This is a genomic window from Moheibacter lacus (genome assembly GCF_014042165.1).
GTDB lineage: Bacteria > Bacteroidota > Bacteroidia > Flavobacteriales > Weeksellaceae > Moheibacter > Moheibacter lacus.
Window position 1 is genome coordinate 173,015 of record NZ_JACDZE010000003.1, and the last position, 57,671, is coordinate 230,685.

General features: G+C 36.7%; 57 protein-coding genes (2 of these 57 running past the window's edge). 35 read left to right on the top strand and 22 right to left on the bottom strand.

The genetic code is table 11. The annotated features are described in order from the left end of the window. The 4 genes in view from HU137_RS10265 to HU137_RS13135 are tightly spaced (at most 26 nt apart) and all read left to right on the top strand, a layout consistent with a single transcriptional unit that may run on beyond the window. Nucleotides 1-11: the 3' end of a restriction endonuclease subunit S gene (locus HU137_RS10265; RefSeq protein WP_182043760.1), read on the top strand. It extends 1,285 nt beyond the left edge of the window; only the last 11 of its 1,296 coding nucleotides appear in the window; its start codon lies off the left edge, out of view; its stop codon occupies nucleotides 9-11. 4 nt (nucleotides 12-15) lie between these two features. Continuing rightward, nucleotides 16-1,680: a DUF262 domain-containing protein gene (locus tag HU137_RS10270; RefSeq protein WP_182043761.1), complete on the top strand. Its 1,665-nt coding sequence runs from the start codon at nucleotides 16-18 to the stop codon at nucleotides 1,678-1,680. A gap of 10 nt (nucleotides 1,681-1,690) precedes the next feature. Then, entirely contained in the window at nucleotides 1,691-3,211 is a 1,521-nt protein-coding gene (locus HU137_RS10275; RefSeq protein WP_182043762.1) for a class I SAM-dependent DNA methyltransferase, read from the top strand. A 26-nt stretch (nucleotides 3,212-3,237) separates the two neighbouring features. Continuing rightward, complete coding sequence (locus HU137_RS13135) at nucleotides 3,238-3,306, top strand: hypothetical protein (protein WP_394367613.1); 69 nt, start codon at nucleotides 3,238-3,240, stop codon at nucleotides 3,304-3,306. Nucleotides 3,307-3,311: 5 nt separating this feature from the next. On the opposite strand, the gene HU137_RS10285 is transcribed toward HU137_RS13135, so the two are convergent. Further along, a complete protein-coding gene (locus HU137_RS10285; RefSeq protein WP_182043763.1) occupies nucleotides 3,312-3,833 on the bottom strand; it encodes a DUF7935 family protein in 522 nt (173 codons plus the stop codon). A 449-nt stretch (nucleotides 3,834-4,282) separates the two neighbouring features. Between HU137_RS10285 and HU137_RS10290 the strand changes: the two genes are divergently transcribed. The 5 genes from HU137_RS10290 to HU137_RS10310 all read left to right on the top strand — a co-directional run bounded on the left by HU137_RS10290 (nucleotide 4,283) and on the right by HU137_RS10310 (nucleotide 10,768). Then, a complete protein-coding gene (locus tag HU137_RS10290; RefSeq protein ID WP_394367611.1) occupies nucleotides 4,283-5,257 on the top strand; it encodes an amidohydrolase family protein in 975 nt (324 codons plus the stop codon). 69 nt (nucleotides 5,258-5,326) lie between these two features. After that, nucleotides 5,327-6,241, top strand: coding sequence for a dimethylarginine dimethylaminohydrolase family protein (locus tag HU137_RS10295; protein ID WP_182043765.1), 915 nt, complete (start codon nucleotides 5,327-5,329; stop codon nucleotides 6,239-6,241). Between the two features lie 104 nt (nucleotides 6,242-6,345). After that, nucleotides 6,346-7,281: a citrulline utilization hydrolase CtlX gene (gene ctlX / locus HU137_RS10300; protein WP_182043766.1), complete on the top strand. Its 936-nt coding sequence runs from the start codon at nucleotides 6,346-6,348 to the stop codon at nucleotides 7,279-7,281. A 151-nt stretch (nucleotides 7,282-7,432) separates the two neighbouring features. Continuing rightward, nucleotides 7,433-7,885, top strand: a complete 453-nt coding sequence (locus HU137_RS10305) for a DUF1569 domain-containing protein (RefSeq protein ID WP_182043767.1) — start codon at nucleotides 7,433-7,435, stop codon at nucleotides 7,883-7,885. Between the two features lie 72 nt (nucleotides 7,886-7,957). Further along, complete coding sequence (locus HU137_RS10310; protein WP_182043768.1) at nucleotides 7,958-10,768, top strand: AsmA-like C-terminal region-containing protein; 2,811 nt, start codon at nucleotides 7,958-7,960, stop codon at nucleotides 10,766-10,768. A 58-nt stretch (nucleotides 10,769-10,826) separates the two neighbouring features. Here HU137_RS10310 and HU137_RS10315 read toward each other — a convergent pair whose 3' ends face one another. Beyond that, complete coding sequence (locus HU137_RS10315; protein WP_182043769.1) at nucleotides 10,827-11,546, bottom strand: Dph6-related ATP pyrophosphatase; 720 nt, start codon at nucleotides 11,544-11,546, stop codon at nucleotides 10,827-10,829. 10 nt (nucleotides 11,547-11,556) lie between these two features. Further along, complete coding sequence (locus HU137_RS10320; protein ID WP_182043770.1) at nucleotides 11,557-13,470, bottom strand: S9 family peptidase; 1,914 nt, start codon at nucleotides 13,468-13,470, stop codon at nucleotides 11,557-11,559. Between the two features lie 181 nt (nucleotides 13,471-13,651). On the opposite strand from HU137_RS10320, the gene HU137_RS10325 reads away from it, so the two are divergent. The 6 genes from HU137_RS10325 (at nucleotide 13,652) to HU137_RS10350 (ending at nucleotide 20,268) form a co-directional block, all read left to right on the top strand. Beyond that, nucleotides 13,652-13,963, top strand: a complete 312-nt coding sequence (locus HU137_RS10325) for a hypothetical protein (RefSeq protein WP_182043771.1) — start codon at nucleotides 13,652-13,654, stop codon at nucleotides 13,961-13,963. Between the two features lie 64 nt (nucleotides 13,964-14,027). Further along, nucleotides 14,028-15,587, top strand: a complete 1,560-nt coding sequence (locus tag HU137_RS10330; protein WP_182043772.1) for a SulP family inorganic anion transporter — start codon at nucleotides 14,028-14,030, stop codon at nucleotides 15,585-15,587. A gap of 31 nt (nucleotides 15,588-15,618) precedes the next feature. Further along, nucleotides 15,619-16,257 carry a carbonate dehydratase gene (can, locus tag HU137_RS10335; RefSeq protein ID WP_182043773.1) on the top strand — a complete coding sequence of 213 codons (639 nt, stop codon included), beginning with the start codon at nucleotides 15,619-15,621 and terminating at the stop codon, nucleotides 16,255-16,257. An 84-nt stretch (nucleotides 16,258-16,341) separates the two neighbouring features. After that, on the top strand, nucleotides 16,342-16,803 hold the full coding sequence (locus HU137_RS10340; RefSeq protein ID WP_182043774.1) for a DUF4268 domain-containing protein: 462 nt from the start codon (nucleotides 16,342-16,344) through the stop codon (nucleotides 16,801-16,803). Between the two features lie 81 nt (nucleotides 16,804-16,884). Then, a complete protein-coding gene (locus HU137_RS10345; protein WP_182043775.1) occupies nucleotides 16,885-19,002 on the top strand; it encodes a T9SS type B sorting domain-containing protein in 2,118 nt (705 codons plus the stop codon). Between the two features lie 99 nt (nucleotides 19,003-19,101). Beyond that, entirely contained in the window at nucleotides 19,102-20,268 is a 1,167-nt protein-coding gene (locus HU137_RS10350) for a sensor histidine kinase (RefSeq protein WP_182043776.1), read from the top strand. A gap of 90 nt (nucleotides 20,269-20,358) precedes the next feature. On the opposite strand, the gene mgtE is transcribed toward HU137_RS10350, so the two are convergent. From mgtE to HU137_RS10370, 4 genes are all read right to left on the bottom strand, one after another. Further along, nucleotides 20,359-21,714, bottom strand: a complete 1,356-nt coding sequence (mgtE, locus tag HU137_RS10355; RefSeq protein ID WP_182043777.1) for a magnesium transporter — start codon at nucleotides 21,712-21,714, stop codon at nucleotides 20,359-20,361. Further along, nucleotides 21,711-22,469: a 16S rRNA (adenine(1518)-N(6)/adenine(1519)-N(6))-dimethyltransferase RsmA gene (rsmA, locus tag HU137_RS10360; protein WP_182043778.1), complete on the bottom strand. Its 759-nt coding sequence runs from the start codon at nucleotides 22,467-22,469 to the stop codon at nucleotides 21,711-21,713. Before rsmA ends, mgtE begins: the two co-directional genes overlap by 4 nt. Nucleotides 22,470-22,534: 65 nt before the next feature. Beyond that, nucleotides 22,535-22,834 (bottom strand): type II toxin-antitoxin system RelE/ParE family toxin, encoded by a 300-nt coding sequence (locus HU137_RS10365; protein WP_182043779.1) that lies wholly within the window; start codon nucleotides 22,832-22,834, stop codon nucleotides 22,535-22,537. Then, nucleotides 22,827-23,078, bottom strand: a complete 252-nt coding sequence (locus tag HU137_RS10370; RefSeq protein WP_182043780.1) for a type II toxin-antitoxin system ParD family antitoxin — start codon at nucleotides 23,076-23,078, stop codon at nucleotides 22,827-22,829. Before HU137_RS10370 ends, HU137_RS10365 begins: the two co-directional genes overlap by 8 nt. Before the next feature lie 189 nt (nucleotides 23,079-23,267). On the opposite strand from HU137_RS10370, the gene HU137_RS10375 reads away from it, so the two are divergent. The 17 genes from HU137_RS10375 (at nucleotide 23,268) to HU137_RS10455 (ending at nucleotide 39,459) form a co-directional block, all read left to right on the top strand. Next, on the top strand, nucleotides 23,268-24,158 hold the full coding sequence (locus HU137_RS10375; protein WP_182043781.1) for a cell division protein FtsX: 891 nt from the start codon (nucleotides 23,268-23,270) through the stop codon (nucleotides 24,156-24,158). A gap of 50 nt (nucleotides 24,159-24,208) precedes the next feature. After that, nucleotides 24,209-24,490 carry a DUF3098 domain-containing protein gene (locus tag HU137_RS10380; protein ID WP_182043782.1) on the top strand — a complete coding sequence of 94 codons (282 nt, stop codon included), beginning with the start codon at nucleotides 24,209-24,211 and terminating at the stop codon, nucleotides 24,488-24,490. Continuing rightward, nucleotides 24,487-25,374 (top strand): undecaprenyl-diphosphate phosphatase, encoded by an 888-nt coding sequence (locus HU137_RS10385; RefSeq protein ID WP_182043783.1) that lies wholly within the window; start codon nucleotides 24,487-24,489, stop codon nucleotides 25,372-25,374. The genes HU137_RS10380 and HU137_RS10385 overlap by 4 nt, the downstream gene beginning before the upstream one ends. Then, complete coding sequence (gene truB, locus HU137_RS10390; protein WP_182043784.1) at nucleotides 25,361-26,053, top strand: tRNA pseudouridine(55) synthase TruB; 693 nt, start codon at nucleotides 25,361-25,363, stop codon at nucleotides 26,051-26,053. The genes HU137_RS10385 and truB overlap by 14 nt, the downstream gene beginning before the upstream one ends. Nucleotides 26,054-26,064: 11 nt before the next feature. Next, the gene (locus HU137_RS10395; RefSeq protein ID WP_182043785.1) at nucleotides 26,065-26,478 is read left to right on the top strand and encodes a hypothetical protein; all 414 of its coding nucleotides are present in this window, start codon (nucleotides 26,065-26,067) and stop codon (nucleotides 26,476-26,478) included. 65 nt (nucleotides 26,479-26,543) lie between these two features. Next, nucleotides 26,544-27,548 carry a helix-turn-helix transcriptional regulator gene (locus tag HU137_RS10400; RefSeq protein WP_317169920.1) on the top strand — a complete coding sequence of 335 codons (1,005 nt, stop codon included), beginning with the start codon at nucleotides 26,544-26,546 and terminating at the stop codon, nucleotides 27,546-27,548. Continuing rightward, on the top strand, nucleotides 27,548-27,952 hold the full coding sequence (locus HU137_RS10405) for a DUF6157 family protein (protein WP_182043786.1): 405 nt from the start codon (nucleotides 27,548-27,550) through the stop codon (nucleotides 27,950-27,952). The genes HU137_RS10400 and HU137_RS10405 overlap by 1 nt, the downstream gene beginning before the upstream one ends. Before the next feature lie 132 nt (nucleotides 27,953-28,084). Further along, nucleotides 28,085-28,681, top strand: coding sequence for a TetR/AcrR family transcriptional regulator (locus HU137_RS10410; RefSeq protein ID WP_182043787.1), 597 nt, complete (start codon nucleotides 28,085-28,087; stop codon nucleotides 28,679-28,681). 15 nt (nucleotides 28,682-28,696) lie between these two features. Continuing rightward, nucleotides 28,697-30,055 (top strand): TolC family protein, encoded by a 1,359-nt coding sequence (locus HU137_RS10415; RefSeq protein WP_182043788.1) that lies wholly within the window; start codon nucleotides 28,697-28,699, stop codon nucleotides 30,053-30,055. Nucleotides 30,056-30,121: 66 nt separating this feature from the next. Further along, on the top strand, nucleotides 30,122-31,201 hold the full coding sequence (locus tag HU137_RS10420) for an efflux RND transporter periplasmic adaptor subunit (RefSeq protein WP_182043789.1): 1,080 nt from the start codon (nucleotides 30,122-30,124) through the stop codon (nucleotides 31,199-31,201). 39 nt (nucleotides 31,202-31,240) lie between these two features. Continuing rightward, nucleotides 31,241-34,414 (top strand): efflux RND transporter permease subunit, encoded by a 3,174-nt coding sequence (locus HU137_RS10425; RefSeq protein ID WP_182043790.1) that lies wholly within the window; start codon nucleotides 31,241-31,243, stop codon nucleotides 34,412-34,414. Between the two features lie 146 nt (nucleotides 34,415-34,560). Then, nucleotides 34,561-35,802, top strand: coding sequence for a T9SS type A sorting domain-containing protein (locus HU137_RS10430; RefSeq protein WP_182043791.1), 1,242 nt, complete (start codon nucleotides 34,561-34,563; stop codon nucleotides 35,800-35,802). A 204-nt stretch (nucleotides 35,803-36,006) separates the two neighbouring features. Then, on the top strand, nucleotides 36,007-36,645 hold the full coding sequence (locus HU137_RS10435; protein WP_182043792.1) for a hypothetical protein: 639 nt from the start codon (nucleotides 36,007-36,009) through the stop codon (nucleotides 36,643-36,645). A gap of 29 nt (nucleotides 36,646-36,674) precedes the next feature. Continuing rightward, complete coding sequence (locus tag HU137_RS10440) at nucleotides 36,675-38,042, top strand: histidine kinase (RefSeq protein ID WP_182043793.1); 1,368 nt, start codon at nucleotides 36,675-36,677, stop codon at nucleotides 38,040-38,042. Nucleotides 38,043-38,046: 4 nt separating this feature from the next. Continuing rightward, a complete protein-coding gene (locus HU137_RS10445; RefSeq protein ID WP_182043794.1) occupies nucleotides 38,047-38,316 on the top strand; it encodes a 2TM domain-containing protein in 270 nt (89 codons plus the stop codon). Nucleotides 38,317-38,321: 5 nt separating this feature from the next. After that, nucleotides 38,322-38,618, top strand: a complete 297-nt coding sequence (locus HU137_RS10450) for a 2TM domain-containing protein (RefSeq protein WP_182043795.1) — start codon at nucleotides 38,322-38,324, stop codon at nucleotides 38,616-38,618. Between the two features lie 97 nt (nucleotides 38,619-38,715). Then, entirely contained in the window at nucleotides 38,716-39,459 is a 744-nt protein-coding gene (locus HU137_RS10455; RefSeq protein WP_182043796.1) for a LytR/AlgR family response regulator transcription factor, read from the top strand. A 30-nt stretch (nucleotides 39,460-39,489) separates the two neighbouring features. On the opposite strand, the gene HU137_RS10460 is transcribed toward HU137_RS10455, so the two are convergent. From HU137_RS10460 to HU137_RS10510, 11 genes are all read right to left on the bottom strand, one after another. After that, nucleotides 39,490-40,056 (bottom strand): hypothetical protein, encoded by a 567-nt coding sequence (locus HU137_RS10460; RefSeq protein ID WP_182043797.1) that lies wholly within the window; start codon nucleotides 40,054-40,056, stop codon nucleotides 39,490-39,492. Nucleotides 40,057-40,082: 26 nt separating this feature from the next. After that, nucleotides 40,083-42,134, bottom strand: a complete 2,052-nt coding sequence (locus tag HU137_RS10465) for a tetratricopeptide repeat-containing protein (protein ID WP_182043798.1) — start codon at nucleotides 42,132-42,134, stop codon at nucleotides 40,083-40,085. Between the two features lie 3 nt (nucleotides 42,135-42,137). Next, entirely contained in the window at nucleotides 42,138-43,301 is a 1,164-nt protein-coding gene (locus HU137_RS10470; RefSeq protein WP_182043799.1) for a patatin-like phospholipase family protein, read from the bottom strand. A 22-nt stretch (nucleotides 43,302-43,323) separates the two neighbouring features. Further along, complete coding sequence (locus HU137_RS10475; RefSeq protein ID WP_182043800.1) at nucleotides 43,324-44,523, bottom strand: TIR domain-containing protein; 1,200 nt, start codon at nucleotides 44,521-44,523, stop codon at nucleotides 43,324-43,326. A gap of 324 nt (nucleotides 44,524-44,847) precedes the next feature. Then, nucleotides 44,848-45,408, bottom strand: coding sequence for a YdeI/OmpD-associated family protein (locus HU137_RS10480; RefSeq protein WP_182043801.1), 561 nt, complete (start codon nucleotides 45,406-45,408; stop codon nucleotides 44,848-44,850). Between the two features lie 2 nt (nucleotides 45,409-45,410). Next, on the bottom strand, nucleotides 45,411-46,085 hold the full coding sequence (locus HU137_RS10485; protein WP_182043802.1) for a DinB family protein: 675 nt from the start codon (nucleotides 46,083-46,085) through the stop codon (nucleotides 45,411-45,413). A 109-nt stretch (nucleotides 46,086-46,194) separates the two neighbouring features. After that, on the bottom strand, nucleotides 46,195-46,590 hold the full coding sequence (locus HU137_RS10490; RefSeq protein WP_182043803.1) for a VOC family protein: 396 nt from the start codon (nucleotides 46,588-46,590) through the stop codon (nucleotides 46,195-46,197). 173 nt (nucleotides 46,591-46,763) lie between these two features. Beyond that, the gene (locus HU137_RS10495) at nucleotides 46,764-47,288 is read right to left on the bottom strand and encodes an SRPBCC family protein (protein WP_182043804.1); all 525 of its coding nucleotides are present in this window, start codon (nucleotides 47,286-47,288) and stop codon (nucleotides 46,764-46,766) included. 142 nt (nucleotides 47,289-47,430) lie between these two features. After that, a complete protein-coding gene (locus HU137_RS10500; protein ID WP_182043805.1) occupies nucleotides 47,431-48,114 on the bottom strand; it encodes a tetratricopeptide repeat protein in 684 nt (227 codons plus the stop codon). 1 nt (nucleotide 48,115) lies between these two features. Further along, complete coding sequence (lptB, locus tag HU137_RS10505; RefSeq protein ID WP_182043828.1) at nucleotides 48,116-48,844, bottom strand: LPS export ABC transporter ATP-binding protein; 729 nt, start codon at nucleotides 48,842-48,844, stop codon at nucleotides 48,116-48,118. 307 nt (nucleotides 48,845-49,151) lie between these two features. Beyond that, on the bottom strand, nucleotides 49,152-50,012 hold the full coding sequence (locus HU137_RS10510; RefSeq protein WP_182043806.1) for a cupin-like domain-containing protein: 861 nt from the start codon (nucleotides 50,010-50,012) through the stop codon (nucleotides 49,152-49,154). 98 nt (nucleotides 50,013-50,110) lie between these two features. Between HU137_RS10510 and HU137_RS10515 the strand changes: the two genes are divergently transcribed. Both HU137_RS10515 and HU137_RS10520 read left to right on the top strand, forming a co-directional pair. Continuing rightward, complete coding sequence (locus tag HU137_RS10515) at nucleotides 50,111-52,354, top strand: OmpA family protein (RefSeq protein WP_182043807.1); 2,244 nt, start codon at nucleotides 50,111-50,113, stop codon at nucleotides 52,352-52,354. Between the two features lie 25 nt (nucleotides 52,355-52,379). Then, complete coding sequence (locus tag HU137_RS10520; RefSeq protein WP_182043808.1) at nucleotides 52,380-52,709, top strand: thrombospondin type 3 repeat-containing protein; 330 nt, start codon at nucleotides 52,380-52,382, stop codon at nucleotides 52,707-52,709. A 507-nt stretch (nucleotides 52,710-53,216) separates the two neighbouring features. On the opposite strand, the gene HU137_RS10525 is transcribed toward HU137_RS10520, so the two are convergent. The 3 genes from HU137_RS10525 to HU137_RS10535 form a co-directional block, all read right to left on the bottom strand. Beyond that, complete coding sequence (locus tag HU137_RS10525) at nucleotides 53,217-53,978, bottom strand: GLPGLI family protein (RefSeq protein WP_182043809.1); 762 nt, start codon at nucleotides 53,976-53,978, stop codon at nucleotides 53,217-53,219. A 63-nt stretch (nucleotides 53,979-54,041) separates the two neighbouring features. Beyond that, nucleotides 54,042-54,248 carry a heavy-metal-associated domain-containing protein gene (locus tag HU137_RS10530; protein ID WP_182043810.1) on the bottom strand — a complete coding sequence of 69 codons (207 nt, stop codon included), beginning with the start codon at nucleotides 54,246-54,248 and terminating at the stop codon, nucleotides 54,042-54,044. A gap of 15 nt (nucleotides 54,249-54,263) precedes the next feature. Beyond that, the gene (locus HU137_RS10535) at nucleotides 54,264-54,737 is read right to left on the bottom strand and encodes a nuclear transport factor 2 family protein (RefSeq protein WP_182043811.1); all 474 of its coding nucleotides are present in this window, start codon (nucleotides 54,735-54,737) and stop codon (nucleotides 54,264-54,266) included. Nucleotides 54,738-55,304: 567 nt separating this feature from the next. Between HU137_RS10535 and HU137_RS10540 the strand changes: the two genes are divergently transcribed. Beyond that, nucleotides 55,305-56,336: an LLM class flavin-dependent oxidoreductase gene (locus HU137_RS10540; protein ID WP_182043812.1), complete on the top strand. Its 1,032-nt coding sequence runs from the start codon at nucleotides 55,305-55,307 to the stop codon at nucleotides 56,334-56,336. Nucleotides 56,337-56,520: 184 nt separating this feature from the next. Here the strand turns inward: HU137_RS10540 and HU137_RS10545 are convergent, their stop codons facing one another. Then, nucleotides 56,521-57,671, bottom strand: the end of a protein-coding gene (locus HU137_RS10545) for a heavy metal translocating P-type ATPase (RefSeq protein ID WP_182043813.1). 1,270 nt of this gene lie beyond the right edge of the window; 1,151 of the gene's 2,421 nt are visible here — the last part of the coding sequence; its start codon lies off the right edge, out of view; its stop codon occupies nucleotides 56,521-56,523.

The window sequence follows — 57,671 nt, forward strand, 5'->3', positions numbered from 1 at the left end:
AGAAAAAATAGAAAAATGAGTGAAGCTAAAGAAATTTTCGATCCTCTAAATAGAAGTATTAATCAACTTTTTAGAGATAGCGATGCATTTTATAATATGCCTATTTATCAAAGGCCATATGCATGGGATAAGGAGCGTGTTGAACAATTGTGGTATGATGTTCTGGAAGCTTTCAAGAATCATCAAAACAACCCTTCGCAAGATTCAAATTATTTTTTAGGTTCGGTGGTTGTAGTTAAAAAATCAGAGAGCTATGAAGTAGTTGACGGACAACAACGTTTAACAACACTCACTATTTTATTTTGTGTATTAAGAGATTTAAATATAAATCTATCGTCTAAAAATAAAGCAACAATTGAGGCATGTGTAAAAGATGCTATTGAAGACAAAGAAAGGTTGGTATTAACTACACATCTTAATAATCAAGCATTATTTGAAGAATCTATTGTAAGTGGAATTAACTTTAATAAACAGAAGAAAGAACTTACTGAAAATAGATTTCTACAAACCGCTTATTATTTTAGAGATTTAATTAATGAAGTTCAAAAACCTACATCAGAATATTATTTGGACAATATTAATGATTTTATTGAATATTTTCTGAATAAGGTCACACTGATAAGAATTGTTTGTTATGATGAAAGTTTTGCTATAAAATTATTTTCTGTGCTAAATGACAGAGGATTGGATCTAACACCTGCAGATATCATAAAAGCGTATATGTTACAAAATTTGGATGAAACAAAAAGACAAAGTTTCATTGAAGTTTGGAAAAGAATTGAAACAATTGCTGATCTCTCTGGTGAAACAGTTCAAAGTATTTTCAATTTATATTTGTATTATTTAAAAGCAGAAAATCCTCGTAGATCACTTCAAGATGAGTTAAAGGAACAATTCAAAAACAAAAACGCACAACAAACAATTTTAAAAATTGAAGAATATGCAAAGGTTTTATTGAAAATAAATAATGATACAAAGGATAGAGATATTTCTTTGTTGCGATATGTTAATCATACAATTTACTGGAAAACTATTTTAGCTACTGCTTTGCATGAGAATTATTCTGACTTTAATATATTAAAGTCCTTATTAAGAAAGTATTATTACCAAAGCTGGATAGCTGGTGGAACTTTGAATAGAATTAAGCAAACTTCTTTCAAAATTATTAAGAAAATAAAGGAAAATAAACCGATAGAAGAAATTAAAGAACTTATTTCAGACAATTTGAGCAAGTATGAAAATTATACTAACTTTCTAAAAACTGATAATTTGTATTGGGCAAGTTGGCACAAACCACTTCTTCTAGGAATTGAATATTTTCAGACAGATGCGCGCGATTACATACCAATAACACGTGATTTACATACAGAGCATATTTTACCGAAAGAATGGAATAGACCAGAATTGGACTGGAAGGACAAATTTAAGTTAGAGGATGCAGATAAATATCTTAACTCACTTGGGAATTTAACATTGCTTTCTGGAGTTAAAAATATTCAAGCAAGTAACTCAAATTATGATATCAAACAAGTTATTTATAATGGGAAAGGTTATGATGGTAAGACAGCGTTTGAAATAACTAAAAATGTTCTTGAAAATTATAAAGTTTGGAATATTGAAAAACTGAAAGAAAGAGCTCTATGGATGGAAGAGCAAATAACAAAACATTTTTCAATTTAAATAAACCAATATGACAGACGCAACCATTATATCCCGAATTTGGAACCTTGCCAATGTAATGCGTGATGACGGCATTGGCTACGGCGATTATTTGGAACAAATCACCTATTTGCTCTTCCTAAAAATGGTGGAAGAGTTAAACAAACCGCCATACAACCGTGGCATTCAATTGCCCAAATTAAAAGACATCAACGGCGATGAAATACCGGGTGGAGAATCTTGCAATTGGGAAACTTTACGCACTAAAAACGGAGCGGATCTGGAAAGTTATTACAGTCAATTGCTAAGAAGTCTTTCCACAGAAAAAGGAATGTTGGGACAGATTTTCACCAAAAGCCAAAACAAAATACAAGACCCCGCAAAATTGCAAAAGATAGTTTCACTCATCGACAAAGAAAACTGGTCGATGATGGGCGCAGATGTAAAAGGAAAGATTTATGAAGGACTTTTGGAACGAAACGCAGAAGATGTAAAATCTGGAGCAGGACAATATTTCACACCTCGTGCATTGATTAAAACCATGGTGAAATGCATCGATCCCAAACCAATGAAAACCATAGCTGATCCGGCTTGTGGTTCGGGTGGTTTCTTTTTGGCATCCTACGATTATCTCGCCGAACAGAATAAGTTGGATAAAGACGAAAAAAAGTTTCTGAAAGAAAGCACCTTTCACGGCAACGAGATTGTAGCAGGAACCAGAAGAACCTGTTTGATGAATCTTTATTTACATGGTATAGGTGAAATAGACGAAGAACCGCTCATCAAATCTTCGGATGCTTTGGTTGCATCCGAAAGTACAACCTACGATTATGTTTTGGCCAATCCACCCTTTGGAAAGAAAAGTTCCTACACCATCACCAACGAAGAAGGCGAAATAGAAAACAGCGATTTGAATTATAACCGTCAGGATTTTTGGGAAACCACAAGTAACAAACAACTCAACTTCTTGCAACACATTCGCACGATGTTGAAAGTAACAGGAGAAGCCGCTGTTGTTTTACCGGACAACGTTCTCTTTGAAGGCGGCGCAGGAGAAGAAGTAAGAAAACAGTTGTTAAAAACCACCGAGTTGCATACTATTTTGCGATTACCAACAGGGATATTTTATGCGCATGGCGTAAAAGCAAATGTGTTGTTTTTCAACAACAAGCCTGCATCCAAAGATCCTTGGACAAAAGAAGTGTGGATTTACGATTACCGAACCAACATTCACCACACCCTAAAAAAGAAACCACTCACCGAAAGTGATTTGGATGATTTTGTAAAATGTTATAATCCATCCAATATTTACAAACGCAAAGAAACTTGGTCGGACACTGAGCCTGTCGAAGTGTCGAATGGAAGATGGCGGAAATATTCTTATGATGAAATCTTGGCAAGAGATAAAACATCTTTGGATATTTTTTGGTTAAAAGATAACAGTTTGACCGATTTAGATAACCTTCCCGATCCCGATGAATTGGCGGGAGAAATCATAGAAAATATTGAAGCAGCACTGAGTAGTTTTGAAGAAATTAGAAATGGATTGTAATTAAAACCCCATTGGCACAACAACTTTTGGGTAAAAAAGTCGGTGATGCATTTGAAATCAATCAAACCAAACATCAGATTTTAGCGATAAGTTAAATCAATTATAAATTCCCCTGAATGTCCACTTGGATTTTCAGAAGTGCATCATTTGACGGCGCATTTTCCGATATGGATCTTTTGATGATGTATTCTTGCAAATCGGCTGCAGAGGCATCTTCTCCCAAATCTGCTGCACATTGACGGATGAAATTTTGCGTCGCATTTTTGGCCGAATAAATCAATTTCCATGAGTCCGGATTCACATAAATCTGTTGACTTAGATTATGTTCCCATTCGCCTTGGATGGTTTGGATCAAAATCGCTTCATAGTTTTTTGCCGTCGATTGTGGCGAAATCCGGCGGGTCAAACCCGTTGGTTTGATACGTTCGAGGAAAAGTGCCATCCGTTCATAAGCCGCCAAACGTTGTGGAATGATCTGAGAAGTATTGATTTTTCTTACCTCGATTTCCCGGCGTATAGTTTCGCTTTTTAAAAATTTATCGATCAAACCATAGGCAATTACCGCAACCAAAATTCCCGGTAAAAGCGCCATGACCATCGTCCACATCGTATTTGAATCCATTTTTCACAATTAGTTCGGACAAAGATAAAAATCATTTTCAATTGACTTTAAGAATTTCATTTTTCCAATTCATTTTTGGAGCCATTTCCGGCTGTTCGCTTCTATCTTTTTCCGTTTCCTTGGTTTTTCTTGCGCAAAAAAAGTCGTTATCACGCTTTTTCCGCGAGAAAAACACAAGCCTCTGGAAAAAGGATATCCACTACCATCCGGGCTATGAAATAAGTTTTATATTTAAATAGAAGCGCACCCCACCGGGGTGAAATGTTGGTAAAGAAACAACGACTTCTTTGAGAGAATTTTGGCCTATATTTTTGTTTAAAAATTAGGCCAAAATCAAATTCTCAGATCTCATCCATTCAATCCACTTACCAACTAAAATTCCCCAAAATTTAGATTTTTGGTTTGACTCCTCAGCTTTAATTCCTTAATTTTGCCAAAACTTCAAAAACATGCTAGACAATATGAGTCCGAAGGACGCAGTACTCCAAAAAATCAAAGAAAAAGGAGGTTGGGTAAATACACATGCACATTTAGACCGTGCGTATTCCCTTACCAAAGACACTTTTTCCTTTACCAATTCATATTTGAAAGAAAAATGGCATTTGGTAGACGATATGAAAAGAAATTCAACCGTCGATGTTATTTATGCTAGAATGGAACGTGCCATCAACCACTTTTTGGAACAAGGTGCACAAGCCGTCGGAACTTTTATTGATGTAGATGAAGTCATCGAAGACCGCAGCATCATCGCGGCGCAACGATTGAAAGAAAACTACGGAAAAGACATCGAAATTCGTTTTGCTAACCAGGTTTTAAAAGGTGTAATCGATCCAAAAGCCAAACATTGGTTCGATTTGTCTTCAGATTTTGTGGATATCATCGGTGGACTTCCGGCAAAAGATTTTGGTCGTGAAGACGAGCATTTGGACATTTTGTTAAGCACCGCAAAGTCAAAAGGAAAATTGGTTCACGTTCACGTTGACCAATTCAACACGGACGAGGAAAAAGAAACCGAACAATTGGCACGCAAAACCATCGAACACGGAATGCAAGGAAAAGTAACGGCAGTTCATTCCATTTCCGTTGCAGCGCATCCGAAAAAATACCGAATGGAACTGTATGATTTGATCAAAGAAGCCGATATGCACGTGATTTCTTGTCCGACTGCTTGGATCGATCATAACAGAACTGAAAGATTGGCGCCAAGTCATAATTCAATGACACCGGTGGATGAAATGATTCCGGCCGGAATTTGTGTGGCATTTGGAACCGACAACATCAACGATATTTACAAACCATTCTCCGATGGAGATTTATGGACGGAATTGCGCGTGATGTTGGAAGCTTGTCATTATTATGATGTAGAAAAATTGTCCGATATCGCAACCGTAAACGGTTTGAAAGTGCTCGGAATCGAAAAATAAAAAATAGCTAAATAGGAATAGGGTAGAGGCAGATTGATTCTGTCTCTATTTGATTTTAAACAACGATTTATGATCTTAAATGTCAAAAACGAAACTTCCAAATTAGAAGCTGTTGTCCTTGGAATCCCTGATTCTATGGGCAATGAACCGACTTTGGAGGAAACTTACGATTCCAAATCTTATGAAAGCGTAAAATTGAATCAATATCCAAAAGAGTCGGATGTTGCATTTGAAATGGGCGAATTTGAAAAAGTGCTGAAAAAACACAACGTTCAGGTTTTTCGTCCATGGGTTTTGGAAGATTGCAACCAGGTTTTTGCGCGAGATGTAGGAATGGTAATCGACGATAAATTCATCATTGCCAACATCATTCCCGACCGAGCGGACGAACAGGAAGCATACGAACGCATCATCAATTCGATTGCAAAAGAAAAAGTCATCAAAGTTCCCGAAGAAGTACATTTTGAAGGCGGTGACGTGATTTTATGGAACGAATTTCTTTTTGTCGGTTGTTACAAACAATCGGATTATAAAAACTACAAAACCGCTAGAACCAATGCGGAAGCCGTTCAGTTTTTTAAAGAAGAATTTCCAAACAAATGGGTGATCGATATGGAATTGGTGAAAGATGATTTCGATCCGTATGTTGGGATTTTACATTTGGATTGTACGTTTCAGCCGGTTGGACACAACAAAGCAATTCTATACAAGGAAGGTTTCCGAAATCCGATGCATTATGATATTTTGATTTCGCTTTTCGGGCGGGATAATGTATTTGAAGTGACCAAAGAAGAAATGTATTGGATGAATCCCAATGTTTTTTCCATTTCACCTGAAATTGTCGTTTCCGAAAAGCATTTCACGAGATTGAATAACCATATGCGCGAAGTTTGGGGAATGACCGTAGAAGAAATTCCGTATCGGAACGTTTCCCGAATGGGCGGACTTTTGCGATGCTCGACTTTGCCGTTGATTCGAAGTTAGAAATGCGAATCTCGAAATTAGCTGGTACAAAATAGTAATTTACATAATAAAAAATGAATCAAAGTTTCGCATGGCGAACTTCGAACTTCGAAATACGATAAAAAATGAAACAATTCACCAACACCATCTTAATGATCGAACCGATTGATTTCCGATTCAACGAAGAAACTGCGGTCAATAATTATTTTCAAAACCAAACCGAAGAAAAAAACGAAACTGTACAGGAAAAAGCATTGGCGGAATTCAATGCGATGGTAACCAAACTCCGTGAACACGGCGTGAAAGTCATTACCTTAAAAGATACGTTCGAACCGCATACACCGGATTCCATTTTTCCAAACAACTGGATTTCTTTTCACGAAAACGGAATGATTGCGCTCTATCCGATGTTTGCCCAAAATAGGAGAGAAGAAAGGCGAGAAGATGAAGTGTTGGAATTATTGGACAAAAATGGTTTCGAAGCAGAAGAAATAATGGATTATACCGATGCCGAGAATGACGAAATCTTTTTGGAAGGAACAGGAAGTATCATTCTCGACAGAGAAAATAAATTGGCGTATGCCGCGATTTCACCAAGAACGGACGAAGAATTGTTCATCGAATTTTGTGAAGATTTCGAATATACGCCGGTCATTTTTGAAGCGAATCAAACCGTTGGTGACGAACGGATGCCGATTTACCATACCAACGTGATGATGTGCGTTGCGGATCAATATGCCGTGATTTGTTTGGATACGATCGACGATAAATCGGAAAAGAAACAAGTCGTTTCCTCATTAAAAGAATCGGGAAAAGATATCATCGACATCACAGAAGAACAAATGAACCAATTTGCCGGAAATATGTTGCAAGTCGGTGGAATCGGTACTTCGAAATTCTTGGTGATGTCGCAAACGGCTTATGATTCTTTGACCCAAGAACAAATTCAAAAAATCGAAAAATACAATCCGATCATTTCGGTGGATATTTCGACCATTGAAAAATTGGGTGGAGGAAGCGCAAGATGTATGATGGCGGAAGTTTTTTTACCGAAGAATTGATTGGACATTAAATCAAAAAAGAATTCTTAGACGTTCTGCGTCGGGGTTTCTGTTGAAATTGTCATCCCGAACTTGTTTCTGGATTTAAATCTATAAAATATCTTATTTTATAAAAATCCTTCATTATCTTTAGTAGAAATAAAATAAACAGATGAAAAACATCTTTCAGGGAAATACTACTCAAGAATTGATCGATCGTGTTAACCAATTGACGCCGGAAACCAAAGGTCATTGGGGGAAAATGTCTGTGGACCAAATGCTGGCGCATTGCAATGTCGCTTACGATATGACGTTTACCGACAAATATCCCAAACCGGGATTTCTGAAAAAATTTTTATTGAAAACCTTTATAAAACCGGGAACGGTGGGCGAAAATCCCTATCCTAAAAACGGAAGGACCGCACCTCAATTCATCATCAAAGACCGAAGGGATTTTGATTTGGAAAAACAAAAATTGGTGGATTATCTTCAAAAAACCCATAATTTAGGTGCTGAACATTTTGAAGGAATGGAATCGCATTCCTTTGGGAAGTTGAACCAACAGGAATGGAGCAATTTGTTTTACAAACACCTCGATCATCACCTCACTCAATTTGGAGTTTGATTCGCTGAAAATTCTATTGGAAAAATTTCGGCTTGATTTTGGCTCTTTTTAAGTGAATTAAACTTTTACTTTATGGCAAATCTGAAACAAATTGGTATTAAAATACTTAAATGGACAGGGATTGTCGTTTTCAGTCTGTTATTTCTATTGTTCATCATTCCTATTCTTTTTCCCGGGACGATTTCGCAGCAAGTGAAAGTATTTGCCAACAAACATCTTGCAGGAGAATTGGATTATAAAAAAACACATCTCAGCTTTTTTCGCCATTTCCCTTCTTTAACGGTTTCCGTTGATGAATTTTTATTGAAAGGTTCCAAACCATTTGAGAAAGACACTTTGTTGTATGCCGACGAAGTCGCTGTAGGAATCAATTTGAAAAATCTGATTTTTCAAGGCGAAGTCAAAATCGACGAAATTTATGTTCAGGATGCCTTCGCCAACGTGAAAGTCAATACAAAAGGGGAAGCCAATTACAATGTCTACATCGCCAAACCGGAAAAAGATACAACGGAAGAAGGTGCTTCTATCCAATTGGATTTAATCAAATTGCGAAATTGGAAAATCCGTTACGCTGATCGTTCTGCCAAAATTTTGGTAAAAGCAGATGGACTGGATTATACAGGTAAGGGTGGTTTGAGCCAAGATATTTTTGATTTGAAAACCAAATTGCACATTGACAAAATCGATTTTTCATTGGATCGAATTTATTATGCACGGGAAAAAACGGTCGATGCCGATTTGATTACCCGAATCAATACCAACGCACTTTCTTTTGTTTTGCGTAAAAACGAATTGAAAATCAATAAAGTTCCACTGAAATTTGATGGTTTTTTTACCATTTTAAAAGACGGATATAAAGTCGATATCAATGCCGCTTCCCAAAAAACAACTTTAAAAGATATGTTTTCTGTTTTGCCGCCTCAATTTATGGAATGGGCAAATGATACGAGAATTGAAGGGAACAGCGATTTGTTTTTTAGTTTAAAAGGTCGGTTCAGCGAACAACAAAAACAAAAACCCGATTTTAAGGCGCGACTTTTTGTCAACGATGGATTTATTTCTGCCAGTCAAGCGCCGGTTCCCATGAAAAAGTTGCACATGGATTTGAACATCGATTTGCCATCTTTGGATACCGAACAATTGGGAATTGATTTAAAACATTTGAATTTTGATTTGGGGGATAAAGATAAATTTTATGCGAAAGTCAAAACCAAAGGCATGAAGGAAATGCAAGTGAATGCTGACGTGAAAGGTGTTTTGGATTTGCAATTATTGGATCAAGCCATCGGATTAAAAGATATCGACATGAAAGGTTTGGTCCATACAAACATCCAGTCCGATGGTATTTTTAGTTTGGAGAAAAAATTATTTCCCAAAACAGATGGTTCTTTTGTATTGAAAAACGGGCATTTAAAAACTTCGTATTATCCCAATCCGATTGAAAAAATCAACATTACTGCCAATGTCCACAATACGGACGGGACTTTTAAAAGTTTGGGCGTGAAGTTGGATCCTTTTCAATTTGATTTTGAAGGAAATCCGGTGTTTATGAATGCCGATTTACAGGATTTCGAAGATTTATTGTACAAAGTCAGAGCAAAAGGAACGCTGAACGTAGGCCGAATTTACCAAGTTTTTGCACAAGAAGGTTTTGATGTAAGCGGTTTGATTATGGCCGATTTGTCATTAAATGGTCGTCAGAGTTATGCGACTTCAGGGCAATACAGTAAATTGGACAACAAAGGAACTTTGATCTTAAAAAATATCAAAGCCACGACGGAATATCTGCCGAAATCCTTTTTTATCAAAGAAGGGAATTTCCGGTTTGAAAATGAAAAAATGTGGTTTGATAAATTCAATTCAACTTATGGTAAATCGGATTTTGCGTTGAACGGATATTTGATCAATACGATCAATTATTTCATAGAACGAAAAGGAACGTTGCATGGAACTTTTGATTTGAAATCGAATTATGTCCTCGTGGACGAATTTATGGCGCTGGAAGAAGGCGATAACAAGGATCAATCGCTCGAAGTCGAATACGCAAAAGAAGACAACCCAAAAAGTTCCGGTGTGGTCATCATGCCCAAAAATCTCGATGTTGCCTTAAACACGAATTTCCTGAAAACGGAATTCAAAGGTTTGACAATCAATAATTTAATTGGGCAAGCTTCCTTAAAAGAAGGCCAAGCGTTTCTGAAAAATACGACTTTTGATATCATCGGCAGTAAAATGGCGATTGACGCTCGCTATAAGGACGAATCGCCTACTACTGCCAATTTTGATGTGGGATTGAAAGTAGAGAATTTTGATGTACAGCGTGCTTACAAAGAAATCGACATGGTGCGCGAAATGGCGACTGCCGCAAAAGATGCCCATGGAATCGTGGCCATTGATTATAAATTAAAAGGTGATTTTGATGAAAATATGCGACCGATTTATCCTTCGTTGGAAGGGGGAGGAGTGGTGAATTTGAAAAATGTTCAAGTTAAAAACCTAAAAATGTTTGCCGTAATAGGCAAAGAAACCGGAACGGAACAATTCAATAATCCCGATATGAAGGGCGTGGACATCGAAACCCATATCGATAATAATCTGATACATGTCGATAAATTTACCTTTAAAGTTTCGGTTTTAAGACCATCTATTAAAGGAACGACGAGCTTTAACGGTTTGTTGGATTTGCGGGTGAGAGTAGGTTTGCCACCGGGGGGATGGATAGGTTTCCCGATCGTGGTGACCGGAACACATGATAAACCTAAAATCAAAATTTTCAGTAAAACCGGTCAAGAAATCAGGGAAGCCGTTTACAACGAAAAGACAAACACTGTAATCGACGAAGAAAAACCTACGAAGAAAAAGAAGGAAAAAGAAAAGAAATAATGGTATTCTAATTGAATTTATCGATTTCTAATCCGAAAAATCACGCGATAGGACGGGATTATTTTGGGAGTAGATCCACATACCAAAATCCGTATTGTTCAAACTCAGAGCTTTTTTGATCTTCCGTAGATTTGGGTTTAGGAAAGGTTTTGTATACGGTTTCACCAAAATAAAATTGGATTGGAAAATTAAAAATCGGACCGTCAAAACAAAACGTATGAAATTCACCATTTTCACCACATACATCCACTCTTTTGGGTAAGTTTTGGACGAATTTTTTATCGATGATTTGACCCACAAAACTTTTATTCAAATGACTTTCATTCACTGTTGTGACGATGGTTTTGAATCCTAATTCTAAAAATTCAGTTATCAATTCATTCGTAGAAATATTCCAAAGCGGAAAAACGCCTTTCATTCCTATTTCAGCTAACTTTTCTTCGCGGTATTTCCGTAAATCTTCCAAAAAGATATCGCCAAAGATCGAAAACTCAACGCCTTCTTTTTTGAATTGAAGCAGTTGTTCTTCCATGATAGAATTGTATGTTTCCATGGATGGGGATTCCGGTAAATAGATTTTCACCAATGGAATTCCTATGCTCTCGGCTTGTTTTTCGAGCAATTCTTCCCGGATTCCATGCATGGAAATTCGACAGAATTTTTCGTTGACGGTAGTTACGAGCGCCAGAATTTCATATTCGTTTTCAGTCAAAACTTTGTGTAAAGCCAATGCTGAATCTTTTCCTGAGCTCCAATTGAAAATCGCTTTTTTCTTCAAATCCAATGGATTATAAAGTTTCCTTCAACCATTTGTAGAATTCCGTATGCCAAATCACCGAATTCTGTGGATTCAATACCCAATGGTTTTCTTTCGGAAAATACAGTAATCGTGATTTCAAACCATGCAATTGCGCGGCTTGATAGGCTTCCAAACCTTGTCCGATTGGAACTCGATAATCTTTTCCACCCTGGATAATCAAAATAGGCGTATCCCATTTGGAAACCAAATTACTTGGATCAAATTCGGTATAGGTTTTTACAGCTTCTTTGTTTTTGTCCCAATACGCTCCACCCGCATCCCAATTTGTAAACCAAAGTTCTTCTGTGGTTCCATACATGGATTTTAAATTGAAAACCCCGTCATGGGCGATAAAAGATTTGAAACGTTTGTCGTGAATTCCGGCAAGGTAAAATACGGAATAACCGCCGTAACTCGCTCCCACAGCGCCTAAACGATCTTTGTCTACATAAGATTCTTTTGCAATATTATCAATCGCTGCCAAATAATCATCCATCACTTGACCTCCCCAATCTTTGGAGATGGCTTCGTTCCATTCGACTCCATGACCGGGCATTCCGCGACGGTTGGGTGCGATCACTATGTAACCGTTTGCAGCCATTAATTGGAAATTCCATCGGTACGAATAAAACTGCGTCAATGCCGATTGAGGTCCTCCTTGACAATACAATAAAGTAGGATATTTTTTCTTCGGATCAAAATCCGGTGGATAAATCACCCAAGCTACCATGTCTTTATTGTCGGTTGTTTTGACGATGCGTTTTTCAACTTTGCTCAATTTGATTTGGTCATAAATCGGTTGGTTGACGTTGGTCAATTGATTCATTTTTCCATTTTTCAAATTCACCGAATAAATTTCGGCGGCATGGTTCATATCCGTTCGGGTCACGATGAATTCATCTCCAACTTGTCCCACTAATCCGGCAATATCAAATTGACCATCGGTTATTTGTTTGATTTCCAATGGTTTTTTACTGTTATTGGCCGGAATGTACTCCACTGAAAAAAGTTGAACGGTTCCACCAATTGGCGCATTGAAATAGATTTTTCTACCGATTTTGTCCCATTTGAAACTACTTACCGTTCCGTCCCAATGCTGGGTCAAATTGGTTTTTAATCCATTGAAAAACACGATGATATCATTTTTATCGGCTTCATATCCATCTCTAGCCATGCTCAAAAATGCCAAAGCGCCTTCTTTTGAAAATTCGGGATGTGTGTCATAACCCATCATTCCTTCCGTCAAGTTTTTTGTTGTTCCAGATGCAATATCGTATTCGTAAAGATCCGTATTGGTGCTTTGCGCATATTCTTTTCCTTGTAATTTTTTAGCGACATAGACGATTTTCGTTCCCTCGTTGTTCCAAGTATAATCATCCTCTCCTCCAAACGGCATCTGCGGACTATGAAAAGGTTCGTCTTTCAGCAAGTCAATTCCGTCGACTTCCGTATCCTGATTCATTTTTAAAATCAAATGATTAAAAGTCCCATCGTTCCAATTGTCCCAATGTCTATAATACAAATCGTTGTAAACATAGACATCAGATTCTTTCAAATTGGGATAGAGGTCTTTTCCCATGATCTTTTCAACTTTCACTTTTTCGATTTCAATTTTTCGCGTTTTGTCAGGTGAAATAGATTTATCAAGAATCAAATCGGAATAATCCTGAATTTCAATTGGAGTTCCACCCGAAACCGGAATGGCGTATTTTTTGGTGGTCTTTATCCCTTCTTCCACTTGGTATTCGGTTACGGAATAGTAAATGGTTTTTCCATCTTTAGAAATTCCGGCAGGAGAAACCCTTTTTAATTTCCATAAAAGTTCTGGCGTCATATGATTTTGTGCGATTGTTGAAACAGAAAGACCTAAGCAAATGCTGAAGAAAATGAAGAATCGATTCATAAAATTTTAAATTGAAGTCCAAATATAGAAATTCCAAACAATTTTAAAATTAGAATTAAAATTATCCATTTCATCCTAAATGTATTTTTATCAGTGATTTATGTTATTAATTCAATTTAATTCAAAGAATTTATGATTATTTAACTTTTTTTCTTGCAAAACCGTATTATTTTTGCAAAAGGTGAATTCACAGTTTAAGAAATACAGTATTTATTTATTGATGAGCTTGTTTATGCTGAGCATGGGGACAAGTTTCACGGTCAATTTACAGTATGGTGAAAACAATATGTACAACGAGATTGAACATAGTGACTGCAACAACAATACACTGAACGAAATCAAAGAAAACTTCAAAAAGGTTTGTGAGAGAATTCCTCAATTTGAATTTGAAAGCAATCCGATTGCCAAAAAAATGTTTGTAAACCGAAATGAAAATTTGAATTGTCAGTTTACATTGCGTTTTGACACACCACCTCCTGAATTTGTTGGATAATTTTCTATAGGACTTTGTTTAAAGTCTCTTAAATCAATTATTTAACAAATAATCAAATATTTTTATGCAATTAATAAAGAACTGGAAGAAGGATCTTCCTGCCAGTTTGGTCGTATTTTTTGTGGCTTTACCACTGTGTTTAGGGATCGCATTAGCGAGTGGTGCGCCATTATTCTCCGGACTAATTGCCGGAATCATAGGAGGAATCGTGGTCGGAGCAATTTCCAAATCTCCGATCGGCGTTTCAGGTCCTGCTGCGGGTTTGACCGCTATCGTTTTGACCGCCATTACAGATTTAGGTGGTTACGAAATCTTTTTGGTAGCCGTCGTTTTGGCCGGTGTCCTCCAAATCATCATGGGAATTTTAAAAGCCGGAGTCATCGGGTACTATTTCCCGTCATCGGTCATCAAAGGAATGCTTTGTGCGATTGGGATCATCATCTTTTTTAAACAAATTCCATTGGCGCTGGGAATGACCGGAGAAATGGAATCTGACCGATTTTCCATTGGGGAATTTCATGAAAGCATTTCCTATAGTGTCATTTTAATTTCGATTGTTTCACTTGGTATTTTATTGCTTTGGGACAATGTTTTGGCCAAAAAGAACAATTTTTTCAAATTGGTTCCCGGGCCTTTGGTTGCCGTTGTTGTGGGAATTATCATTTATGTCGTCTTTGGGAATTCAGGACAATTGGAATTGACCCAATCTCAATTGGTTAATGTTCCGATTCCGACCGATTTTGACTCTTTTATTTCCAATTTCACATTGCCTGATTTTTCTGGTTTGACCAATAAAGCCGTCTATGTTACAGCATTGACAATTGCGATCGTGGCGAGTTTGGAAACTTTACTATGTGTGGAAGCGACCGATAAGCTTGATCCTTTGAAACGCCAAACGCCTACGAGTTTTGAGTTGATCGCGCAAGGTGTGGGGAATTCACTTTCCGGATTGATTGGAGGATTGCCATTGACACAAGTTATCGTCAGAAGTTCTGCCAATGTCATGAGCGGTGGTGTGAGTAAATTATCTACCATTTTACACGGTGCACTTTTGTTGTTAAGCGTGATTTTGATTCCCCGAATTTTGAATCTAATTCCACTTGCGGTATTGGCGAGTGTCCTGTTAATCATCGGATATAAATTGGCCAATCCAAAACGATTTGTGGAAATGTGGAAATTGGGGAAAGAACAATTCGTGCCTTTTATCGTCACGGTTGTTGCCATCGTGGTTTTTGATTTGTTGGTCGGAATTATCGCAGGTTTGGTAGTAGGAATCATCGTTTTATTGTTGAAATCCTATACCAATTCGCATCAGATGTTGATCAAAGAATACATGGGCGAAAAAAACCTTTACCACATGAATTTGGCGGAGGAAGTAACTTTTGTCAACCGTGGTTCTATCGTCAAAGAATTGGATGGATTGCCAAATAATTCTTATTTGGAATTGGATTTCAGAAGAAATCGAATTCTCGATTATGACATCTTGGAATATTTAGATGAATTCTCCGTCAAAGCGAAAAACAACAACATCAACATCAAATTGATTTCTGAAAAAGGAACGATTGACAATCCAAATAGTTTCAGGGAATTTTTCGGACATAAAATTTTCAAAATGGGACATTGATCCCCAAAATTAATTTTTAAAAAATAATAGAATGAGCAAAGAATTTTATAGCCAGTTACTGGAGAACAATAAAAAATGGGTGGAAAACAAATTGGATTTAGATCCTGATTTTTTCAAAAGATTGGCCAATGGCCAAGAACCACCACTTTTGTGGATCGGTTGTGCAGACAGCCGTGTTCCGGCAAATGAAATCATCGGTGCGCAGCCGGGAGAAGTTTTTGTGCACCGCAACATTGCCAATATGGTCGTACACTCGGACATGAACATGTTGAGTGTGTTGGATTATGCGGTAAATGCATTAAAAGTGAAACACGTGATCGTTTGTGGACATTATGGTTGTGGAGGAGTGAAAGCTGCGATGAGCAACCAATCATTTGGTTTGGTGGACAATTGGATTCGCCATATAAAAACGATTTATCGTTTGCACAAAAAAGAATTGGATGCCATAGAAGATGAAAACCAAAGATTTGACACATTTGTAGAAATCAATGTTCAGGAACAGGTTTCGGATTTAGCCAAAACTTCCATTGTACAAAAAGCCTGGGAAAACGGACAGGAATTGCATCTGCATGGTTGGGTATATGGCGTAGGTTCTGGTGTGGTGAAAGATTTGAATTTTAACGTGAGTTCAAATGCGGAAATGGACGAAGTCTACCAGTTGAATTTTTAAAATTTCCTCAATTTTAATCATGGAAGCCGTCTCAAGTATCGAGGCGGCTTTTTTTATTTCTGTTCAATTGCCTTTATTTGCAAAATGTATTCAAAAGAAGAAGCTTTTCAAATCCGCAAAAAATTCTGGATCTCCTTTGGCCAGTACATGAAATTACAATCTTCAGCAAGCGGGTTGGAAGTGAATTGGATCAACTATAAAACCGGAATCAAGGGACTTCAATTGAAAACCGATGTAGACAACAAATCGGCGAGAATCGCCATCGAAATCAATCATCCGGACCGTGAAATTCAGGAATTGATGATGGATCAATTTGAAGAATTTCAAGCATTATTTGAATCGGAATTGGGAGCAGATTGGACTTGGTACAGATCTTATTTTGAATTGTCCGGAAAGCATATTTCCAAGATCGAATTGCGACTGGAAAACGTCAGTATTTTTAAAGAAGAAGATTGGCCTGCGATCATTAGTTTTCTGAAAAACAATCTGTTAAGTTGGGATTCTTTTTGGGAAGATGTGAAAGATTCATTTGAGATTTTTAAATAAAATTATTAATTTGTTAAAGAATTAAGTTTGTGAAAATTACCCAAAAGCCATTATTTTGCACACCTTTAAATAAAATGATGAATGCATAAACCTATACTCAACCTTTGTTTCATTTTTCTTTCAATTTTAAATTTTGGACAGAACATTTGCGATATCGAAATCAATCCGGTTTGTTCCTCTGAAACCATTGATGTTCAAGCTCCTAATTCAGGGTTTAATGGACAAATTGAAACTTGTAATGGAGAATTTTATGATCAAGAAAACGTGGTTTGGTACCATGTCAGGGTTTTGACAGGTAGTACTTTTACTTTTCAGATTGAAATACAACCAAATGAGGACTATGATTTTGCTGTTTGGTTAAATCCTGATTGTGAAAATCTAGGGCCTGCGACTCGTGCAACTTTTATCCATGAACCAAATTTTGGAATCACACAGACAGGTCTTATGCTAAATGAGGAAGATGAATGTGAAGGTTTAGGGAATGATGCTTATAATACTCCAGGAATGGTAAAACATTTAGATGTACAACCGGGCGATGATATTTATATTATGATATATCGACCCGTGCATTGGGATCCTAACGTACCGGAATATGGCGATTTTAGTGTGGTTTTTGATGGAACAGGTGGAGATGCTGTGTTAGACTGTGCTATCATCGGTAATTTGTACAATAAATGTGATGTAAATGGAGATGCCCATGAAGATTTTTTTTCAACTGATTTTTTACCGGATTTAGTAGATGATTATCCCGGTTATTTTTTTGAGTTTTACAATAATTTTGATGATGCTTTTGAAGGCAATTCCAGTTCTGAAGTTTCTTTTCCGGTTAATGTGAGCATTGAAAATTCACCTCAAATAATTTATGCAAGAGTTGAAAATTCAACTGGTGATTTTTATAGAGCAATTCAAATCTTATTGCAAACCATAGAAGTCCCGGTTTTAAATCCAATTTCTCAAATAGGAATTTGCGATGAAAATTTTGACGGAATTTATCAATTTAATTTGACCGATTTAAATGCCAATTTAAATGCTGATCCAAATGATTTGACTTTTGCTTATTATTTGAGTCAAAATGATGCCTTAAATGATCAAAACCCTATCCCGCAAACCCAATGTAATGATTACCAGATGAATGCATTGCCAGAGACCATTTGGGTAGTGGCAACAACAATTGACGAGTGTCGTTCAGTTCCTGTAAGTGTATTATTTGAACCAGGAACGGATATCCCAACTTTAGATACCGTAATTGGACCAATTTATTATTGTGAAGATGATGTAATCAATCTGCATGATTATGAAAGTCAAATTTCCACAGAAGCTGTCACATTTACCTTCCACTTAACATTATCAGATGCAGAAAATGGACTAAATCCAATTGCCAATACAACCGAATTTGAACCGCAAGGAAATTCATCCGTATTTGTACGACTGGAGCAGGATGGAAGATGTCCGGTTATCGCCGAAATTCAATTTGAATTATTGCCCACTCCAAGCATTGAAGTCAATCAAACATCTTACGAATTATGTCCTGGAGATGAATTTGAAGCCATAGCCTCCAGTGATGATCCAAATGCTACCTTTATTTGGTATATAGGGGAGAATGAAGTTGGAACAGGAGATACGATCATCATTACAGAAATCGGAACTTATACGGTCATCGTTACAGGTGAAAATGGATGTACAAACGAAACGACGATTACGGTTTCGACGCCACCAACTCCAGTGATTACGGGAATTGAAATAGGACCGGATTATTTTATCGTTTCGGCTTCATCAGGTGATGGAAGCGGAAATTTAGAATATTCACTCGACGCGGTTTTATGGCAGAGTTCACCTCAATTTAGCAATTTAATTCCAGGTGAAATTTATACGGTCCATGTCCGCGAAGATGGTTGTATGAAGGATAGTTATGATGTAAGCATTTTGGCCATAAGCAATTTTGTTTCACCAAATGGCGATGGAAAAAATGATACTTGGGAAATTCGAGGAATTGCTGTTACGCCACAAGCGACGATTAAACTTTTTGACCGATACGGGAAAATATTTGTCGATACTAATTTCGAAGGAAATTATCTCTGGAACGGTAAATATTTAGGAAACCCGGTTCCATCGGGAGATTATTGGTATATTTTGCAAGTTCCGTCTGATGGTATTATACTCGAACAAAAATTTGTAGGGCATATAAGTGTTCGGAATTAAGGAATTACGGAATTGAAATGGAGCGAAATACGAAGTATTGAAAACTGGACGTTGTAGAATTGTTTGTAAAACAATACTTTTACGTTCCTGAATAGATGTATGAGTCGATTTAATCTTCTAAAAAATCGTGGTCTAAGCAAATGGATAGGCTTTTTATTCGCCTTTCTCATATTTGGTGCTACAGTTTGGTTTTCAACCCAATTTGTCAATCAATTGCGGAAAGAAGAAAAAATCAAGATCGAAAACTACGCAAAAGCCGTACAATTATTGGCCTCTGACGAAACGGCTTTGAGTTCAGAGGTAAACGATTATCTAGTGCGGATTACAAGTGGAAACGAAACGATGCCGGTAATTCTAATAGACGGCGAAACCGATGAAGTATACGGTTCATCCAACATTGAGGAAGAAATTCTAAATGATTCCGTCCAATTGAATCGATTGGTATTAAAGATGAAAGAAATTCAGGAACCGATTGAAGTCGATTTGGGCGTTTTGGGAAAACAATACGTTTATTATGAAAATTCCAAATTGCTCAAACGTTTGCAATATTATCCCATTATTTTAATCCTGATTATCATCTTGTTTGTGTATTTCAGTTATTGGTATTTTAAAACGTTGAAAAACACCGAGCAAAGTTTTCTATGGGCTGGAATGGCCAAAGAAACAGCACACCAAATCGGGACTCCACTTTCCTCATTATTGGGTTGGGTGGAAATTTTAAAAATGGAAGAAATGGACCAAGAACCTGTTTTGGAAATTGAAAAAGACATCCATCGACTTAACCAAATCACGGAACGATTTTCAAAAATCGGTTCACTACCGGAATTACAACCCAATAATTTGATAGAAGTCACCGAGACAACGGTCAATTATTTAAAAGGCAGAATCTCCAAAAAAGTCGATTTACGGTTCAATTCGGAAAAAGAAGAAATCCGCATTCCTCTAAACGTAGCGCTTTACAGTTGGGTGATCGAAAATCTGGTGAAAAATGCTGTCGATGCCATGCAAAACCAAGGCGCGATCAATGTTTATGTGACCGAAAAAGAAAATACCGTTATCGTTTCGGTTTTGGATACAGGTCCCGGAATTCAAAAAAAATTGCACAAACAGATTTTTGAACCGGGTTTTACAACGAAACAACGCGGTTGGGGATTAGGGCTTTCTTTGGCAAAACGAATCATTGAAAATTACCACAAAGGAAAAATTTTTGTAGCGAAATCGGACAAAGATTCAGGAACTGAAATTCGGATTATTTTGAGGAAATGATAGGTTTATGATGCTGGATTTTGGAAGTCTGTCGGAAGAAAAAATGTCTATTGATTTGTATTCAATTATTCAATAACTCAACCACATAAATCAGAATCCCAAAATCATTTTGGCGATCATAAAGTAAATAAATACACCAAAAATATCGTTACTCGTGGTGATAAATGGACCGGTCGAAACCGCCGGATCCAATCCTCTTTTTTCTAAAAATAATGGAATAAATGTACCAATGGTTGCTGCGATGATGATGACCGTTACCAAAGCCAAACAAATCGTTGCCGACACCAAATAAGGTGTTCCAAACCAAAAATGACTGAAAAACAATACGATGATCGCGATACCTAAACCGTTGAGCAATCCCAATAAAAATTCCTTCCAAAGCAACTTCCAAACGCCATCTTTGATCGTACCGTTTGCCAATCCTTGCACGATGATGGCAGAAGACTGGATTCCTACATTTCCTGCTGTAGATTGAATCAAGGGAACAAATAACAATAAAATGGGGAAATTTTGTAGCGCCGTACTAAATCCGCCGATGATACTCGCTGCGCAAAGACCACCAAACATCCCGATTAATAACCAGGGAAGACGTGCTTTTGTCAAAGTCCAAATGCTGTCATCTGCATCGACGTTTCTGGTGATCCCCGCCGCCAACTGGTAATCTTCATCGGCTTCTTCCTTCATCACATCGATCACATCATCGACAGTAATGATGCCCAAAAGTCGGTTCAATTCATCCACGACAGGAATTTCCATCAAATCGTATTTTTGGATGACTTTTGCTACATTTTCGTTCTCATCGTCGGCTTTTACGAAATGCACATTTTTATTGTAAACTTCTTCCAGTTTGGTATTGGAAGAGGTAGTAAGTAATTTTTTTAAACTCAGCGTTCCGAGCAAAACGTTATCATCATCTACCACATAAATCGAATATACTTCTTCCAAATCTTCTGCTTGTTTGCGCATTTCGCGTACTGCGGTCAGAACGTTCCAGTTTTTGTTCACTTTCACAAATTCTTTCCGCATGAGTCCACCGGCAGAATCTTCATCATAACGCAATAAGTCAACGATGTCCTGCGCATGTTCTTTGTCTTCTAACTGTGCAATGACTTCGTCCTTTTGGGATTCAGAAAGTTCACTGATGATATCGGCTGCATCATCGGTATCCATTTCGTTGATGAGTTCTTCCGCAATTTCTTTGGGAGAAAGAAGTTTCAGTAATTTCTTTCGATCATCTTCTTCCAGTTCCAATAAAACCGCAGCCGAAACCTCGTTGTCCATCAAGGACATCAAAAAAGATTGTTCTTCTAAATCTAAATCAGGGAAAAATTCTGCAATATCAGCAGGGTGCAGATCAGCCAACATCTCGTGGGCTTGTTTGGAATTTTGCTCACGGATGCAGTCGGCCAATGCCGAAAGAAAATCTTTTGTGATTTCGATGCTCATCCACTTATTTTACCGGTTAATTCGACAAATTGCTGAACAGATAACTGTTCGGCTCGCAAGTTAAGAAAATTCTCCTCAATTTCGTGTTGACTTAAGTTTAAACTTTTTAGCGCATTTCGAAGTGTTTTTCTACGTTGGTTAAATGCTGCTTTTACGACTTGAAAAAACAATTTTTCATCTACTTCCAACTTTTCACGGATTCGGGTCAAACGAATGACGCCCGATTTTACTTTAGGTGGCGGATTAAAAACATTTTCATCGACCGTAAATAAATATTCGGCTTTAAAATAAGCTTGTGTCAAAACCGAAAGGATACCGTAAATCTTCGAACCTTCCTTTGCACAAATCCGCTCTGCGACTTCCTTTTGAAACATTCCGACCATTTCGGGAACTTGATTTCGGTTTTCAATTACTTTGAAAACGATTTGAGATGAAATATTGTAAGGGAAATTGCCAATTACAGCAATCGGTTCATTTTTAAATTTCTCTGCCAAATTCATTCTCAAAAAATCCTCTGCATAAATGGGCAATTCAGGATAATGCTGATTCAGATATTCTACAGATTCACTATCGATCTCTACAACTGAAATCTTTTTCTTTTCCTTAATTAAAAATTGCGTCAAAACACCCATTCCCGGACCGATTTCCAATGCTTGTTCATATCCTTCCCAACGCATCGCATCCACAATCTGTTTGGCGATGTTTTCATCCTTTAAAAAATGCTGACCTAAATGTTTTTTGGCTTTTACGCTCATGCTGCGAAGGTAGAGATATTTATTTTTAAAATATAGTCCAAATTCATTGTAAAACTATCGATTTTTCATCCTCTGATTCTATTTTTTAAATCCATACTACCATGTAAAATTCTAAGGATTTCAATTTCGTGGGAACTGATTTGACGAAAAAAAATAATATGTTTTCCTACTCTGAAACCCGTGATTTCCTCCGCTATTTCTTGATAAGATTTACCTTTTTCAGGTGATTGAGCCAATTCTTGACAGGTACTGATAATTAATTCATAGTACAAATCTGCTTGATTTTCAGACCAAATTTCATAAGTATAATTCCAAATATTGGATAAATCTTCAACGGCTTTGTTGGTCAAAACATATTTAGCCATTTTTTCGTTTTTTGGCTTTTAATTCTTCCAAGTGTTTTTTGGGGTCAAAATTTTCAGCAACTCCGCTTTCTAAGCCTTCTTGAATTGCATTTTTCAAAGCTCGGATTTTATTTTCCTCTTCCTCCAATAGTCGAAGTCCGGCTCGAATCACTTCACTTGCATTTTTAAATCGACCTTGCGCTATTTTTTCATCCACAAATTCCTCAAAATAATCGCCCAATGAAACGGAAGTATTTCTACCCATAATTTTAATTTTTGATAAAATTACCAAAAATTGGTAAAAAAATGAAATAAAAATAAGGTTTAAATTATAAATCGAGAAACCCAAAAACTCAGAGTTCATCCCCTTTTTAGCAAATGTTTAACATGAATGGATTTTAAAAAGGATTCATCAAAAAAGATTTTTTATACCTTAGCCCAAAATTAATTTTGAATGTCTAAACAGAGCGATAAATTTAATCAGGGAAGGCTTCGTTCTTCCAACATCACAGTCGTAATCAGTATTGCTTTGGTTCTTTTTCTTCTAGGTCTTTTTGGCTTGATCGTCATCAACGCGCAGAGTTATGCCGATTATATCAAAGAACAATTGAAGCTGGAAGCTTTTTTTAACGACGAATACGACCCGCGCGAACAAGATAAAGAATTGGCGCGTCAACAGGATTACATTGATTCACTGAACGTTAAACATTCATTTATTAAAAAAACCGAATACATTTCAAAAGAAAAAGCATCTCAAATTGCCAAAAACGAATTGGGAATAGATGACAATGCGATTTTTGAAGCCAATATTTTTCCAGCTTCTGTTCAAATCACACTTCAACCTGAATTTGTGGAACCGGCCAAAGTGGACAGCATCAAAAAATTAATCCAAGCCGATCCGATCATAAGCGAAGTCGTAAATGACGATGAATTGATGACAACAGTGTATAATAACATCGATAAAATCCGATTTTGGTTGATGATTTTGGCGGCCATTTTCTTGGTGATTGTCATGATTTTGATCAACAACTCCATTCGACTGCGTATTTATGCCAAACGATTCAGCATCAAAACCATGCAGTTGGTAGGAGCGAGAAGAAGATTCATTATCCAACCCTTTTTATTGCAAAGTGCAGTTTTGGGCTTGCTCGGTGCGGTTTTGGCGATAATTGCATTGGGCGGACTTTGGTATTATTTTGCCAACATCGTGAGTTTACCATGGTGGAATGAAGATTATTATTGGTTAATTCTAATTTTGATCGTAACGGGAGTATTCATCGCATTGCTCAGTACCGCCATCGCCACGTGGAGATATTTACGTTTGAGAACCGATCAATTGTATTAAGCCTCCCCAACCCCTCCAAAAGAGGAGCAAATGAAAATATTCAAATAGTTATGAGTAAAGTAAATAATTTAGATTCGAAATTCACCTTCCTCTTCGGGAAAAAGAATTATATGTTCATGGTCATAGGTGTAGTGGTCATTCTCATCGGATTTTTATTGATGATGGGACCAGATGCCAATACCCGACCGGACGGGACTTTTGATCCAACTTATTGGAACGATGGAATCTTTTCATGGAGAAGAATCCGTTTGGCTCCGTTTATCGTCCTTTTAGGATTTGCCATTGAAATCTACGCCATCATGCTCAATCCTTCGAAAAAAGTGGCTGAATGAGTACATTGGAAGCGATTATCATCGCTATAATTGAAGGACTTACCGAATATTTACCGATTTCCTCCACTGCGCACATGGGATTTACCGCTGCGCTGATGGGAATGCCTGAAAGCGAATTTTTGAAGATGTTTCAAGTTTCGATTCAATTTGGGGCGATTCTCTCTATCGTGGTGCTTTATTGGAAGAAATTTTTTGATTTTTCCAATTTTGATTTTTATATCAAATTGGCGATAGCTGTAGTTCCAGCTTTGGTTTTAGGTTATATTTTTGACGATAAAATAGAAGCCGTACTCGGAAACCAAATCGCCATTTCCAGTGTTTTGGTTTTGGGCGGAATCGTCCTGATTTTTGTAGACCGCTGGTTTAAAAATCCAAAAATCGAAGACGAAAAAGAAATCACGATTAAAAAAGCAGTGATCATTGGTTTTTGGCAATGTCTAGCGATGATGCCCGGAACAAGCCGTTCCGCAGCCTCGATCATCGGTGGGATGACACAAGGTCTTTCCCGAAAAGCAGCTGCCGAATTCTCCTTTTTCCTCGCAGTTCCAACCATGTTGGCGGTTACCGTTTATTCGGTTTTTGTAAAAACCTGGGGAAAAGGAACCGTCAACGAAATGAAAGGCTACGAAATGATTTTGCAGGACAATCAACATATCATGCTGTTTTTAATTGGCAATGTGGTGGCCTTTATCACCGCCATGATTGCGGTGAAATTTTTTATTTCGATTCTAACTAAATTTGGATTTAAAGTTTGGGGTTGGTATAGAATCATCATCGGAATAGTATTGCTTATTTATTTTTGGAATCAGCCTAACAAACAAACCGAAGAAGAACCCATTGGTCAAGTAGTTTCAGTTCAAATTTCTTCAGATGATCAGCGTTGAGGAGATTTTAGAAGGAAAAGTTTTTTTGATCGACAAACCACTAGATTGGACTTCCTTTGATGTGGTGAACAAAATCCGTTGGAACATCAGAAAAGCTTATAATTTAAAGAAAATCAAGGTCGGACACGCCGGAACTCTTGATCCAAAAGCAACAGGTCTTTTGATTATCTGCACCGGAAAATTTACCAAACGCATCGACGAAATCCAAGCCGAATCCAAAGTCTACACCGGAACCATCAAATTGGGTGTGACGACTCCCACTTACGATACGGAATCAGAAGAAGATCAAGTTTATCCAACTGCACATATCACAGAAGAATTGATTCACCAAACAACTGAAAAATTCATCGGTGAAATTGACCAATTTCCACCGGCTCATTCTGCTGTAAAAGTGGATGGGAAACGTTTGTACGAATTGGCGCGAGCCGGAAAAGAAGTGGAGTTAAAACCCAGACAAATCAAAATTTACGATTTCAAAATCACGAAAATCGAAATGCCTTTTGTCGAATTTGAAGTGCATTGCGGAAAAGGAACCTACATTCGTTCACTTGCAAATGATTTCGGAAAAGCACTGGATTCCGGTGGATATTTAACCGAATTACGCCGAACCAAAATCGGAGAATTTTCGGTGGAAAATGCAGAGAATGGTGCATTGGAGAAGAAGTTTTTTGAAGAATAAAATTTTTTGATATGAGAAATTTTTATTTATTATTATTTCTTTTCATTTTAATTTCATGTGGAGCAAACAAACGAAATAATTCTAACCACTTTATTGAAGTAGGTAATTTAAATTATGTTGAAATTAAAAACGAAAAAGGTAAAATTAGAGTTTATGAAATCGTTTATCCTGAAGGAAATGATTATGGACTAAAAATATTTTTTAAGGGAGAGAAAAGAATCTATAAGAATACGGATTTGAATGTTTATCAGGAAGTAAAAATGATTGTCGAGACTGCCATCAAAACTAAACAAGCGAAATTACAACTTGAAAGAATTAAACATCATATATTGATTTTTGATAATGGAAATTATAGTTTTTATTTACCAAACACACTTAGTGAAGAGGAACTAAATAAAATATATTCTTTGATTAGTCCCAAATAAATCAAAATCACTCCTGACAAACCCTTGTCATTTCTCACTTATAATTTTGTTTCAAATTCAAAGATTTGAAATGGAAGAATTATCTTTGGGAAAACCTTGTAGAAAAAATGTATCCGGACGAATCACCCAAACGTTTTGACCGAATTGTCGCCATTTTGATTCAATTGCAATCCAAAAAAATCGTCAAAGCACAGGAATTGGCTGACCGATTTGAAGTGAGTTTGCGGACGATTTATCGGGACATCCGTTCGCTGGAATCTTCCGGAGTGCCGATCTATAGCGAAGCGGGAGTTGGGTATTCGCTCGTGGATGGTTACAAATTACCGCCCGTGATGTTTACCAAAGAAGAAGCCGGAAGTTTTGTGGCAGCAGAAAAATTGATGCAGAAATTTACCGATGGAAATTTCGGAAAGCATTTTGAATCCGCGATGTTTAAAATCAAATCCGTTTTGCGTGGTTCGGAAAAAGATTGGATTGAATCTTTAGAATCCAACATCCGACTTTCCAGTCGGGATGAAGCTTTTACCACACAGTCGCCGAAAGTTTTGGAATTATTATTTCAAAGCATTGCCGAAAAAAACCAAATCGTCCTTCATTATCAATCTGTAGAGGCAGACGAAATAAGCGTTCGGGTCATCGAGCCTGTCGGATTGTATCATGAAGGCCAATATTGGTACATTTTGGCGTATTGTCATCTGCGGAAGGATTATCGGAATTTCCGTACGGATCGAGTGGTGGATTTGACTTCAACTCAAAATTCCTTTGAATTGCAACACAGAGAATTGGAGTATTTTTTACAACCCAAAGAAAAGAATTCGACGACAAAAATTCGTCTTTTGGTAGATCGGAAAATCGCGCGATACATTCAAAACGATCGGAAATTTTATGGTTTTAAATCGGAAACCAAGAAAAAAGACAAAGTAGAAATGCTGTTTGAGTGCAATTTCAAAGAAAATGGTTTTGCGCGATGGTTGTTGATGTTTGGGGATTATGTGGAAATTCTGGAGCCGGAAGAATTGAAGTCGGATGCAGTACAATTGATAAAGAAAATCGAAAAAAATTTAAGCTGATGCACACCACCAACTATTTCAATGCATTTCTCGAGCCGGCAGAAGATTGTCCGGTTTTGGAGTCCGAAATTCCCAAAATGCGAGGCGAAAGCAAATCGGTAGCGCTTTTGCAATTTGAGATGATTGCACATCATCCTTACCAATATACATCGGACGAGGTTTTGTTTTCTATATATGCTTTGCGAAATAATTTGAGTCAAAATCAAACCGAAAAAGAAATCTTTTTTTCGCGTGGGCAAGCTTGTTTCCGGGCTTCGCCACTTACTAAACGTTATGGATGGGGAATTCATTTTGATGAAAAAGGGAGAATGGCTTTGTACAATTTTGATTCACCAGATTATCAAAAATTGAAAAACAATCCTGATTTGACGCTGGTCAAAGCGATGCGGAATAAACGAAAATAGCGCTATTTTAAAAACGGTTTTTATAAGAGTCAAAAAATGAGAAAAATCATTTGGAAAAATAAAAGTCATGGCTTTATATTTGCATTGACAAGAATGTTAAACATTATAGTCTAACATAAATATTAAACTCTTATGTCAGCACAAGATAAAAATGAAGCAACCGAAGAGTTGATCAAATCCACTGCAAAAAAATTGTTTTTTGGAGAGGGCAAGTTCAACGCTACGACGCAAGAGATTGCAGATGCTGCCGGTGTAAATCGAACGTTGATCAATTATTATTTCCGTTCGAGAAATAATTTATTTGATCAGGTTTTTGAAGAAGCCCAAATGGAAGAAGCCAAAAAGTCGGAATCCATTTTATTTTCCGATTTGCCTTTTAAGGAAAAGATTGGGGCGTTTATCGATTATTCCATGGAAATGGCGCTGGAATATCCCTATTTGGAAATTTATTTGGTAACCCAAATCAATCAGGGTTGTGCATTTAACAAACGCGAACAAGTTGAAAAAGTATTGCCGGAATTTTTTAAACAAATCGAAATGGAAATCAAAAAAGGAAACATCAGAAAGATGGATCCCATCCAATTTATTTTCAATGTGATTTCGCTCGTGAACTTTCCATTATGCATGAGGCCTTTGATACAAGAATCCATGCAATTGGATGACAAAGCATTCAACAAACTATTGAAAGACAGAAAAAAAATAATATTGGAAACCGTATTTATTAATTAATTAGAAATCAAAAATATGAAAATACATAAAATCGCTTTGATCCTTTTTGGTTTTTTGGCCATCCCAATTTCCGCTCAAAATTTGGAAACAAAGGAGTTGGCATTACGAGATGCGGTCAACTATGCATTGGAAAATCAAGCAGATGCGAAAAAGGCTAAATTGAAAATTGAGAATTCAGAATATTTAATTCAAGAAGCCCGAGCAGGAGCCTTGCCTAACATCAGCGCAAACGGCGGTCTAACTTATAACCCGATTTTACAAGAAACCGCAATTCCTTCTTCAAGCTTTCCCGGTGGTGAAGAGTCTGGAGAACCATTTTTACTTTTGGCAATGGGGCAGAAGTGGAATGCAGTTGCAGGCGTTTCGCTTACCCAAAATATCTTTGACCAAACGGTTTTTACCGGATTAAAAGCGGCTCGAACTACACGCGAATTTTACCAAATCAATGCGCAATTGACCGAAGAACAAGTCATCGAAAGAGTGGCAACCGCCTATTACAACGTATTTGTGCAAAAAGAACAATTGGAAACCATCGACAGCAGTATCGTAAATGTTTCGAAATCCAGAGATATCATCAAAAGTTTGTACGATAACGGATTGGCCAGAGAAATTGATTACGATCGCGTAAATGTCCAAATGATGAATTTGAGTACGACGCGTCAACAATTGGTAAATGCGGTAACGTTGCAGGAGAACGCTTTGAAATTTTATATGGGAATGCCGATTAATGAACCTATCGAATTGGTAGATAGAGAGTTTGAAGTGGATGCGGTATTGTTAAGCGATGAGGTCGATGTGGAAAACCGAACCGAAATGAAAGTCCTGAAAAAACAAGAAGAACTTTTGGTTTTACAAAAAGAAGCCCGAAAAGCCGCTTATTATCCGACTTTATCCTTAACTGCCGGATACAATTATATGGGACAAGGAGAACAATTTCCAATCGGTTCCGGATTGGACAATGGTGTGTATTGGTCCGATTTTTCATCCATCAGTTTGAATTTACGCATTCCGATTTTTAGTGGATTTGCAAACAAAGCGCGTGTAAGTCAAGCCGATGTGGAATTGAGAACTTTACAAGAAGACATCAAATACACGGAATTGTCGCTTGATTTGGAATACCAAAATGCAAAATCCCAAATGGAAAACAATTTAATCGCCATCGAAAACCAACTAGAAAATGTGAATCTTGCACAAAAAGTTGTGGATAACACACAGAACAATTACCGATTGGGATTGGCAACGCTTACCGATTTATTGGAAGCGCAAAACGCACTCGTTGAGTCGAAAAATAATTATTCCAATGTAGTACTCGAATACAAATTGGCAGAAGTGCAATTGTTAAAATCAAAAGGAGAATTAAATACATTAAAATAATACCTGAATTGTAGAAATAAACTTTCGCAATTCATAAAAACTAAAAACTATAAAAATTAATATCTGATGAAAATTCTAAAAAATATACTCATTGCCGTGGTGGTTATCGGCTTATTGGTTTGGGCAGGAATGACATTGGTCAACAATAAAAAGAAATCAGAAGAAGAAACTAAAATCGTAGGTCAGGTCAACGATAGTGTAGCCGTAAATGTAGCCAAAGTTGATTTTAAAAACATCAATTCCGATTATGTTGCCAACGGAACTTTCGAGCCTTTTCAAGAAATGATTTTCCCATCGGAAGTAAGTGGAAAAGTAATGCGAGTGATGGTGGATGAAGGAAGTTATGTGCGTGTAGGACAAACACTTGCAGTGATACGTGGAGATTCTCAATCCATCGATTTGACGGCGGCACAAGCTTCTTATCAAAATGCGGTTACCGATAACCAACGTTATGAAAATGCACTGAAATCAGGTGGTGTTACCCAGCAACAAGTGGATGCTTCCCGATTGCAATTGAAAAATGCAAAAGCTCAACTAGAACAAGCAAAGCTTAGAGTAGGCGATATGAACATCCGCGCAACCATAAATGGTATTGTAAATCAACGGTTTATAGAACCGGGTTCCTATGTAAATCCCGGTGCACAAATGTTTGAAATCGTCAACGTAGGGAGTTTGAAATTGCGAGTGGAAGTTGATGAAAATCAAATCGTCCGATACAAAGTTGGTGAGAACATCAAAGTAAAAGCTAGCGTTTATCCTGATAAAGAATTTGCAGGTAAAATCACTTTTATTGCGCCAAAGGCTTCAGCTTCGCTCAATTTCCCGGTTGAAATTCAAGTTTCCAACAGTGCAGGAAATGAGTTGAAAGCAGGGATGTATGGAACAGCCGTATTTTCTTCAAAAGAAGATGAAGTGAAAGCTGAGCCGATTTTGGTAGTGCCGAGAGAAGCTTTTGTAGGAGGACTAAACAGCAGCGAAGTGTTTGTGGTGAAAGCAGATGGAACGGCAAAATTGACAAAAATTTCCATCGGTCGAAACTTTGGAGAATTCATCGAAGTTCTTGGAGGTATTGAAAAAGACCAAACAGTGGTTACAAGTGGTCATATCAATTTAACGGACGGCGCAAAAGTGGCGATTATAAAATAAACGAAACTCGAATTTCGAAATTCGAAAAACGTATACAAAATGAAATTAGCAGAAATATCGATCAAAAGACCCACACTCGTCGTGGTGCTATTTACCATACTAACATTGGGTGGTTTATTTTCCTATACGCAGTTAGGATATGAGCTCATCCCAAAATTCGAAGTGAACATCATCACGATTTCAACGGTTTATCCGGGTGCTTCACCATCGGAAATTGAAAATACCGTGACCAAAGAAATCGAAGATGCGGTTTCTTCACTTGAAAATGTTAAAAAAATTGAAGCCAAATCTTATGAGAGTCTTTCGGTCGTGATGATCGAATTGAACACAGGTGCCGACGTCAATTATGCGCTCAATGACGCACAGCGAAAGGTCAATTCGATTTTAGCAGACTTACCTGAAGACGCAGATCCACCATCATTGGTGAAATTCTCGATGGATGATTTACCGATTATTACCATCGCAGCAACAGCCAACATGAACAGTAAGGAATTTTATGATTTACTTGATAAAAAGATCCAGCCCATTATTTCGCGTGTGCCGGGCGTTGCACAAGTGAATTTGGTAGGTGGTCAAGAACGTGAGATCCAAGTCAATTTGAACCAACAGAAATTGGAAGGTTATGGACTTTCTGTCGCTCAGGTAAGCCAAATGATTCAATCCTCTAATTTGGATTTCCCGACCGGAAATGTGAAAACCAGAGAAAATTCCACTTTGATTCGTTTGGCCGGAAAATATAAGAGTGTAGATGAAATGCGAAATTTGGTCGTCAACACCAAAGATGGCGTTCAAATACGTTTGGGTGATATTGCAGAAGTTCAAGATGCTCAGAAAGACGCAGATAAATTGGCTAGATTCAATCAGGGAGATGCGATTTTGATTCAAGTTATGAAACAATCAGATGCCAATGCTGTGGCTGTTTCGGAAGAAGTCAGAAAAGTAGTTTCAGAAATTGAAACCGATTATAAAGTCAATGAAGTGAAAATGACCATTGCAAATGATACATCTGAATTTACTTTGACAGCAGCCAACAACGTGATTTTTGATATTTTCTTAGCGATTTTCCTCGTTGCCGTCGTGATGTTGTTGTTCTTGCATAGCATCAGAAACGCTTTTATCGTAATGATTACGATTCCGGCATCATTGATCGCAACTTTCATCGGGATTTATTTCATGGGCTTTACGTTGAACTTGATGAGTTTGGTAGCACTTTCATTGGTTGTCGGTATTTTGGTCGATGATGCGATTGTGGTATTGGAGAACATCCACCGTCACATGGAAATGGGGAAAAACAAAGTCCGGGCAGCATTTGATGGTGCTTCTGAAATCGGATTTACCGTATTTGCCATTACCTTGGTGATTATCGTCGTTTTCTTGCCGATTTCTATGAGCAATGATTTGGTGTCGAATATCATCAAACAATTTGCCGTTACCGTAATGATTGCGACCGGATTTTCTTATTTGGCATCTTTTACGATTGTACCTTGGCTGTCTTCCAGAATCGGAAAGTTGGAACACATGACAGGAAAAAATTTATTCCAGAAATTCATCCTTTGGTTCGAATCCATTTTGGATAAATTTACACATTGGATTTCAGGTATTTTAAAATGGTCTTTGAAATCAAGATGGACCAAAATCACGACGATGTTGATTGCAATTGTGTTGTTTTTCAGTTCCTTTACATTGGTCGGATTTGGATTCATCGGAACCGATTTCTTCCCAAAAATGGACAAAGGTGAATTCATCATTCAAATCGAATTACCAAAAGATGCTTCATTGGAAAAAACCAATTTCGCCATCCAAAAAGCTGAAAAATATTTAAGAGCTAAACCTGAAATCGTGGATTTGATCACGATGGTCGGACAGACTTCTTCGGGATTTGGGGCGAGTCAAGCCACTTCCTATCAAGGTGAAATCAGCATCATTTTACAAGACAAAGAATTGATGTCGGAAAGTACTTTCGTTTATGCAGCCAAAACCAAACGTGAATTGGAAAAAGAATTGGTCGGTGCAAAAGTTACCACAATGACCGTTGGATTGATGGGTGCAGACCAAGCGCCACTTCAATTGGTAGTTTCGGGTACAACTTTGGACAGTGCGATGGTTTTTGCTCGGAAAGCAGAAGCGGAATTGAGAAAAATCCCCGGAGCTTCTGAGATTGAATTGTCCGTAGAAGATGGAAATCCAGAAATCAATGTCAATGTTGATCGTGATAAAATGTCCGTGTTAGGATTGGATTTGGCAACAGTTGGAACCACCATGCAAACCGCTTTTAGTGGAAATACCGATGCGAAATTTCGTGCCGGCGAATATGAATATGACATCAACATCCGATATGACCAGTTTAATCGTTCCAATATCGATGATGTACGAAATCTAATCTTCATCAACAACGCAGGTCAAAAAATCAAATTGTCCCAATTTGCTACGGTATCGGAAGGTTCGGGACCGAGTTTACTCGAAAGAAGAGATAAATCTCCATCTGTAAATGTCAATGCGCAGATCGTAGGTAGAACTTTGGGTGAAGTAGCTTCTGAATGGGAAGCCAAATACTCGGAAATTCCGAGACCAGTGGGTGTAAGTTACCAATGGGGAGGAGATATGGAAATGCAAGGAGATGGATTCTCAACTTTAGGAATCGCATTGTTGGCGGCAATATTATTGGTTTATTTGGTGATGGTAGGATTGTACAACAGTTATGCAGATCCTTTTGTGGTCTTGTTTTCCGTTCCTTTATCGCTGATCGGGGTGATGGTCATTTTGGCATTGACCAATAATTCCATCAATATTTTTACTATCCTCGGTATGATCATGTTGATCGGGCTTGTGGTGAAAAATGCGATTTTGATTGTCGATTTTGCCAATGTCAGAAAAGCAGCGGGAGAATCAACCTTTAACGCACTAGTTCAAGCCAATCACGCACGACTTCGTCCGATTTTGATGACGACCATTGCGATGGTATTTGGTATGATTCCGATTGCGATTGCAAAAGGAGCTGCAGCTGAGATGAACAATGGTTTGGCATGGGTGATCATCGGTGGATTGATTTCTTCTTTATTCTTAACGTTAATTATCGTTCCGGTAGTTTATTCGATTTTTGATGGATTGAAACGCAGATTCAGTAAAAAAGAAAAAACGGATTATGCAGCCGAAATGGTAGCCGAATATGAAGAAAGAGAATTAAGTGATGATGGATTTACACCCAAACATTAAAGTTAGGATAAAATAGTTTTCATAGTTTTAAGTTGATTGAATCGGGTAATTCTTTTAAAGAATTGCCCGATTTTTTAATTTTTATTTTAAAACTTAAATGGTCAAATTTTATACATTTGCGCTTCAAAATTCTAAACAATAACAAAATGAAAAACTTTTTATTCTCTTTATTGGGAATTCTATCTTTGCCCGTCTTTGCTCAATTTGAAGTTTATACAGTGGATGTGACGACAAATGATTTGGTTTATGATTCCCATACAAACCGAATTTATGTCAGCATTCCGAGTTCAAATGGTAGCAACGGAAACAGCATCGGGGTGATCAATCCATATACCAGAGAATTAGAATCTACAACTTTTATAGGGAGTGAACCTTCTGTTTTAGCGATTTCTGATAATGGACAATATATTTATTCCGGATTTGAACAAACCTCAACCGTAAGACGATTTGAAGTAGCAACCCAAACTGCCGGATTGGAATTTTCTTTGGGTGGTGACGATTTTTTGGGACCATATTACGTGAATGATATTGAAGTGATGCCGGGTTCGCCGTCCACCATTGCGATTTCTAGAAAATATGTTGATGTTTCGCCTACACATGCCGGAATCGCGATTTATGACAACGATATCATGCGCCCAACCGTAACACCGGGGCATACCGGTGGAAATCAAATTGAATTTAAAAATAACACGACGCTATTTGGTTATAACAATGAGTCAACTGGATTTGATTTGTTTCGTTATGCCGTAAATGCTGGTGGAATTACAGAAGTTTCTGAAACTGGTGGATTTCCGGGAGGATATGATTTTTATTTGGATTTTGCCTACCATAACGATCGTTTGTACTATACCAACGGAAGTGTGGTAAATGTTTCATCAGCTCCATTTGTTGCAGGTCAATTTGCCAATACATTTGGATCTGTAACCTATGATGCGCACAAAGATTTGGTTGCTTTTGCAAGTTATAATTCATCTGGAAGTATCCGTTTCAAACGATTTAACCCGACAACTTATTTGGTACAAGATGATATTGCCATTTCAGAAGCTTTTGGGGAATCAAAAAGCATCATTACTTGTGGAAGTGGTTGTTATGCATTCAATACGACAGATAATAAAGTGGTAATTATCAATGATGGAACCATGGGATTGGATGAGAATTCTGCAAAGAAATTAACCGTTTTCCCAAATCCGGTTGATGATTTCTTGAACATTGATGGCGTTAATGCCAATTTGGATAAGGTTCAAATTTTTGGATTATCAGGTAATTTGGTGCAAAACATTAAAAATCCTTCACGTAAAATAAATGTTCAGTTTTTGCCAAAAGGAATTTACATTTTGAAAATTTCTGAAAATGGAAAAACCATGCAAACCAAATTCATAAAGAATTAACAATTGGAAATATTTATTACAAATCCCTTCTTTGTTTAGAGGGGATTTTTTTTATAAATATTCTAAAAATTATGGGTAAATCAATTTGATTTTTCATCTGACCTTCCCATTCATCCCTTAAATTTTACAATTCATCCCAAAGATTTTTGATACATTTAATTCTTGAGCGAATTTTGACGCTAGAATCTTAAAAACTATAAAATTATGTATCGAATTGTATTCATCATCAGCCTTACAATCGTCGGATTGTTTGCACAAGCCCAATCGAAATACGAAACCGAAATGACCAAAGCTTTTGCCTCATGGGGCGAAGCCAAAACTCCAGATGATATGGAAAAAGTGGCGCAACATTTCGATCGAATTGCAAAAGTGGAAAAGGAAAATTGGTTACCCGCATATTATGCCATGTTTGTGCGTTCCATCAACGCCTTCAGCATGGAAAAAGATGCTGCCATCAAACAAGTAGACCAACTGGAGGGATTGTATGCCGGAATGGAGGAAATGAAAGATGTGGACAAATCGGAATTGTTGACTTTGCGCGGTCTTTACCGAACCGTGAAAGTTGCCAAAGCTCCTGACACCTATGCCATGTCGCTTTCCGGAGCAATCATCAAAGATTATGATGATGCCTTAAAAATCAACCCCAAAAACGCCAGAGCGCTGTATCTGATGGCGCAATACAATATGGGTGGAGCCGAATTTTGGGGAACAGATCCTAAAGAATATTGTCCAGCCATCGAAAAAGCTAAAAACCTTTTGGTAGCGGAATCAGACGAAACCTTTAATCCACACTGGGGTGAAGAACAGGTCGATGAAATCTTAAACACGACTTGTAAAAAATAAATTCAATTTGAGGATTTAATAAATTGGAAATGAAAAAAATCGGCGTCCATATCAAGTATTTGATTTTCATTATTTTGGGAATTACGATGATGTTTTTGGCGATGTATGTTGTCGAACATAGTGAATTACCTGGATGGTCAAAGATGTGGAATACATTGGGTTGGACGAGTTTTTATACAGTTCCGCTTTATTTGGTGAACAGTTACATATATGCTTTGATCGAAGAAAATATTAAGGGTGAATCTTGGGAAAAATACGCAATTCGATTTCTATTAGGTATTTTCTTAAGTTGTTTGGTCAGTATTTTAATTGGTGGAATTCTTTTTGTGTTGAATTTGATGTGGGATGGTCAATCCTATCAGGGAGCCATAAATTGGTTGTTTTCTAAAGAATCACTACGAAATGTCCGACAGATTTTATGGATTTCCGGAACCATTGCTTGTATTTTATATACCATCAATTTTATTTTTCGAATTCAAAACAACAAATTAAAAGAGCAAAAACAAAAGGTCGTTCAGATTTCTACCGAACATGAATCGCTCAAATCTCAAATTGGTCCTCATTTTTTATTCAATTCGCTAAATGTTTTAAATGGTTTGATCGATGAAAATCCCGATAAAGCACAAGAATTTGTAAGCGAACTTTCATCTGTTTATCGGTATGTTTTGGAACAGAAAGACAAATCTTTGGTTTCGCTAAGAGAAGAAATCGAATTCAGTAAAACCTATATGAATTTGGTACAAAAAAGATTTGAAGACGGATTGGAATTTGAAATCGAAGAAAACATTCCGCAAGAATTTCAAATCATTCCGCTTTCGCTTCAGATTTTATTGGAAAACTGCATCAAACACAATCGGATTTCTTCCATAGAACCATTAAAAGTAAAAGTATATATAGATGATAAAAAATTGGTGATTAAAAATAATTTACAAATTAAAAAACAGTTAAATGAAAGTACCGGAAAGGGACTTCAGAACATCATCCATCGTTTCAAATCATTTACTAAACGCGAAGTAGAAATTAACCAAACAGAAACGGAATTTATCGTCAAACTCCCATTATTAACCGAAAAAAATATCGTGATGGAAATCAATCAAAAATTCACCGAAGAAGAATACAAATCTGCCAAAAAAAGAGTAGAAGATCTGCAAGGATTTTATTGGAATTTAGCCAGTTACATAATCGTCAATTTATTTTTCACCTTTCTTGACATGCGGGATGGAGATTACGATTGGGCTTTCTGGCCGTTGATGGGTTGGGGAATAGGAATAGCTTTTCACGCCATCGAAACCTTTGGGTTTTTCAATTCCGCCGGGTGGAAAGACCAAATGGTGAGAAAAGAATTGGAAAGACGTCAACGTGAAAAAGAAGAATTTCATTCAAAATTTAAATCATAAAATTATGGAAAATCGAAATTATAGTCAACAAGAATACGAATCGGCAAAAAAATCGGTTCAAGAAATTCACAACTTTTATTTGATCGTTTTTGTGTATGTCGTGATGATGTTTTATCTGCATTGGTTAGATTTAAGAGATGGAAGTTATGATTGGGCTTATTGGGTTGCAATTGGATTTACTGCGAGTTTAATTTGGTTTGCTGTGGAAATGTTGCCTTTCCGATGGAAGGAAAAATTGATTCAGAAAGAATTAAAAAAACAGTTAAAAAAATAGAAAAAATGAACACAAAAGAAAGCTATACAACAGAAGAATATCAAAACGCCAAAAGGGCTGTGGAAGATAGATTGGGCTTTTATATCCATTTGACTTGTTATGTGCTGGTCAATTCGTTTTTTGTATTTCTCAATATAAAAAACGGCGGGTATTTTTGGGCGATTTATCCGATTGCCGGTTGGGGAATTGGTTTGGTTTTTCATGGTTTGAGTGTTTTTAGCTTTTTTAACAATAACAATTGGAAACAGCGTCAAATCCATAAAGAAATTGAAAAACAAAGAAAATTAGACCATTGGAAATGAAACCGACATGATTATTATAATCTTTAAACACACAGCGTAATGATTATTTTAATCATCTTAGGTTGCATGTGTCAAATGAAAAATAAAAAATAAACACATGAAAACCATCATCATTGAAGACGAAAAACCGGCAGCGCGCTATTTATTGAAATTACTTCAAGAAGAAGCCATAGAGCCTCTCGCTATGCTAAACAGTGTGAAAGAAGCAGTTAAATGGTTTGAACAAAATGAAGAGCCAGATTTGATTTTTCTCGACATCCAATTGGGCGACGGAATCAGTTTCGAAATCTTTGAAAAAGTCCAACCCAAAAGTTCGATTATTTTCACAACTGCTTATGATGATTATGCGCTTAAAGCATTTAAATTCAATAGTATAGACTACTTACTTAAACCGATCAATAAGTTAGATTTACGCAAGGCGATTGCTAAATTTAGAGAAAGAAATCAACCGATGGTTTGGGATGCATTTCAATTGCAGTCTTTGCTTTCAAATAATTTTGAGAACCGTTATAGGGAAAGGTTTTTGATCAAAGTGGGCAGTAATTTAAAAACCTTAAACATAAAAAACATCAGTTGTTTTTATTCCAAAAATAAATCGACCTATTTGTTTTCTGATAACCGCGAATATCCAATCGAACAAACATTGGGTGATTTAGAAACACAATTGAACCCAAAAGATTTTTTCCGCATCAGTAGAAATGCAATCGTTCATTTAAAATTCATCGAAAACATTTCGACGCATTCCGGCAGCCGTTACCAACTTTTCATCAAAGGAGTGGAAGAGGAGTTGATCGTTTCCCGTGAACGCGTAAATGATTTTAAAATCTGGCTGGAGAAGTAGGGTTGGAGAGTGGTAGAGTGGTAGAGTAGGCTAATTATCAGCTGAATCATCAAATTTTAGAAGAACAGCCTTAATATTATCGTCATTTATTTTCATGTGTTCAATTTCATTTATTAAATCAGGACGAGATGAAGTCGCCTCTAAAAGTTGGTTTCTTCTATTGTTAAACATTCCCAAGTTGTATGTTTCTAAATCACTTCCAATAAGCAGGTCGTGAGCATTTATAGCACCGTCTTTCATATTTATAGAAAAAGTTCTTATCCATTTTATTTTACCGAAGTGCAAAATTTCCATTAATTGATTACCATGATTTCGATAGATTCTTGTTTTATCATTAAAATCTTTGAAGGTTAGTTGAAATACATCTTTTGCGGGTATGACTCTTGACTTTTTTTCTTTCTCGTCTAAAAGAACCATGGTTTGAAAAAAACTTGTTTCCATTATGAGCATTTTATCAAAAATATTAGTTTTAACTCTCATTTTTGATTCAATTGTGTCATTCTCTAACGTAATAATTTGAGCATTTACACTTTTTTGAGCGGACAAATTAATGTTAGTGAATAATAGGCATAAAAGTAATAGTTTTATAATTGACATAATTTTTGATTATTTTGCAAAACTAATTATATTTTTCGTATATCAATTATTTCCACTTTTCCACCTCGGTCTTTGACTTGTTTGACCATATCTTCGGTTCCGCCTGGACCGTCAGATTTCTGTTTGTCCCAAACTGCGAGTAGCGTCATATTGGATATACCGTTGGCCAATGAAAAATACAATTCCCAGAGATTGTTTCGTTGCCAAATTTTATAATCTCTTTTATTTCGCAACCAATGAGGCAGCTCCAAAGTATCTGATAAAACGGGATGATCGAGTTCTTCATACAAAGCATCAAAGCGTTTGATCCAATCATTTCCTGCAAAAGCCACAGACTTAATTTTAAAAAGTGGAGCCGGAACCGCAAGAAACATACGTGATGTAACGCCCAGATCTTTGCATTGTTCATGAAAAATAATGTCACCACCACAAGCTCCTCCGGTGATACCAATCAATTTTTTATTGGGTCCCAATTCATTTTGAATTTCAATTATTTTGGCTCTGATAGACTGGGTCACCGCTTTTTCTTTTTCAGGAGGAAATCTCGGGACTTCACGCTCCTTTTTGTCAATCATATGTCCGGTGAAAAGCAGATAATATTCTGTTTTTTCTTCCTTTCTAGTCAATTCATGGATAGAATCCAGTGCAGCAGCAGTATTTTCAGGTAGAATTTCCAGTGATTTGAAAATGTTCAATTGTTTCATAACAGATTCTTTGGTCAATTCATCTGCGTCTGAAAAAACAGAATTGTATTTGGTCGAAACCCTTCCTTGACTTTTTGCAGTGAGATGGATGAGATCTGCTTCCGCCAAATCCAACCAAACATCTTTTTTGCCAATTGATTTGGTTTGTGCACGTGCGGAATCAATAGAAAACTGAAATGCTGCAAGTAATTTTTCTTTTTCTTTTTTGAACCTAATTAATTTACGTTCAGCTTCTTCCTTTTCATCATATAAATCTTCCCAAGCATCCGGATGCTTTTCTGCCAAACCTGTTATGATATACAAAAGTTCGACTGCATTATAACCTGAATAATAGTGATTTAGGTTTTGCATAAATCCTTTTCTGTAGTTTTCATAAGCATTCATCAGATGCGGAGATTGAAGTGCTTTTTTTTGTAAAACATCATTATTGAGGTTTTTCCATTCAAAAATCCATCGGGATTTGTGGTTTCGGGCAATTAAAGTATAGGCTTCAGCTCGTTGTCGACTGTTGACTTGTTTGTCTTTGATGATGATTTCAGCAGAGATATCGGACTGAGTCAACAGGGATTTGGCTTCATTTGGATCTGAGTCAAATTTTTTTTCAGCCAGTCTTTGGTAAATGGTCGATAATCGATCATGTGCATATAAATCCTTTTTATTTTTTCGACTTGAAATGACTTTACGCATGATTTCTTTTGCCGAATGGTATTTTTTTAGTCGAAATAATTCTTCCCCAACCAATTTCCATGCAGAAATTCGCCATTGAAACTTTTCAACTTCATGTGCTAAAAGAGAAAGTTTCCCTACAAATTTACTATCGGCAGCGACTCTGACTTCATCTACATAATCTTGCGGAAGTGCAATATAGGATTCGGGCTCTTGTGGCAAAAGATGAGGAAGGACGTTAAAGACCGGACTATCTGTTCGGTTTTCTTGAAGTGTTTCAGATATACTGCGCACCAATTCGTCAATTTTTGCTGCCGGATTGACTCGATCATACAGTAAATAGCGGTATCCCATGATATCAAAAGGCGTTTGGTCAAGTCCGGGAGATTTGATCAAAATGGTAAATTTATTCCGTAAAGCATGGCGGATACCCAATTCGTAAAACACATTGGGATTATAAATCGTGATGTCGGCAATGACGATGTCCGCTATCAACAATTCAGAAAACATATCTTCACGTATGTCTCCGGCATTGAAAATTTTCCCGGTTGTTCCGCCTGATAAACCCAGTTTTTTCATCGCAGGTTTGATGAGTTCTTTTTCAACTCTGTCAAAATCAAAATAAACAGTTGTAAAACTGCCGTCTTTTTCTTTTTTGATAACAGGTCTTTTATTTCCAAAAGGTCTTACGATAAATACCGAACTCATATTTTATTTTAAAAAATGTTTAAAATGTTGATTTACATTTACTTGCTGTTCTCCTATTCGTTTTCCAACTTCACGGAGTTTGGATATGTATTTGGTCGAATCCATCTTTCGTACATGTTCAGATTTGATATGATTGAGTCCCATTTCGTTTAAAGACTCCTGACTCAAATCAGCATTGTATCGGATATAAGAAAAATGTCTACCTGCATCGTTGTCTAGACTATCGAGCGTTCCATCTTCTTTCATCGGAATCATTTCGTCCAATTCTCTATCGATTTTTGCACCAAATACACATCTTCCAACGGTTCTACAATTGATGTCTTGGTCCACTTGCATGGCATACATCAGGTTATTGGCGATATTGACCGCAGTATTGGCTAAGTTATCATAAGCTTTTGGTGTCACTGCAGAACCTGTACCGACGGAAAGAATCATCAATTTTTTTTCTCCTGTTTCCCATTCCAGTCCATAGGCTTTTTGGGTCGCCATTCGGTACATCAAAAAAGCAGGATTATTGTACGGCGTTACACCTCCGTCCACAAAAACAAAAGTTTTTTTTGGATCATCCGGATCCCATTGCAGAATTTCAGGAGGGAAAAATGTAGGAGCAGCCGTACTGGCTCTGACCAATTTGTACAATGGAATTTTCAGATTACAATCCATCCGGTTTCGGGCATTGTATTTGGCCCAAGGATTATTGGAAATCGGCCAAGGCGAATCTGTGCTTAAATTCATGGTGACGATTAACAATAAGGTTTTAAACCGTTCCGATTCCAAATCGATATCGCCTCCTCCAAAGGTTTTTCTCAATTCTTTTTCCAGTGGAGATTTGTTATAGGAATGCCAGAATTGGTTCAAAATAAAAGCTTTATCAAACATGGCCTTTCCTTTTTTCTTGTAGAAATCCAATAAGGTTTCGACTTTCATCCCAAGTGAAAGTCCGGCAGCAATGATGGCTCCGGTACTGGTCCCGCCGAGATAATCAAAATAATCACCCAGACAGAAATCCTCTCCTTTTTTTAAAGATTTTCTTAATTGGGTTTCGATTTCCAACAGGATTTCAAGTGTCAGAACACCACGAATTCCGCCGCCGTCGAGTGCGAGGATTTTTCTCGGTTGATCATTTGGTAGGAATCGTTCGTTGTTAGGTGTTGTATATTTTTTCATGTTGATTCAATTGATTCAAATTTTATTTCTCCAAAATCCCACCATCTACCAAATCGAGATAAATCCGCTGAAAAACTTCTTGTAAACTATCTTGGAAATTGATATTGACCAAACCATTTAGATCAGAAGGAAGTTCAGTATTTCGTTGTTTTAAGATTCGAACTTTATTTCGACCAAATCGACCGCAAAACCAACCCAGTTCAAAAAGTACATTGGGGCGACCTTGGAAATATTGTTTTCCGTTGTTTTCTACCGCATCGTCCGGAGTCACGATCACAAAAGCAAAAGCACAATCTTTGGCATAATGTTCAAACTTTTCTATGATCGTATTTCCATTGTCCGATTTTTTGGTCAAAATGACAGGGTCGAGATGAAAGGTGTCCCGAAGCATGGTTTCCAATTCGTTTAAAATCATGTGGTTATGTCCATGGACGATAAATACTTTTTTATCATGAGGTTGCATGAATTGGATTTTTTTTCTTTTTTCCTCGAGTCTTTCGGCTTTGATTTCCAATTGACGTGCAAACAGATTGATCTTTTTTGTGAACATCATTCCCAGGTTCATGTAATCCTGTTCAAAATGAATGGAATTTACTTTTTTAAATCCTTCAGCTATTTGGATAAAGACTTGATGTTCGTCTACAAATTTGTTTTCAGATTTGGCTATTTCGGTTTCAATCAGCAGTTTATTTCCATCCAACATCAAATCGAAATAATAAAAATAATTTTGCAAAATCGGCAGCATATAGTTGAAATTGGGATTGGTTTTAAAGCTTGGATGAAGGGATTTAAAAGCATCAAGCGCTTTGTCGCAAATTTCTTCCGCTTGATGTAAACTTTCCAATGCTTTTTGAAACCTTTCTTCATTGAATAAGGAAATTGATTTTACAAAATGAACCGTTACATCGATTTGTTTGAACATGATTTTATAAGGAAGAAATTCGGTAGGAGTAAGATTGGCTTCGAGAAATCGTATGGCATTTTTGGCATTGATTAAGGAATGTTCTGCCAAATTTACATCTAGGGTGTTGAGCGTTTGAAGGCTTTGGTTGTATTCCCAGTTCAATTGTTCAACGGCTTGGTTCATGGGATTTTGAGCGCTGTTTTGGTTCCAATTTTGGTTCTGATTCCAATTTTGGTTTGGATTCTGGTTTTGAATTTGTTGATTATAAGAATTGTTAAACGCTTCTTTGAAGGATTTGAATAGTTCGTTGAATTCCATTTTAGTAGATTTAGATTTATAGCTAAATCAACATAAAATAACATGAATCTTTAGTGTGAAAAACCGAATTTCTTCGTTAAAAATACTCGCCGTAACTAGGTTATGTCTGCGTTTTTTTCCTTGAAATTCAATTTTTTATATCAAAAATATTCTACGCCATTTTATATCAACTTAGCTATAAATATACTAAAAATCAATTTTTAGAAGGACTAAATATTGATTTTAAAATGAAAGGGCAATATTTAAGACCAATTTTCCCGAAGAATAAAAGAAAACCCTGAATTCATCAAAATTCAGGGTTGGATTTATCTTAATTTACGATGCTCATTTGTATTTATCATGAAGACCAACTCCGTTTAAGATCATCGGTTTGATTTTTTCAATTCTGGAAATTTTGGTTTTTTCCTGTTTGGCTTCTTCGATGTAAAGATTGTATTCCTTTTGTTTTCCGGGTGTTAGTTTTTTAAAGGCTTCATGGAGTTTTGCATCATTTTCTAATTCATTTTTAAAAATTTCAGGAATTTCAACTGCAGTAAACTTTTCCGGTTTTAGTTCTTTTCCGGCTTTTGCATTTTCGATGGATTCGTTGAGATATTCCGTAATTTTTTTTTCATCGATTTGATCCATGGATGTAAACCGCCATTGACGCATAGATTTTGTTTTTCCTTCCGTTCCTGAGCTAAGCACTTGATATGGATCTTTCAGAAAAACACCGTTGTTAAACCAAAGTGCAAAATGATGTTTAAATCCGCCACAGGCCACGATGTTTTTACCTTTGAGTGTGTAAATCGGAGCTCCCCATTTGATGGCGACTTCCAGTCCTGTTTTGTCTATTATTTCGGTTAAACGATTGAGTTCTTCAGTCCATTGATTGATTTTGTCCATCTTTATTTTTTAGGGAATTTGGGATCTTGTTTGATTTCTAGAATTTGCATGGTGTGTCGCATAGTATGACCCGGAATATAGAGTATGAATTGGTAACCGTCTACTTTTCCTCCCGGAGATTCTGCCACATGATTGCGTAAATCTTCCATCGAAACACCATCTAAATATTTAAAAATTGCTTCTCGCTGATTGGTCAAATCTTTTAGTGCAGTGCTGGCTTCCGTGTATTTACCTGCCGGAACCAATTCTTTTGGCGCAGTTGCTTTATAACTTCTATCGGTCATCATCACCAAAACTTGGTCATCTGTAACGGAGATGTCTTTTCTATCCTTTGGATTGGCGGGTTCTGCCATCACACCTTGAACCCAACCCATAAGAGCCGGTTCTGTTTTGACGATGTGTTCAAGGGTTTCGCCTATGGACCATTTATCTGTTGAGGGTTTAAAAGCGATTTGTTCTTTTGATAAACCTTCTACGGCTTTTGCAAGATTCATGTAACTTTCTTCAAATTGTTTAAGAATGAATGCTTTTCCATGGGCAACCGGAATGGCGGCTGGAGCAGGAGGAGTTTCAACCATAGTTTCTGTTTTTTCCACTTTGGTTTTGGCGGTTTCTGTTTGGTTGGAACTACAGCTAACAACGGCAATTGTTCCGAGAATTAAGAGTAATTTTTTCATCTGTTTATTTTTATTTGTTTTTTATTTGTCAGATGTAATTCGCCATTAAACATTTCGGTTAGTATCAACTTAATTGTTATGGCTCATTTCATAACTTTTTAATTTTGAATTAATTAGATTTCGCAATTCCAAATACAGTTCCGATGGGGTCTTCTATCATCGCATACATCAAATTTCCTTCTTTATCGTGGTATTCTTTGATGATTTTTCCACCCAGTTGAACTGCTTTTTCCGCAGTTTCTTGTGGATTTTCAACGGTAATATACACCATCCATTGTGCAGGGATACCGGTGTTTTTTCCTCTATGATTGCAGATTCCACCTACGACATTTCCTTCAGCGGTTTTCATCACAAAATCTTCATATTCTTCTTCGCCATCTTTCATCGGAATTCCATCTGAAGTCCAATTGAAAACGTTTTCATAAAATTCTTTCATTTCGTCTGCATGATTTGAAGTATAATCATGCCAGGCGATCGTTCCTAATGCCGGTTTTTGATTTTCCATTTTTATTTTTCTAGTATTTCTTTTAATATTTTTAAGGCTTTTGACCAAGTTTCATCAAAATAATCGGTATAGTTTTCATCCATTTCCTCAATTCCAAACTATCGGCTTTTTTCTGATCTGTATTGGCAAAGGATTCGATGAATTCATAGACATCTGCGTCTGTTGTGACGGTTTTATTTTTCTAAGTTGGATTTCATATTGGACAGACCTTCTTCAAAATCTTTGTCCATATTGAATAAAAGGTTAAAGAAGTTCCTTGGATAAGGAGATTTTCCTGAAACGCTCCAACTTACTTTTGATTGATTTGTACCTTCTGGTGTGACGGTCATGATGGATTTTGCGGCTTCGTTTGATTCGGCAAAAAACAAATCGGATTCCATTTTATTTCCTTTTACGAGATTGGTAATGACTTGCTTACCGTTTCCTACCATGAATTTTTCACTTTCCCATTTGTGCGTAAACCCAATTGTTCCATCTGTGCCTTCATAAGAAGTTTTCATTTCAGGATCCATTTGGTGCCAAGTTCCATAATTTTCCTGATTTTTCAAGAATTTGAAATAGTCATACACTTCCTGACTAGGTTTGTTGATCGTAATTTCAGCGCTTCCGCCAAATTCTTTGGGTGCAAAAAGGGCTACGATTAAAATAAGGGCAATCAAACCCAAAAAGAAAAAGAGGATTTTTTTTAAGGTTTTCATATCGTTCGTTTTGAAGAATAAAAGTAATGAAAAATGACAATTGTCATATCAAATATGCTCATTAATCAATAGAAATACATTGAGATAAGTCGACAGTCAGTGATTTAGGTGTGATTTAGATGAGTGAGAATAGAGGAAGAATTTATTTTGGTTTAGCTTCCTTGATTTTTCTTTTGATGACCGCCATTTGGGTGAGCGATTCTCTGTCTTTTTTGCTTTGGTATACTGCTGTAAACCATTTTAATGCCTCATCTAGATTTCCGGTTTTCTCATAAAAATGTCCTAAAAAGGATTTAGTAAGCAGATTTTCCGGATTGAATTCCAAAGATTTTTTAAGGTCTAATTCCGCTTGAACATTGTTTTCTTGAACGAAATTATAAAATCCTCTTTTCAAATAGGCGTTGGAAGAGGGTTTGGAATTGATTTCTTCTTCAAATTTTTTGAATTTTTCTTCATCCAGACTGGATTTGGCATCTTCAAATGATTTTTTATTGTTCTCATTTGTAAAACGATAAAAAGCATCACAATTCATGACGATTTCATCTAGTGTATCATCAATGAGACTTTCTCCCACTGCTTTTCCTTGTTCATATTCCGGTAGAATAGAATTGGAATCATAATAGGGAAGAAAGGTTGCTTTGTTTTTTTCAATTTCTTTTCCCAAACAATTGTTCAATATTTCTTTATCGAATTCCGCAACCGTACTTTGTGTAAAACAATCGCAGTACAAATCCACAAATACATTTTGGGCTTCTTTAGAAAATTCTTGACTCCAGGAAATTTGTGAAATAAAAATAAAAAGAAATAAGATAATTTGCTTTCTCATGTTAAAATTGTTCAAATCTGAAATTCTCTCCTAAATATACTCGACGAACATCTTTATCGTTTGCCAATTCTTCAGGAGAACCTTCTTTCAGGATTTTTCCTTCAAACATGATATAGGTTTTGTCTGTGATGGCAAGGGTTTGGGAAACGTTATGGTCGGTAATCAGAATCCCGATGTTTTTGTGTTTCAATGACCGTACGATTTTCTGGATGTCCTCGACCGCAATCGGATCGACGCCTGCAAATGGTTCATCCAAAAGGATGAATTTGGGTTCGGTAGCCAAACAACGAGCGATTTCCGTTCTTCTTCGTTCGCCACCGGAAAGTAAATCTCCACGGTTTTTGCGTACATGTTCCAGACTGAATTCCTCGATGAGTTCGTCTGTTTTCTTTTGTTGTTGGGCTTTTGAGAGTTTGGTAAATTGTAATACGGATTTGATATTGTCTTCGACAGATAGTTTTCTGAAAACGGAAGCTTCTTGTGCCAAATAGCCGATTCCCTTTTGAGCTCTTTTGTACATGGCATTGTCGGTGATGTCTTGTTTGTCTAGAAAAACCTTTCCGGCTGTAGCTTTGACTAATCCCACAATCATATAAAAAGATGTTGTTTTTCCGGCTCCATTTGGGCCAAGCAAACCTATGATTTCGCCTTGTTCCACAGAAAATGAAACGTCTTTTACAACGTGTTTCTTTCCGTAATCTTTGATCAGATTTTCTCCTCTAAGTACAATTCCCATTGGGACAAAGTTAATTGAATTTATAAATTTTAAAAATATTATTCACCTTGAGAATTCGACTTGGGTAAATTTTGGTTTTGAGAAATGAATTAGATGATTTTAGCTTAAATTATTGAATATTAAGTTAATTGACTCAATATTAAAAACTTAAATGATGGTAACTCCGGAGGAGTTAAATGTTGGTAGCTTTGGGGAATGCTAAGTTAAATTTCAATACGTTATCTGAACAATTTGGCGTGAATTTTTGATTTGCAACAATCAAAAATCATGACAAAATTCTAGTATACTACGGATTTGAATTTTAAAGCACAACATTGGTTTTGGCGATGGCTTGATCATTTTTCCAATCGATCCAATTTTGACCCTTCCATTTTCTCATCAGATTGTCTAAGTTTCTCATGATGAAAATATTATATGCTGCTTGACTGAAATTTTTTGGTTTTTTGGCAAGCGATCGCAAACTCATGGAAAATCCGGGCGTAAGATATTTCATATAATGCCAGTATCCTTCCGGCATATACAACATATCTCCGTGATTCAAATCGGCAAACATGGGTTTGAGATTTTTCAAAGCCGGCCATTTCTCAAAATCGGGTTCGTCAAAATTGATGTCTTCTCTGCAGATGACTGAATAAGGAATTTTGTACATGAATTTGGATTGTTCTGGCGAAACGATCACACATCTTTTTTTTCCTGCAAAATGAAAATGTAAAATATTGGCCAAATCGATGTCATAGTGCATGAAAACATTGGATCCTTCACCACCAAAAAAGAGCATCGGTAAACTTTTGAATAAATTCAAACCCAAATCAGGCATTTTATAATCATTTTGTAAATCCGGAACTTCTTTCATCAAATTGTATAAAAAAATCCTCAATTCCGTAGGTTGCGACTGAAGCAAATCTACGTATTCGGCCATTTTCATTTTGGCAACCGGCTCGTTTACTTTTTTTGAATAATCTACCGGATCATTATTGTAAAGTGGGACGATTTTATCGCCGGCAACTTGTTTGATATAGTCAAAATTCCATTTGTCAAAAGCAGGCCAATATCGTGTAATTCTCTCAACTACAACAGGTTTCTGAGGTTTTACATAATGTATTTGAAAATCTTTTGCAGAAATTTCTGAAATTCGCTCAACTTCTTTGAATTCAAATGGCATAACCTAAATTTAACGTTCAAAAATAAAAAAACATTTTATAATTTTTACTTTCCGATTGGGTTCAATCTATTTTAAGTAAATTGCGTTGATTTCTACGTATGAACCGAATTTTAACCATCCTGATTTTTCTTTTCAGCTTCATTGTGAATTCACAAGAAAAAACTATTCCTCAACTTTATTCGGATAATGGAAACCTAAATCTTCAATCCCAATCTCTTGAAGTCAATGTAGTGGGAACAGTTGCGGATGTGCGTCTTTATCAGACTTTTAAAGTTTCTGAAACCAAATTGGTTGCTTACTTATTTCCCATCGGATTGGAAACTTCTTTGTATGAATTGATGGTCTATCTGCCCGATAAAATTTATTCGCTCGACGCTCAAAACATGGACAACATCCGCAAACAAGTCCTGGCGGAAAATAAAAAACGAAAAAGAATCACTTTGATGCATGGCTCTGATCCTCAATTTATTAAATTGAATATTCCGATCAGTGAAGAATTGGAAGAAGTAAAAGTAGTTTTAAAATATGCTCAGAATTTAGAAAAATCGGCAGATGAAAAATCTCTTCAACTTCCTTCTTTTATTGCTCCGCAATATGAAAATCATTTGGAAGAATTTTCCTTTGGCATCAATATCATCAGTCCAACTCCGATTTATGATTTGGTAATGACCTCCCTTGATTTAGAACCCAAAAAAGTTTCGCAGAAATACCAAACTTTTCAATATTCCGGAAAAGATTGGGGAAAACCCATAGAATTGGTTTATAAATCACGTGGCGATGAAGCCGAAGCTGGAATGTTGGTATATGAAGACAAAGGTTGTCGGTATATTCTGGGCGTTGTGGAACCACCAAAAATCATCAAACCGGAAGAAATTGCGCCACGCGAATATGTTTTTTTGATGGATACTTCCGGTTCTATGCAAGGTTTTCCGATCGAAACTTCAAAAGAATTGGTTACCAGAATTCTAAATGATTTAAAGCCGGAAGAAAAATTCAATATTTTGTTTTTTGCAGGCGGAAGTGATTTTCTTTCTGCCGAATCTGTCTATGCAACCGAGGAAAATAAATCCATCGCGATCAATGCGATCAACCAACAAAAAGGAACCGGAAAAACCCAACTCAGTGAAGCACTACATAAAGTTTATGCTTACAAGCCGGAGAAGGAATTTAACCGAATCGTGGTTTTGATAACTGACGGGAAATTACTCGAAGACCGAACGCTTTATTTGAATTTAAAAAATAATTTGAAAGAGGCTCAATATTTTACCTTTGGTATAGGCTATGATGTAGACAGAAGAACGATACAACAATTGGCCAACACGATGGGAACAGAACCGGTTTTGATTACGGAACAACCGGAAGCCGAAGCGGAATTGAACCGGTTTTTTAATTTAATCCGAACACCACTTTTGCGCAATATCCAAGTCCAGTCTCGTGAATTGAACCTTCAAGAAACTTATCCCAATCAGTTTAAAGGTTTTCTTTCTAGCGAATCTTCCAGTTTCGTCAGCAAAGAATGCAGCGGTATGCGCGAACCGAAATTGATTTTGACCGGAATTGATGGGGAGGAAACTTATCAAGAAGAATTTAGATTGCCACAAGAAAAAAACAACGATGAGTTGTTCATTTTAAAATATTTATGGGCCAGAGAGAAAATTGATTTTCTTTTACAAGAAGAAGAACGCTGCGGAGAACGTTGTATAAAAGACGGAAAATACCGCAACCAAATCATCAAAATAGGGGAAGAACTCAACATTGCAACGCCGTTTACTTCTTTTATTGAGGAAAATTATATCAATTTTAATGGAAATCTCGGCAGGAAAACTTCATTGTATGAAAACCCAAATGCCAAATTGACCTTTCAAAATGATTTCGATTCTGATTTTGATCGAATTCCAAACACCACCGACCAATGTCCATTTGACCGAGGAACAACTGAACGAAAAGGATGTCCCAAAACAAAGGAAGAGAAAATTGCATTGGAAATCAGTAGACAATTGGAAGGCATCGAATTTGAATTTGATTCTTATGTCATCCAACCGGAATTTTATGAAAAACTAAATGTCGCTGCTGAAATCATCAATCATCAACAACTGAAAAACTACATAGTCGAAGGCCATACAGATGCCGCCGGAACACCCGAATACAACCAAGCCCTCTCCATCAACCGGGCAAAAGCCGTGGTGAATTATTTAAAAGGAAAAGGAGTCGATATCCGACAATTGAAAATAGTCGGAAAAGGAGACAAAGAATTGCGTCATCCGGAATGTCGTCCGCATACAGTTTGTGGTGATGATAAAAATTTTGAAAACAGGCGTGTTGTTTTTAAAATAATAGACTAAATTTGGATAAATCAAATGCTAAATTTTGAATAAAACCATTTTCTTATTGTCCATTTTCATGTTATGTCAAATTTCTTGTTCCAAACAACAAGCAACTTTAGCAAAAAATGATGTAGATACAGATTTAGATGGCGTTCATGATAGGAGAGATGCCTGTCCAAACGAGTCGGGATCTGTATTTAATTTGGGATGTCCTTTGGAAACGAACCAATTGTTATCAGCTTATTATGATCAAATGAAATCGACCGATGCTGATCTGGATGGCGTTGCAGACGATAAGGATGAATGTCCTGACGTTTATGGATCTCCATTTAATTTGGGTTGTCCATTTATGATGGAAAAGGCAGTGAAATAACGTGAGTTCGACGTAAAAACATTAAGATTTAAGGTAGATATGAATTAATTAAAACTCATATTTATCTATAAATCAATTCGTTAAGATATTTTAAGGAATCTACAAAATGATTTAAGAATAATAGACTTAAATCATTAATGATACTTTTCTAAACTTTTTATTTCAATTAATGTTTCCTTCTGGGGGGAAATCCCTCGTTTTTAGGCGACGACTTTAGTTTGTTTTTTTTGTGTGCTTTGTGCTTTTTCTTTGTGTGCCTTTGTGGTAAAACCATCTAGAGCTAACCACAATGTCCACAAAGGAGTCACAAAGAACACAATGGGTTTCACAAAAACACAAAGAGTAGGTGGCTTTAGTCGGCTTTAGCCGAAATCAAAGCCTTCGCCTTCAGGCGAGGGTAGTTTAGTTTCTTAATCAACATAAGGTTGAATTGTAATGAATTTATAATAAGTGAGTTTAAATAAAAAAGCTCCGGTTTCCCGAAGCTTTATATTGATTTTTAATCATTTATTCCGAATCTACACCGCCGCCATACATTTCTTTCATTTTTTCTTGAAACGCCAACATTTCATCCATGAATTCTTTTTCAGTAAGGATTTGTCCTTTACTAGGTTTGGTGATTTTGATTTCTTCCTCTTTTACAGCGACTTTGGTCGCCGCGATGATGAGTTCTGCACCATTCATTTCAAATTCAGCTTTTAAAATGAGTCCCGGTAATCCCCACATTCTGTCCGGACCGTCTTTGATGTTGATTTTCGGTGTGTACCAAGCAGTTACAGGGATGGAGTCATTCATCACACCTGTCGCTTTATAGGTGTCAAATCCGGCGATGGTTTCTTTTTCCTTGGTGATTTTCCAGTTGACCGTTTTCAAACTGTCTTTAACCAAATAGGCTTTTCCAACGTTATAAGGTTTTAAGAAATATTTTTCTTTGATGTCTTTGAACAAAGGTTCTTTGTCCATAGCGGTCATCTGTTGCAAAATCAAACCGGCAGGGGTTTGGTCATTGTTGATTTTTTCCTGCATTTTGTATTCGGATTCCGTTCCATTGGTTTTCAATTTGTAATCGATAAAAATACCGTTTTTGATTTCTTGACGAAGCGGTTCCTCTACTTGTGCTTTCCATGCAGCCGGAACACTAGCCATGACTTGGTCAGCATCTAGCTTCATTTCCATTTGATAATCTACTTCAAGAAATTGAGGTTTGTCTTGTGCGTTGGCATATATCCCGACGAACAATAAGGAAAATACAAAAAGTAATTTTTTCATTTTTTATTGGTTTTGAATAATAAGTAGAGAAATTTTCAGATTTGTTACATCCTAATTTAAGGATTAGATCATTTCAATCTCAAATCCTGCTTTTTTAACCATTCTGATAATTTCTTCTTCCGAAACACTTTCCGATTCGACTGTCAGGATTTTATCAGGATTTTCAGTGTCGACTTTCCAATCCGTATTTTCCAATTGGTTTAAAAATGGCGTTACACCGGAGACACAGCCTCCGCAATTGATGTTGGTTTTGAATTTGAATGTTTTCATTTAATGTTATTTTAATTAATTTGTTTTCTTTTTTACCGGACTTGAATGTAAAAATCTGATTTTCCATCCGTCCGCAGTTTTTACACAAACTGCAGATTCAAGCCAATGCATTTTTGAAATACTCGCACCATCCATAGTGAAATCGGCAAAGTTTTCATAATAAATCCAGCCTGTGTTTCCATCGATTTCTGAATGGATGAATTGAAAGGAATTGATGCGCTGAAATGTGTTTTTTTTGTTTTCTTCGCTGGTGAATTGTTCTTTCAATTGATGGGCGACTTGAACCGTTTTTTCATAATTCCAATTTTCACCATCTTCAAACAAGACGAAATCTTCAGTTAAAAATTCTGGTATTCTTTCCGTTTTCAAATCTGAAAATATCGAATTGAAAAAGGTTTCGATAAGGTTTTCCAATGCTTTTTCTTCAGATGTTTGAGCGGAAAGCAAAACACTGAATGGGAACAATAAAAGAAGCAATAAATTTTTCATGTTTTTCAATTTTGGGTCGAAATGACACACAAGCATTTCTTCCAATTCTTTTTCAAAAGTACGAATCAAGGTTTGGAAATAAATTATATAATTTCTGAAAATCTTTATAAAATATTTATCAATTTCGGTTGTTCTTTTTGAAAATAAAATTGACTTTAACCACATAGAAATAGAGTCTTTGTGAAGATTAAGTTTTCATAGTATCCGCCTTTGGCGGTATAGGATTAAATAGATTATTTTCATCATTCTATGTTCCACGAAAAGTGGAAACTATTTTAACTAATGCGCACTGATAAATAAGAAATAAAATATGTGACTATGTGGTTATTTTACAGTTTGTTATGTTTTTTTCGTGAATAAAACTGAGAAATTTAAAATTAAGTTCTCGATACGATTTTTTCCATATACATTTCAAAAATCATGACAAAATTAAAATTTATCAAAGCGCTAAATATCTCCAAATAATTTGAGATACTGAAATCAAAGATCCGATGAATTTAATCGAAATTACCATGGATCAATTCATGTAAGTGAATTCAAAGCTAAATTTGTAGAAAAATTGAAGCAATGGAATTAGGAATCGGAATGTTTGGTGATTTAACTTTTGACAATGAAAAGCAGCAATTTCAGTCCAACAGTCAGAAATTTAAAGAACTCATCGAACAAATCAAACTCGCAGATGAAATTGGAATCGACGTTTTGGCTTTGGGTGAGCACCATCGGCCGGATTATGCAGTTTCCACACCCGAAATTGTACTGTCAGCGCTTTCTACCGTAACCAAAAATATCAAATTGGCAAGTGGTGTGAGCGTCATTAGTTCAGCTGATACGGTAAAATTGTACCAGGATTTTGCAACGATCGACCTAATTTCCGGCCAACGGGCAGAAATCATCGCAGGACGTGGAAGTTTCATCGAGTCTTTTCCGCTATTCGGTTATGATTTGAAAGATTACAATGAATTATTTGAAGAGAAATTGGATTTATTGCTGAAAATCAACCAAAATGAAAATATTACTTGGGAAGGGAAATTGCGTGCGCCGCTAGAAAACCAAACGGTCTATCCGCGTGCGGAAAGAGAACTTCCGGTTTGGATTGCGGTTGGAGGAACGCCCGAATCTGTTTTGCGTGCTGCAAAATTAGGTTTGCCGATTATTTTTGCTATCATCGGCGGAATGCCCAAACAATTCAAACCCTTGATTGATTTCTACAAAGAAAATTACAAAGTTTATGGACATGATGTGAGCAAAATGCAGATAGGAGTTCATTCGCACACATTTTTGACGGATTCTGATGATGAACTTTTGGCGAATTATTTTCCATATTATGCAGCGCAAATGAATAGAATTGGAAAAAGTCGTGGTTGGTCGTCTTACACCAAAATGCAGTTTCAGGGCGGCATGAGTCCGGAAGGTGCACTTTTCATGGGCGAACCTAATAAAGTTATCGATAAAATGATGGCTACCATTGAGATGTTTGGATTGACGAGGTTTGTAGCGCACATGGATGTCGGCGGACCTAGCCACAAAGAAATGATGAGAGCCATCGAATTGTACGGAACCAAAGTTTTACCGGAAATTAGAAAAGCTTTTGTAAAATAGCGTTTCCCACAAATCTCTCAAATTTCCGATGATTTTTATTGGCGAGTTTTCTCCGCAAATCTGCGGCATCTGCGGGAGAAATAAGAAGTCCTGCAGATTATGCAAATCAACGCAGAATTTATTTATTAATTTTCTGCGTCAATCAGCATCATCCTCTTACGGCGGACAAGTCTGTAGGAGAAAATCATTTTTTCCATTTTAGCCGCAAACTATTGCTCACAACGCTTATGGAGCTCAATGCCATTGCTGCACCTGCCAACATAGGATTGAGCAAAAATCCATTGAGCGGATAGAGAATTCCGGCGGCGATCGGAATTCCGATGATGTTGTAAATAAATGCCCAGAATAAATTTTGTTTGATCGTCGCAACGGTTTGTTTGGAAAGTTTGATGGCTTCCGGAATTTTGGCCAAATCGTTAGAAAGAATGGTCATTTTGGAAGATTCGACAGCGATATCGCTTCCTTTTCCCATCGCAATTCCGACGTTGGACTGCGCCAAAGCCGCACTGTCATTGATACCATCACCAACCATTGCAACCGTTTTTCCTTGTGATTGTAATTCTTTGATAAATTTCAATTTGTCTTCCGGTAAAACACCTGCTCTGAATTCTTTAATTCCGACTTCTTCTGCGACTTCTTTTGCGGTAGCTTCATTGTCTCCGGTTTGCATATAAACTTCTAATCCCAATTTTTTTAATTGTTCAATTGCAATTTTAGAAGAAGATTTGATTTGATCCGAAATGGCAATACTTGCTATGACCTCTTTCGAATTGCTAAATAAAACGACGGTTCTCGCTTGGTTCAATTCCATTTCTATCCATTTTTCAATTTCAGAATGAATTTCAATTTTTTGTTCTCTAATGAAATTTGGATTTCCAATGAAATAGTTTTCGCCTTCGTGGGTTCCGATTATTCCTTTTCCGGAAGCATTTTCGATTTGAACGCCATCGATAAATAATTTGGCATCATTTAGATAATGCACGATCGCATCGGCCAATGGATGTTCGGATGATTTTTCAATAGAATATAAAATAGATTTGTATTTTTCCGCATCAGTATTTGACCATTTTAATCCGTTTACAACCGGTTTTCCTTCCGTAATCGTTCCGGTTTTATCCAAAACAATTGCATTTAAATTTTTTGCCAACTCAAGAGATTCTGCGTCTTTGATCAGAATACCATGATCTGCTCCTTTTCCAATTCCGACCATGATGGCTGTGGGCGTTGCCAATCCCAAAGCACAAGGACAAGCGATAACCAAAACGGTAACCATGGCGAGCATTCCTTGCGTAAAACCATTGTCTCCTCCCCAAATGCTCCAAACGATCAAAGTTA

Bases quoted from the DNA above. Each gene is read 5' to 3' on its own strand.
- HU137_RS10395 (WP_182043785.1), top strand. From the start codon at position 26,065: ATGAGAAATTTTTATTTATTATTATTTCTTTTCATTTTAATTTCATGT.
- HU137_RS10530 (WP_182043810.1), bottom strand. From the start codon at position 54,248: ATGAAAACATTCAAATTCAAAACCAACATCAATTGCGGAGGCTGTGTC.
- HU137_RS10465 (WP_182043798.1), bottom strand. From the start codon at position 42,134: ATGAGTTCGGTATTTATCGTAAGACCTTTTGGAAATAAAAGACCTGTT.
- HU137_RS10535 (WP_182043811.1), bottom strand. From the start codon at position 54,737: ATGAAAAATTTATTGCTTCTTTTATTGTTCCCATTCAGTGTTTTGCTT.
- HU137_RS10510 (WP_182043806.1), bottom strand. From the start codon at position 50,012: ATGCCATTTGAATTCAAAGAAGTTGAGCGAATTTCAGAAATTTCTGCA.
- HU137_RS10500 (WP_182043805.1), bottom strand. From the start codon at position 48,114: ATGAGAAAGCAAATTATCTTATTTCTTTTTATTTTTATTTCACAAATT.
- HU137_RS10540 (WP_182043812.1), top strand. From the start codon at position 55,305: ATGGAATTAGGAATCGGAATGTTTGGTGATTTAACTTTTGACAATGAA.
- HU137_RS10275 (WP_182043762.1), top strand. From the start codon at position 1,691: ATGACAGACGCAACCATTATATCCCGAATTTGGAACCTTGCCAATGTA.
- HU137_RS10385 (WP_182043783.1), top strand. From the start codon at position 24,487: ATGAGTACATTGGAAGCGATTATCATCGCTATAATTGAAGGACTTACC.
- HU137_RS10350 (WP_182043776.1), top strand. From the start codon at position 19,102: ATGAGTCGATTTAATCTTCTAAAAAATCGTGGTCTAAGCAAATGGATA.
- HU137_RS10515 (WP_182043807.1), top strand. From the start codon at position 50,111: ATGAACCGAATTTTAACCATCCTGATTTTTCTTTTCAGCTTCATTGTG.
- HU137_RS10410 (WP_182043787.1), top strand. From the start codon at position 28,085: ATGTCAGCACAAGATAAAAATGAAGCAACCGAAGAGTTGATCAAATCC.
- HU137_RS10415 (WP_182043788.1), top strand. From the start codon at position 28,697: ATGAAAATACATAAAATCGCTTTGATCCTTTTTGGTTTTTTGGCCATC.
- HU137_RS10445 (WP_182043794.1), top strand. From the start codon at position 38,047: ATGGAAAATCGAAATTATAGTCAACAAGAATACGAATCGGCAAAAAAA.
- truB (WP_182043784.1), top strand. From the start codon at position 25,361: ATGATCAGCGTTGAGGAGATTTTAGAAGGAAAAGTTTTTTTGATCGAC.
- HU137_RS10380 (WP_182043782.1), top strand. From the start codon at position 24,209: ATGAGTAAAGTAAATAATTTAGATTCGAAATTCACCTTCCTCTTCGGG.
- HU137_RS10365 (WP_182043779.1), bottom strand. From the start codon at position 22,834: ATGGCTAAATATGTTTTGACCAACAAAGCCGTTGAAGATTTATCCAAT.
- HU137_RS10460 (WP_182043797.1), bottom strand. From the start codon at position 40,056: ATGTCAATTATAAAACTATTACTTTTATGCCTATTATTCACTAACATT.
- HU137_RS10495 (WP_182043804.1), bottom strand. From the start codon at position 47,288: ATGAAAACCTTAAAAAAAATCCTCTTTTTCTTTTTGGGTTTGATTGCC.
- HU137_RS10285 (WP_182043763.1), bottom strand. From the start codon at position 3,833: ATGGATTCAAATACGATGTGGACGATGGTCATGGCGCTTTTACCGGGA.
- HU137_RS10485 (WP_182043802.1), bottom strand. From the start codon at position 46,085: ATGAAAAAATTACTCTTAATTCTCGGAACAATTGCCGTTGTTAGCTGT.
- HU137_RS10425 (WP_182043790.1), top strand. From the start codon at position 31,241: ATGAAATTAGCAGAAATATCGATCAAAAGACCCACACTCGTCGTGGTG.
- HU137_RS10455 (WP_182043796.1), top strand. From the start codon at position 38,716: ATGAAAACCATCATCATTGAAGACGAAAAACCGGCAGCGCGCTATTTA.
- mgtE (WP_182043777.1), bottom strand. From the start codon at position 21,714: ATGAGCATCGAAATCACAAAAGATTTTCTTTCGGCATTGGCCGACTGC.
- ctlX (WP_182043766.1), top strand. From the start codon at position 6,346: ATGAAACAATTCACCAACACCATCTTAATGATCGAACCGATTGATTTC.
- rsmA (WP_182043778.1), bottom strand. From the start codon at position 22,469: ATGAGCGTAAAAGCCAAAAAACATTTAGGTCAGCATTTTTTAAAGGAT.
- HU137_RS10340 (WP_182043774.1), top strand. From the start codon at position 16,342: ATGTATTCAAAAGAAGAAGCTTTTCAAATCCGCAAAAAATTCTGGATC.
- HU137_RS10470 (WP_182043799.1), bottom strand. From the start codon at position 43,301: ATGAAAAAATATACAACACCTAACAACGAACGATTCCTACCAAATGAT.
- HU137_RS10305 (WP_182043767.1), top strand. From the start codon at position 7,433: ATGAAAAACATCTTTCAGGGAAATACTACTCAAGAATTGATCGATCGT.
- HU137_RS10320 (WP_182043770.1), bottom strand. From the start codon at position 13,470: ATGAATCGATTCTTCATTTTCTTCAGCATTTGCTTAGGTCTTTCTGTT.
- HU137_RS10525 (WP_182043809.1), bottom strand. From the start codon at position 53,978: ATGAAAAAATTACTTTTTGTATTTTCCTTATTGTTCGTCGGGATATAT.
- HU137_RS10475 (WP_182043800.1), bottom strand. From the start codon at position 44,523: ATGGAATTCAACGAACTATTCAAATCCTTCAAAGAAGCGTTTAACAAT.
- HU137_RS10435 (WP_182043792.1), top strand. From the start codon at position 36,007: ATGTATCGAATTGTATTCATCATCAGCCTTACAATCGTCGGATTGTTT.
- HU137_RS10480 (WP_182043801.1), bottom strand. From the start codon at position 45,408: ATGGACAAAATCAATCAATGGACTGAAGAACTCAATCGTTTAACCGAA.
- HU137_RS10345 (WP_182043775.1), top strand. From the start codon at position 16,885: ATGCATAAACCTATACTCAACCTTTGTTTCATTTTTCTTTCAATTTTA.
- HU137_RS10440 (WP_182043793.1), top strand. From the start codon at position 36,675: ATGAAAAAAATCGGCGTCCATATCAAGTATTTGATTTTCATTATTTTG.
- HU137_RS10370 (WP_182043780.1), bottom strand. From the start codon at position 23,078: ATGGGTAGAAATACTTCCGTTTCATTGGGCGATTATTTTGAGGAATTT.
- HU137_RS10405 (WP_182043786.1), top strand. From the start codon at position 27,548: ATGCACACCACCAACTATTTCAATGCATTTCTCGAGCCGGCAGAAGAT.
- HU137_RS10290 (WP_394367611.1), top strand. From the start codon at position 4,283: ATGCTAGACAATATGAGTCCGAAGGACGCAGTACTCCAAAAAATCAAA.
- HU137_RS10450 (WP_182043795.1), top strand. From the start codon at position 38,322: ATGAACACAAAAGAAAGCTATACAACAGAAGAATATCAAAACGCCAAA.
- HU137_RS10490 (WP_182043803.1), bottom strand. From the start codon at position 46,590: ATGGAAAATCAAAAACCGGCATTAGGAACGATCGCCTGGCATGATTAT.
- HU137_RS10270 (WP_182043761.1), top strand. From the start codon at position 16: ATGAGTGAAGCTAAAGAAATTTTCGATCCTCTAAATAGAAGTATTAAT.
- HU137_RS10295 (WP_182043765.1), top strand. From the start codon at position 5,327: ATGATCTTAAATGTCAAAAACGAAACTTCCAAATTAGAAGCTGTTGTC.
- HU137_RS10430 (WP_182043791.1), top strand. From the start codon at position 34,561: ATGAAAAACTTTTTATTCTCTTTATTGGGAATTCTATCTTTGCCCGTC.
- HU137_RS10310 (WP_182043768.1), top strand. From the start codon at position 7,958: ATGGCAAATCTGAAACAAATTGGTATTAAAATACTTAAATGGACAGGG.
- HU137_RS10375 (WP_182043781.1), top strand. From the start codon at position 23,268: ATGTCTAAACAGAGCGATAAATTTAATCAGGGAAGGCTTCGTTCTTCC.
- can (WP_182043773.1), top strand. From the start codon at position 15,619: ATGAGCAAAGAATTTTATAGCCAGTTACTGGAGAACAATAAAAAATGG.
- HU137_RS10420 (WP_182043789.1), top strand. From the start codon at position 30,122: ATGAAAATTCTAAAAAATATACTCATTGCCGTGGTGGTTATCGGCTTA.
- HU137_RS10330 (WP_182043772.1), top strand. From the start codon at position 14,028: ATGCAATTAATAAAGAACTGGAAGAAGGATCTTCCTGCCAGTTTGGTC.